At 70.5% G+C, this 56,817-nt stretch carries 56 protein-coding genes and 5 pseudogenes (1 of these 61 only partly in view); 44 read left to right on the plus strand and 17 right to left on the minus strand.

Annotated elements, in window-relative coordinates; all coding sequences use genetic code 11:
• The first annotated feature begins 195 nt into the window (after positions 1-195).
• Together AC5RWQ_RS27455 and AC5RWQ_RS27460 are read left to right on the plus strand one after the other, a co-directional pair.
• Entirely contained in the window at positions 196-753 is a 558-nt protein-coding gene (locus tag AC5RWQ_RS27455) for a DUF2716 domain-containing protein (RefSeq protein WP_494285531.1), read from the plus strand.
• A gap of 109 nt (positions 754-862) precedes the next feature.
• Complete coding sequence (locus AC5RWQ_RS27460) at positions 863-1,249, plus strand: tyrosine-type recombinase/integrase (RefSeq protein ID WP_494285532.1); 387 nt, start codon at positions 863-865, stop codon at positions 1,247-1,249.
• Positions 1,250-2,604: 1,355 nt separating this feature from the next.
• Here the strand turns inward: AC5RWQ_RS27460 and AC5RWQ_RS27465 are convergent.
• The 3 genes from AC5RWQ_RS27465 to AC5RWQ_RS27475 form a co-directional block, all read right to left on the minus strand.
• Positions 2,605-3,444 carry an amino acid ABC transporter ATP-binding protein gene (locus AC5RWQ_RS27465; RefSeq protein ID WP_494285533.1) on the minus strand — a complete coding sequence of 280 codons (840 nt, stop codon included), beginning with the start codon at positions 3,442-3,444 and terminating at the stop codon, positions 2,605-2,607.
• A gap of 5 nt (positions 3,445-3,449) precedes the next feature.
• Positions 3,450-4,244, minus strand: a complete 795-nt coding sequence (locus tag AC5RWQ_RS27470; RefSeq protein ID WP_494285534.1) for an amino acid ABC transporter permease — start codon at positions 4,242-4,244, stop codon at positions 3,450-3,452.
• An 82-nt stretch (positions 4,245-4,326) separates the two neighbouring features.
• Positions 4,327-5,145 (minus strand): basic amino acid ABC transporter substrate-binding protein, encoded by an 819-nt coding sequence (locus AC5RWQ_RS27475; RefSeq protein ID WP_494285535.1) that lies wholly within the window; start codon positions 5,143-5,145, stop codon positions 4,327-4,329.
• A 620-nt stretch (positions 5,146-5,765) separates the two neighbouring features.
• Between AC5RWQ_RS27475 and AC5RWQ_RS27480 the strand changes: the two are divergent.
• The 8 genes and pseudogenes from AC5RWQ_RS27480 to AC5RWQ_RS27515 all read left to right on the plus strand — a co-directional run.
• Positions 5,766-5,987 (plus strand): annotated as a pseudogene (locus tag AC5RWQ_RS27480) (ATP-dependent DNA ligase); the annotation flags it as partial.
• A gap of 13 nt (positions 5,988-6,000) precedes the next feature.
• The gene (locus AC5RWQ_RS27485) at positions 6,001-6,273 is read left to right on the plus strand and encodes a patatin-like phospholipase family protein (protein ID WP_494285536.1); all 273 of its coding nucleotides are present in this window, start codon (positions 6,001-6,003) and stop codon (positions 6,271-6,273) included.
• A 324-nt stretch (positions 6,274-6,597) separates the two neighbouring features.
• A complete protein-coding gene (locus tag AC5RWQ_RS27490; RefSeq protein ID WP_494285537.1) occupies positions 6,598-7,470 on the plus strand; it encodes a class I SAM-dependent methyltransferase in 873 nt (290 codons plus the stop codon).
• Between the two features lie 223 nt (positions 7,471-7,693).
• A complete protein-coding gene (locus AC5RWQ_RS27495) occupies positions 7,694-8,014 on the plus strand; it encodes a hypothetical protein (protein WP_494285538.1) in 321 nt (106 codons plus the stop codon).
• Positions 8,015-8,333: 319 nt separating this feature from the next.
• A complete protein-coding gene (locus AC5RWQ_RS27500; RefSeq protein WP_494285539.1) occupies positions 8,334-10,052 on the plus strand; it encodes a hypothetical protein in 1,719 nt (572 codons plus the stop codon).
• A gap of 238 nt (positions 10,053-10,290) precedes the next feature.
• Positions 10,291-11,190 carry a hypothetical protein gene (locus AC5RWQ_RS27505; protein ID WP_494285540.1) on the plus strand — a complete coding sequence of 300 codons (900 nt, stop codon included), beginning with the start codon at positions 10,291-10,293 and terminating at the stop codon, positions 11,188-11,190.
• 226 nt (positions 11,191-11,416) lie between these two features.
• A complete protein-coding gene (locus AC5RWQ_RS27510; protein ID WP_494285541.1) occupies positions 11,417-11,635 on the plus strand; it encodes a hypothetical protein in 219 nt (72 codons plus the stop codon).
• Entirely contained in the window at positions 11,629-12,366 is a 738-nt protein-coding gene (locus tag AC5RWQ_RS27515) for a hypothetical protein (RefSeq protein ID WP_494285542.1), read from the plus strand. Before AC5RWQ_RS27510 ends, AC5RWQ_RS27515 begins: the two co-directional genes overlap by 7 nt.
• A 217-nt stretch (positions 12,367-12,583) precedes the next feature.
• On the opposite strand, the gene AC5RWQ_RS27520 is transcribed toward AC5RWQ_RS27515, so the two are convergent.
• From AC5RWQ_RS27520 to AC5RWQ_RS27530, 3 genes are all read right to left on the minus strand, one after another.
• On the minus strand, positions 12,584-13,069 hold the full coding sequence (locus tag AC5RWQ_RS27520; RefSeq protein WP_494285543.1) for a hypothetical protein: 486 nt from the start codon (positions 13,067-13,069) through the stop codon (positions 12,584-12,586).
• 310 nt (positions 13,070-13,379) lie between these two features.
• Positions 13,380-13,628, minus strand: coding sequence for a hypothetical protein (locus AC5RWQ_RS27525; RefSeq protein WP_494285544.1), 249 nt, complete (start codon positions 13,626-13,628; stop codon positions 13,380-13,382).
• A 160-nt stretch (positions 13,629-13,788) separates the two neighbouring features.
• Positions 13,789-14,847, minus strand: a complete 1,059-nt coding sequence (locus tag AC5RWQ_RS27530; RefSeq protein WP_494285545.1) for a DEAD/DEAH box helicase — start codon at positions 14,845-14,847, stop codon at positions 13,789-13,791.
• A 13-nt stretch (positions 14,848-14,860) separates the two neighbouring features.
• Here AC5RWQ_RS27530 and AC5RWQ_RS27535 point away from each other — a divergent pair, with 13 nt between their 5' ends.
• A complete protein-coding gene (locus AC5RWQ_RS27535) occupies positions 14,861-15,643 on the plus strand; it encodes a transposase family protein (protein WP_494285546.1) in 783 nt (260 codons plus the stop codon).
• 12 nt (positions 15,644-15,655) lie between these two features.
• On the opposite strand, the gene AC5RWQ_RS27540 is transcribed toward AC5RWQ_RS27535, so the two are convergent.
• Together AC5RWQ_RS27540 and AC5RWQ_RS27545 are read right to left on the minus strand one after the other, a co-directional pair.
• Positions 15,656-16,459, minus strand: a complete 804-nt coding sequence (locus AC5RWQ_RS27540; RefSeq protein ID WP_494285547.1) for a maleylpyruvate isomerase N-terminal domain-containing protein — start codon at positions 16,457-16,459, stop codon at positions 15,656-15,658.
• Complete coding sequence (locus AC5RWQ_RS27545) at positions 16,434-17,990, minus strand: TOTE conflict system archaeo-eukaryotic primase domain-containing protein (RefSeq protein ID WP_494285548.1); 1,557 nt, start codon at positions 17,988-17,990, stop codon at positions 16,434-16,436. The genes AC5RWQ_RS27540 and AC5RWQ_RS27545 overlap by 26 nt, the downstream gene beginning before the upstream one ends.
• A 60-nt stretch (positions 17,991-18,050) precedes the next feature.
• On the opposite strand from AC5RWQ_RS27545, the gene AC5RWQ_RS27550 reads away from it, so the two are divergent.
• Genes AC5RWQ_RS27550 through AC5RWQ_RS27560 form a run of 3 tightly spaced genes read left to right on the plus strand, consistent with a single transcriptional unit; the run spans position 18,051 to position 19,856 of the window.
• Positions 18,051-18,371, plus strand: coding sequence for a hypothetical protein (locus AC5RWQ_RS27550; RefSeq protein ID WP_494285549.1), 321 nt, complete (start codon positions 18,051-18,053; stop codon positions 18,369-18,371).
• A complete protein-coding gene (locus AC5RWQ_RS27555) occupies positions 18,368-19,519 on the plus strand; it encodes a hypothetical protein (RefSeq protein WP_494285550.1) in 1,152 nt (383 codons plus the stop codon). The genes AC5RWQ_RS27550 and AC5RWQ_RS27555 overlap by 4 nt, the downstream gene beginning before the upstream one ends.
• A 46-nt stretch (positions 19,520-19,565) precedes the next feature.
• Positions 19,566-19,856 (plus strand): hypothetical protein, encoded by a 291-nt coding sequence (locus AC5RWQ_RS27560; RefSeq protein WP_494285551.1) that lies wholly within the window; start codon positions 19,566-19,568, stop codon positions 19,854-19,856.
• Here AC5RWQ_RS27560 and AC5RWQ_RS27565 read toward each other — a convergent pair.
• Both AC5RWQ_RS27565 and AC5RWQ_RS27570 read right to left on the minus strand, forming a co-directional pair.
• Positions 19,834-20,139, minus strand: coding sequence for a hypothetical protein (locus AC5RWQ_RS27565; protein WP_494285552.1), 306 nt, complete (start codon positions 20,137-20,139; stop codon positions 19,834-19,836). The genes AC5RWQ_RS27560 and AC5RWQ_RS27565 overlap by 23 nt on opposite strands.
• A gap of 624 nt (positions 20,140-20,763) precedes the next feature.
• On the minus strand, positions 20,764-20,895 hold the full coding sequence (locus tag AC5RWQ_RS27570; RefSeq protein ID WP_260428364.1) for a hypothetical protein: 132 nt from the start codon (positions 20,893-20,895) through the stop codon (positions 20,764-20,766).
• A 478-nt stretch (positions 20,896-21,373) separates the two neighbouring features.
• Here AC5RWQ_RS27570 and AC5RWQ_RS27575 point away from each other — a divergent pair, with 478 nt between their 5' ends.
• Positions 21,374-21,535 carry a hypothetical protein gene (locus AC5RWQ_RS27575; RefSeq protein WP_494285553.1) on the plus strand — a complete coding sequence of 54 codons (162 nt, stop codon included), beginning with the start codon at positions 21,374-21,376 and terminating at the stop codon, positions 21,533-21,535.
• Positions 21,536-21,929: 394 nt separating this feature from the next.
• Positions 21,930-22,226: a GYD domain-containing protein gene (locus AC5RWQ_RS27580; protein ID WP_494285554.1), complete on the plus strand. Its 297-nt coding sequence runs from the start codon at positions 21,930-21,932 to the stop codon at positions 22,224-22,226.
• A gap of 139 nt (positions 22,227-22,365) precedes the next feature.
• Here AC5RWQ_RS27580 and AC5RWQ_RS27585 read toward each other — a convergent pair whose 3' ends face one another.
• Complete coding sequence (locus AC5RWQ_RS27585; RefSeq protein WP_494285555.1) at positions 22,366-22,488, minus strand: hypothetical protein; 123 nt, start codon at positions 22,486-22,488, stop codon at positions 22,366-22,368.
• A 517-nt stretch (positions 22,489-23,005) separates the two neighbouring features.
• Here AC5RWQ_RS27585 and AC5RWQ_RS27590 point away from each other — a divergent pair.
• From AC5RWQ_RS27590 to AC5RWQ_RS27605, 4 genes and pseudogenes are all read left to right on the plus strand, one after another.
• Positions 23,006-24,433: a cytochrome ubiquinol oxidase subunit I gene (locus AC5RWQ_RS27590; protein ID WP_494285556.1), complete on the plus strand. Its 1,428-nt coding sequence runs from the start codon at positions 23,006-23,008 to the stop codon at positions 24,431-24,433.
• Complete coding sequence (locus tag AC5RWQ_RS27595) at positions 24,430-25,425, plus strand: cytochrome d ubiquinol oxidase subunit II (RefSeq protein ID WP_494285557.1); 996 nt, start codon at positions 24,430-24,432, stop codon at positions 25,423-25,425. Before AC5RWQ_RS27590 ends, AC5RWQ_RS27595 begins: the two co-directional genes overlap by 4 nt.
• Before the next feature lie 798 nt (positions 25,426-26,223).
• Positions 26,224-26,559: pseudogene (locus AC5RWQ_RS27600) on the plus strand (beta-galactosidase); the annotation flags it as partial.
• 712 nt (positions 26,560-27,271) lie between these two features.
• Positions 27,272-27,387 (plus strand): annotated as a pseudogene (locus tag AC5RWQ_RS27605) (integrase core domain-containing protein); the annotation flags it as partial.
• On the opposite strand, the gene AC5RWQ_RS27610 reads toward AC5RWQ_RS27605, so the two are convergent.
• Entirely contained in the window at positions 27,384-28,277 is an 894-nt protein-coding gene (locus tag AC5RWQ_RS27610; RefSeq protein ID WP_494285558.1) for a mandelate racemase/muconate lactonizing enzyme family protein, read from the minus strand. The pseudogene AC5RWQ_RS27605 and the gene AC5RWQ_RS27610 overlap by 4 nt on opposite strands.
• 44 nt (positions 28,278-28,321) lie before the next feature.
• On the opposite strand from AC5RWQ_RS27610, the pseudogene AC5RWQ_RS27615 reads away from it, so the two are divergent.
• Together AC5RWQ_RS27615 and AC5RWQ_RS27620 are read left to right on the plus strand one after the other, a co-directional pair.
• A pseudogene (locus AC5RWQ_RS27615) lies at positions 28,322-28,513 on the plus strand (recombinase family protein); the annotation flags it as partial.
• Positions 28,513-28,828: pseudogene (locus tag AC5RWQ_RS27620) on the plus strand (replication initiator); the annotation flags it as partial. The pseudogenes AC5RWQ_RS27615 and AC5RWQ_RS27620, both read left to right, overlap by 1 nt.
• A gap of 346 nt (positions 28,829-29,174) precedes the next feature.
• Here AC5RWQ_RS27620 and AC5RWQ_RS27625 read toward each other — a convergent pair.
• The 3 genes from AC5RWQ_RS27625 to AC5RWQ_RS27635 form a co-directional block, all read right to left on the minus strand.
• Positions 29,175-30,122: a tyrosine-type recombinase/integrase gene (locus AC5RWQ_RS27625; protein WP_494285559.1), complete on the minus strand. Its 948-nt coding sequence runs from the start codon at positions 30,120-30,122 to the stop codon at positions 29,175-29,177.
• Positions 30,123-30,669: 547 nt separating this feature from the next.
• Positions 30,670-30,819: a hypothetical protein gene (locus tag AC5RWQ_RS27630; RefSeq protein ID WP_494285560.1), complete on the minus strand. Its 150-nt coding sequence runs from the start codon at positions 30,817-30,819 to the stop codon at positions 30,670-30,672.
• 484 nt (positions 30,820-31,303) lie between these two features.
• A complete protein-coding gene (locus AC5RWQ_RS27635; protein ID WP_494285561.1) occupies positions 31,304-31,846 on the minus strand; it encodes a DNA cytosine methyltransferase in 543 nt (180 codons plus the stop codon).
• Positions 31,847-32,240: 394 nt separating this feature from the next.
• Between AC5RWQ_RS27635 and AC5RWQ_RS27640 the strand changes: the two genes are divergently transcribed.
• Positions 32,241-32,975 carry a hypothetical protein gene (locus AC5RWQ_RS27640; RefSeq protein ID WP_494285562.1) on the plus strand — a complete coding sequence of 245 codons (735 nt, stop codon included), beginning with the start codon at positions 32,241-32,243 and terminating at the stop codon, positions 32,973-32,975.
• 23 nt (positions 32,976-32,998) lie between these two features.
• Here AC5RWQ_RS27640 and AC5RWQ_RS27645 read toward each other — a convergent pair whose 3' ends face one another.
• Entirely contained in the window at positions 32,999-33,925 is a 927-nt protein-coding gene (locus AC5RWQ_RS27645) for a TRM11 family SAM-dependent methyltransferase (protein WP_494285591.1), read from the minus strand.
• 91 nt (positions 33,926-34,016) lie between these two features.
• Positions 34,017-34,886, minus strand: coding sequence for a hypothetical protein (locus tag AC5RWQ_RS27650; protein ID WP_494285563.1), 870 nt, complete (start codon positions 34,884-34,886; stop codon positions 34,017-34,019).
• Between the two features lie 821 nt (positions 34,887-35,707).
• Here AC5RWQ_RS27650 and AC5RWQ_RS27655 point away from each other — a divergent pair.
• The 21 genes from AC5RWQ_RS27655 to AC5RWQ_RS27755 form a co-directional block, all read left to right on the plus strand.
• Positions 35,708-36,580: a hypothetical protein gene (locus AC5RWQ_RS27655; protein ID WP_494285564.1), complete on the plus strand. Its 873-nt coding sequence runs from the start codon at positions 35,708-35,710 to the stop codon at positions 36,578-36,580.
• 652 nt (positions 36,581-37,232) lie between these two features.
• Positions 37,233-37,616 (plus strand): pilin, encoded by a 384-nt coding sequence (locus AC5RWQ_RS27660; RefSeq protein WP_494285565.1) that lies wholly within the window; start codon positions 37,233-37,235, stop codon positions 37,614-37,616.
• A 2-nt stretch (positions 37,617-37,618) separates the two neighbouring features.
• Positions 37,619-38,536, plus strand: coding sequence for a TrbL/VirB6 family protein (locus tag AC5RWQ_RS27665; RefSeq protein ID WP_494285566.1), 918 nt, complete (start codon positions 37,619-37,621; stop codon positions 38,534-38,536).
• Positions 38,533-39,492 carry a PrgI family protein gene (locus tag AC5RWQ_RS27670; RefSeq protein ID WP_494285567.1) on the plus strand — a complete coding sequence of 320 codons (960 nt, stop codon included), beginning with the start codon at positions 38,533-38,535 and terminating at the stop codon, positions 39,490-39,492. The genes AC5RWQ_RS27665 and AC5RWQ_RS27670 overlap by 4 nt, the downstream gene beginning before the upstream one ends.
• Positions 39,489-41,285, plus strand: coding sequence for a VirB4 family type IV secretion system protein (locus AC5RWQ_RS27675; protein WP_494285568.1), 1,797 nt, complete (start codon positions 39,489-39,491; stop codon positions 41,283-41,285). The genes AC5RWQ_RS27670 and AC5RWQ_RS27675 overlap by 4 nt, the downstream gene beginning before the upstream one ends.
• Before the next feature lie 20 nt (positions 41,286-41,305).
• The gene (locus tag AC5RWQ_RS27680) at positions 41,306-43,771 is read left to right on the plus strand and encodes a helicase HerA domain-containing protein (RefSeq protein ID WP_494285569.1); all 2,466 of its coding nucleotides are present in this window, start codon (positions 41,306-41,308) and stop codon (positions 43,769-43,771) included.
• 340 nt (positions 43,772-44,111) lie between these two features.
• Positions 44,112-44,972 (plus strand): replication-relaxation family protein, encoded by an 861-nt coding sequence (locus AC5RWQ_RS27685; protein WP_494285592.1) that lies wholly within the window; start codon positions 44,112-44,114, stop codon positions 44,970-44,972.
• A 471-nt stretch (positions 44,973-45,443) separates the two neighbouring features.
• A complete protein-coding gene (locus AC5RWQ_RS27690) occupies positions 45,444-46,238 on the plus strand; it encodes a hypothetical protein (RefSeq protein ID WP_494285570.1) in 795 nt (264 codons plus the stop codon).
• Between the two features lie 263 nt (positions 46,239-46,501).
• Entirely contained in the window at positions 46,502-47,335 is an 834-nt protein-coding gene (locus tag AC5RWQ_RS27695; RefSeq protein WP_494285593.1) for a hypothetical protein, read from the plus strand.
• Positions 47,336-47,585: 250 nt separating this feature from the next.
• On the plus strand, positions 47,586-48,374 hold the full coding sequence (locus AC5RWQ_RS27700) for a MarR family transcriptional regulator (protein ID WP_494285571.1): 789 nt from the start codon (positions 47,586-47,588) through the stop codon (positions 48,372-48,374).
• A gap of 91 nt (positions 48,375-48,465) precedes the next feature.
• Positions 48,466-49,098 (plus strand): diguanylate cyclase domain-containing protein, encoded by a 633-nt coding sequence (locus tag AC5RWQ_RS27705; protein ID WP_494285572.1) that lies wholly within the window; start codon positions 48,466-48,468, stop codon positions 49,096-49,098.
• Between the two features lie 79 nt (positions 49,099-49,177).
• Positions 49,178-49,759 carry a hypothetical protein gene (locus tag AC5RWQ_RS27710; protein WP_494285573.1) on the plus strand — a complete coding sequence of 194 codons (582 nt, stop codon included), beginning with the start codon at positions 49,178-49,180 and terminating at the stop codon, positions 49,757-49,759.
• On the plus strand, positions 49,756-50,085 hold the full coding sequence (locus AC5RWQ_RS27715; protein ID WP_494285574.1) for a hypothetical protein: 330 nt from the start codon (positions 49,756-49,758) through the stop codon (positions 50,083-50,085). Before AC5RWQ_RS27710 ends, AC5RWQ_RS27715 begins: the two co-directional genes overlap by 4 nt.
• Positions 50,082-50,867 carry a DUF6283 family protein gene (locus tag AC5RWQ_RS27720; protein WP_494285575.1) on the plus strand — a complete coding sequence of 262 codons (786 nt, stop codon included), beginning with the start codon at positions 50,082-50,084 and terminating at the stop codon, positions 50,865-50,867. The genes AC5RWQ_RS27715 and AC5RWQ_RS27720 overlap by 4 nt, the downstream gene beginning before the upstream one ends.
• A gap of 212 nt (positions 50,868-51,079) precedes the next feature.
• The gene (locus AC5RWQ_RS27725; protein WP_494285576.1) at positions 51,080-51,625 is read left to right on the plus strand and encodes a hypothetical protein; all 546 of its coding nucleotides are present in this window, start codon (positions 51,080-51,082) and stop codon (positions 51,623-51,625) included.
• A complete protein-coding gene (locus tag AC5RWQ_RS27730) occupies positions 51,622-52,731 on the plus strand; it encodes a C40 family peptidase (protein WP_494285577.1) in 1,110 nt (369 codons plus the stop codon). The genes AC5RWQ_RS27725 and AC5RWQ_RS27730 overlap by 4 nt, the downstream gene beginning before the upstream one ends.
• Positions 52,732-52,868: 137 nt before the next feature.
• Positions 52,869-53,279 carry a hypothetical protein gene (locus AC5RWQ_RS27735; protein WP_494285578.1) on the plus strand — a complete coding sequence of 137 codons (411 nt, stop codon included), beginning with the start codon at positions 52,869-52,871 and terminating at the stop codon, positions 53,277-53,279.
• Positions 53,276-54,364 carry a DUF4314 domain-containing protein gene (locus tag AC5RWQ_RS27740; protein ID WP_494285579.1) on the plus strand — a complete coding sequence of 363 codons (1,089 nt, stop codon included), beginning with the start codon at positions 53,276-53,278 and terminating at the stop codon, positions 54,362-54,364. The genes AC5RWQ_RS27735 and AC5RWQ_RS27740 overlap by 4 nt, the downstream gene beginning before the upstream one ends.
• A 44-nt stretch (positions 54,365-54,408) precedes the next feature.
• Complete coding sequence (locus AC5RWQ_RS27745; RefSeq protein WP_494285580.1) at positions 54,409-54,711, plus strand: hypothetical protein; 303 nt, start codon at positions 54,409-54,411, stop codon at positions 54,709-54,711.
• 267 nt (positions 54,712-54,978) lie between these two features.
• Positions 54,979-56,097 carry an AAA family ATPase gene (locus tag AC5RWQ_RS27750; RefSeq protein WP_494285581.1) on the plus strand — a complete coding sequence of 373 codons (1,119 nt, stop codon included), beginning with the start codon at positions 54,979-54,981 and terminating at the stop codon, positions 56,095-56,097.
• A gap of 20 nt (positions 56,098-56,117) precedes the next feature.
• On the plus strand, positions 56,118-56,817 hold the beginning of the coding sequence (locus AC5RWQ_RS27755) for a VWA domain-containing protein (RefSeq protein ID WP_494285582.1). Its footprint extends 899 nt past the window's final position; the window shows 700 of its 1,599 coding nt (coding positions 1-700); its start codon is at positions 56,118-56,120; the stop codon falls past the right edge of the window.

The raw sequence follows: 56,817 nt of genomic DNA on the forward strand, positions 1-56,817 counted from the left end.
CTACCACCGCCGCCGACGACAACACTCTCTGTCCCGGTTGACCCCTATCGAGTACGAGACCATCATGACCCCACCGGCCAGTCAGGCCGCGTGACTGAAACTGTCACCTATCGGTGCAGCAGACCCAAGGCTCTCGGCCTGCCGGCAGCAGGTATGTGACTCGACCGTCGCGGCCGACATGGAGATGATCTAGCGGTGACGACACCGGTGACCGGCTGGCAACATCTCAACAAGGCTGAGTACGACCAGGTCTGGGACGGCTTCGACGAGCCCTTCCAGTTCCGGGCCAGCATGGACGCCTCGGAATGGCCCGCAATTATCGAGCCTGTCCCGTCGCTGACCTGGGACCTCGCCCTCAGCCGACACGACTTCCATGAGCGTTGGCGGTCAGGGCTGTGGCGCTTCGCGGTCGATGAAGACGGGCTCAACCGGCTGGTCATGGGCGCTCTGCGGGATTGCGTGGCCGACGACGATTGGGTGTACGTCCTGGACTGGCAGCATCCGGCGTACCGCTGCTGGCCGCATCGCGTTGATCCTGATTTGCGCACGGACATGTGGCCCGCCGAGGTCTTCCCGAACGGCGACTACTACATCTTCGCCAGCCGAGACCTGCGCTTCGGCACGTTCGGGCACCCGTGGGAGGCCACTCTGTGCATCTGGGGAGCCGAGCTGATCAACGCCGTCGCAGCTCGCAACGCCGGTGTGCTGACCCGTCTCTACCGCCGCGACGGCAAGCCTGTCGACCACCCGTAGCAGTACCCGCCGATCCCGCCGTCAAGCTGCCAGCGTCTGCTCGACCAGTTGAACCAGCACTAGTGCTGTCCCCTCCTCGGGCTCGACGTAGGCAGTGCGGAGCAGGTAAGTGCCAGGAGCTACGTCCACGGCGACGCGGTGTTCGTCTTCAATCTCGTCGCCGGCGGCGGCCTCGGTCGGGTTAGCCGGGCTGACTCCGCACGACCTCCGGCACACGGCAGCCAGTCTGGCCGTGGCGTCGGGTGTCAACGTCAAGGCGGTGCGGCGGATGCTGGGGCACGCCTCGGCGTCGATGACGCTGGACATGTACGCGGGTCTGTTCGGTGACGACCTGGACGCGGTCGCCAACCGGCTGGACGCCGCGGTCGCCGCGGTCGCCGCGGTCGGCGTGGCGGCGGCCGAGGCGTTCGCGGCGCGAGATGCGGACAATTTGCGGACCGGCACCACAGACGGCGGCGTGGTGGACCTCGGGAAACGGCGAAGCCCAGGTCGTTGACCTGGGCTTCTGTACCGAGCCGCCTGACGGAATCGAACCGTCGACCTACGCAGTACGAGATCAAATTGCGTGCGCCGACGAGGCGTCTAGCAGGGGAAACACCTCTCGACATCTCACACCACTCCCCCGCCATCCGTGGACCTCTTGCGGACTAGTGCCACCACCTGGTGGCCCGTGGACGGCCCCGCCTCCCGGCGCGAGCGAGAGCCACGGCCGACTACTGAGTGAGCTTGGTCCGTTCGTAGTGGGTCCTGAAGTCGAAGAAGTGCAGGCCGTCCACCGCGACGTCGTTCGCGATCTCGTCTGCGGTCCACGGATGGTCGGAGTAGTCGTCGATTGCGATGCCGCCTTAGCGAGCAGCGCCAAGGTCACACGGCGGACCTCCGCTGACCCGTCAACTCGCCCCGAGACATCGATCTGAAGCGCCCAACTGGGTCGCTGGCCGCAGGCCCGGCTCAGACCCTGTACGGCCTCCGGCGCCCAGTCCCGGTACAGGTAGTAATCCTCGGTCGTCAGCTCCAGGTCCAGGCACCCGCCCACCAACCACGGGTGTCTCTGACCGGGGGACAGCTGGTCAAGCAGAGCAACGACCGCGGCCTGCTCGATGGACGGGAAGACGAAGACACCACGCACGTCAAGAGCGTCGCATACCTCGCCGATCTGACGGGATCTCCTCGGTTGGGCAAGCTCGTCCCTGCCCAGGCTCCCCACACAGTCAAGGCTCGACGAAGGCGACCGCGCCAGCGGCGTGGTTTTGACTCACGGGAAGCCATCCCGGTGTTCATGCTGGTCGAGCCAGAGGGCTCGACCACCTAACCTCTGCCCTACAAAGATCAAGACCGCTGTCGGCCGGCGTCGACTACCGCCGCTGACCTGCTCGGCTTGTCGGCCGCTGTCGCTTGTCCAGCCGTGCCCGTCGGCCGGCTTGGCTGTACGGATGGCTGTACAGCCGCCGAAGACGACGCCTGGCAGTGTCTCGCCCGTGAACGGACGGACGGCCTGGCCGAGTCGGAAGACCGTTGGCTGCTGCCCTATCGCGACATGCAGGTGGTCCAGATTCGGGTCAGCTATCAGCTGACGCTGGTCCTAGATGGCGCTCAGGTGGACATGGAGCTGCTCCGGCTGGTCACCGCCGGCGTACTGCGTTCCGCCGAGCTGATCACCCGCACCATCGGCCTCGCCGAGGTGCCCCACGCGTTGGCCACGATGGACCGAGACGCGTCCGGCGGATGTGCCTCATCCACCCCCGGTAAGTCGGCGTACCTACGACGGGTTGAGCGGACTGCGACACCTCATCGACGACGACCTGGCCACGCACTTGCACCGGTGTGCACAAAAGTAACGATGAGCGGCTGTCACAGGTTGTGGCGGTCGTCCGCCGGCAGGCGGGGTGGCTCTGGTGCCTCGGGGGACTGGTCGGGCTGACCAAGCTGCGCGACCTGCGTCGGGTCGAGGATCCGAGAGAGGAACGAGCGGGTCCGTTCGTGCCGCGGCGCGCCGAGCACCTCCTGCGGCGGCCCCTGCTCGACCACCACGCCGCCGTCCATGAACACGACCCGGTCGGCGACGTCCCGGGCGAACGCCATCTCGTGGGTGACCACCATCATCGTCATGCCGTCCTCAGCCAACTGGCGCATGACGGTGAGCACGTCGCCGACCAGTTCCGGATCGAGCGCGGAGGTCGGCTCGTCGAAGAGCATCAGCTTGGGCTCCATCGACAGCGATCGGGCGATCGCCGCCCGCTGCTGCTGCCCGCCGGAGAGCTGCGCCGGGAAGGCGTCGGCCTTGTCGGTCAGGCCCACCCGCTCCAGGTTCTCCCGCGCGATCCGCTCGGCCTCGGCGCGGCCGCGCCGGAGCACCCGGCGCTGGGCGATGGTGAGGTTGTTCAGCACGGTCAGGTGCGGGAAGAGGTTGAACGACTGGAACACCATGCCGATGCCTCGGCGTACCGAATCGATCTCGACATCCGGGTCGGTCATCTCGATCCCGTTCACCCAGATTTTGCCGGCGGTCGGCTCCTCCAGCAGGTTGACGCACCGCAGCAGCGTCGATTTGCCGGACCCGGACGGCCCGATGACGCAGACCACCTCGCCGTGGCCGACCTCAAAGTCGATGCCCTTGAGCACTTCGAGCGGCCCGAAGGACTTGTGCAGGTCGCGGATCTCGACGGCGGGCCGGAGTGGGGTGGTCGTCATATGGGTCACCGAGCCTTGGCGTAGCGGAGTTCGAGGCGTCGTACCACCTGGGAGAGGGGCAGGGTGATCGCCAGGTAGGTGAGGCCGGCCACCAGCAGCGGTGTGGCGTTCACCCGGTCGTTCAGCGTGTCCCGACCGAACTTGGTGACCTCGATGGTCTGCGCCGTCACGCCGAGAACGTAGGCGAGCGACGAGTCCTTGGTGAGCAGGATGAGTTCGTTCGTCAGCGGCGGGATCACGATCCGGAACGCCTGCGGGATGACGATGGTGCGCATCGCGGTGAAGTGCGACATGCCGAGGGTGCGCGCCGCCTCCATCTGACCCTTCGGCACGGCCTGGATGCCGGCCCGGATGGTCTCGGCCATGTACGCCGCAGCGGTCAACCCGAGACCGATCGCGATCGAACCGAACACGCCGCCCGGAATCTCCCGCTCGGGGAAGGCGATGGGAATGCCGTACCCGACGAGGAAGAGCACCAGCAGCGCAGGCAGACCCCGGAACAGCTCGATGTACGCCGTCGCCACCCAGCGGTACGGAGCCACCCGGGAAAGCCGCATCAGCGCGAGGACGGTGCCGAACACGAGGCCGAAGGCGAACGCACCCAGCGTGTAGAGGATCGTGTTGCGCAGCGCGACGGTGATGATCGTCGGGAACATCGACTCGATGATGTCGACCCGGAAGAAGGCCTCTCTCAGCCGGCCCCAGTCCGCGGCAAAGATCACCACGGCGATGATGGCGATGAAGGCCAGGTACTGGAGCCAGAGGGACAGCCGCTCTCGTTGGCGGCGTCGCAGCTTCACGGTTCGAGACGCTCCTTGGCTACGGGGAGGTTGCGTACGCGGAGGGCGCGCTCAGCGCGCGCCCTCTCGCCACGAGCTTCGATCAGGCGTTCGGCAGCTTGCCGATCCACTTCTCATAGATCTTGTCGTAGGTGCCGTCCTGCTTGGCCTTGGTCAGCGCCTCGTTGATCTTCTTGAGCAGTTCCGGGTTGCCGTCCTTCTTCACCGAGAACCCGTACTGCTCGCCGGTGTCGAACTCGGCCGCGACCTCGAACCCGCCCGAGTGCTCCTTGATGTACTCGGTCCAGACCGGCAGGTCGTTGACGGCGGCCTCCACCTGGCCGTTGGCGAGGGCCTGCTGCAGGGCGGCGAGATCCTCGAACTCGACGAGTTGCAGACCCTTCTCCTTCTCGAACTTCCGGGCATAGTCACGGCCCGTGGTCGCCGCCTGGACGCCGAGCTTCTTGCCCTTGAGGTCGTCGAGCGACTTGTACGGTTTGCCGGTCTTGACCAACATCGCCTGGGTCGCGTCGAAGTACGGATCGGAGAAGTTCATCACCTTCTGCCGCTCCTCGGTAATCGTCATGCCGGCCGCGGCCGCGTCGCACTTGCCCGTGTTCAGATCCTGGCCGGACTTGATCCCCTCGAACGGGGTGTCGACGATCGTCTGCTCGACGCCCAGTTCCTTGGCGACCAGGTCCATTACGTCGACGTCGAACCCGACCACCTTGCCGCTGGCATCCTTGGACTGGAACGGCGCGTACGGCAGGTGGGTGCAGACGGTCAGCTTGCCCTTCTCGATGAGCTTGACCCCGTTCGCCTGGACCTCGCTCTCGTCCTTCTTGGCGCATCCCGCGCTCACCGCGAGGGCGGCGATCGCCACGACGAGGCCAGCCTTGCGGACTGCGCTATGGAACCTCACGGCTGTGTCCCTCCGGTTCGGCCCCCGTATGACGGGCAGCCAAGGTTGGTACAAAAACGGTGTAACAGGGGACGGTACCTGATCTGACGAGCCGTACCTAGATCACGCCCAGTCGTTGAGTCGATGCTGTAACCGTCACGGTCAGTAAATCCGGCACTCGGCAAGCAACCAGGCGGCGAGACGCGACACCAGCAGACCTAGCAGTCGCGGCCAGGAACGATGACGGGTTCTGGATGCCATCGATCGGTCTCACCGCGATGGCCCCTTCGACCACCGCCATGGTCACCTGGCCCTGATCCAGAGGCTGCCTGCGCCTGACCCGCTTTGATGGACATCCGAGATCAGGGGCAGTCCACCGGCGGGCACCCTCAAATCAGATGGCGCGGCGTCGGTTGCTGACCTCGCCGCCAGCTCACCTGACACCGGGATTCGAACGCTTGTACGATCTTCGGGTGGAGGGCGTGGTGGGGCGCTGGTGGAATGGGATCTGGGGGCGTATGGGCCGCTCGGGGGGTGAGGGCGGTTCGGGTTCGTCGAAGGCGTGCCTCGCGGTGAGCCCTGGCCACCGGCGTGCCGGCGCCGCCGCCACGGGTGGGATGGTGCGGCCACCGGTCGCACCGATGCTGGCAAAAGCCGTCGAGACGGTGCCGGAAGGGCAGGGCCTGTCCTACGAGCCCAAGTGGGACGGGTGGCGGGCCCTCGCATTTCGGCAGCATGACGGGGTCTATTTGCAGTCCCGGGCCGGCCGTAGCCTGGGTGCCTACTTCCCGAACGTCCTCGAGGCCGTCGGTCGGGCGGTGGCGCCGGGCGTGATGCTCGACGGGGAGCTCGTGGTCTGGGAAGGCGGAAGCCCGGTTGCCAGACCACACCTGGAAGGACGCGGACCTCCGCATCGTTGTCGTCGACGCGGAGTCGGGCATCATCCGCATCATCACAAGGCACGACGGCGTATCCCTCGTGGATGCCGTCGCCGCAAGTTGTGCCATGCCGCTCTCCGCCGCTCCGGTGACCATTGATGGTCATCGCTACATGAATGGGGGCATGCGGTCGACCCTCAACCTCGATCTCGCTCCCGGGAACGGTCCGGTGGTCGCCCTCGCGCCGAGCACCGCCGCCATCGGACCCTAGGCGCGCATCGGGAAGCAGCGGGCCGCACTGGGCGGCCGGCGCCGGGTGGAGCTCCTGCTGCGGAATCCGGCCTCCAAACGAGCGCAGGGGACAAACGTGATGGACAGATCCGTCGTGCCCGCGCTCGTGGTCGCCGCCCGAGACCAGGGTCGGCACGAGGCGTCACGCGTGGCCACCGCACTCTCGACGACCACCCATTCATAGATCGCAGGCTCACAAACCCGACATTGACCGGACCGGCCGAGCAACATGACGCGATCGCCGGATCTTGGCCCGCTGTGTGACGGGCCAGTGCGGTGCTCCGGCCGGCACTATCGTGACCCGATGACGACCGACAGGTGGGCACAGTGGCTGTTGACGCGCCGAGACGGCGGAAGCGCCACCCTGCGCGCCCGGCACGCCCCAGACCTGGCGTGGTTCCGCGACGGCGTCCTCGACCGAGCCGATCTGAAACCCGATGACGTCCTCCTCGATGTCGGATGCGGAACCGGCTTAATTGGGTTTGGTGCGCTCGACCGTCTCGGCCCGGACGGCCGTGTCATCTTCAGCGACGTGTCGCAGGACCTGCTCGACCAGTGCCGGCGGATCGCCGACGGCGATGAGCGGTGCAGCTTCGTACAGTCGCCGGCCGAGGACCTTGCCCGCGTTGCGGATGCCTCCGTCGACGTCGTCACCACCCGGTCAGTGCTCATCTACTCCGACCGAAAAGCCACCGCGTTCGCAGAGTTCTTCCGAGTGCTGCGGCCAGGCGGAAGGCTCTCCCTCTTCGAGCCCATCAACCGCTTCCTGCTGCAGCACCGCCCCGACGAACTGTTCGGCTTGGGCGGCTCCCCGGTCGACGACCTGATCGCCAAGGTCCGCAACGTGTACCGGGAACGCACAGAAGCGGCCGAGCAGCCGATGGTCGACTTCGACGAGCGCGACCTCATCGCCTGGGCAGAGACGTCGGGCTTCGAGGCGTTGGAGCTGGACTACCGCGCCCAGCTCGACGTACCCGCCGAGCCGATCAGCGACTGGGACGCGCTCAAGCGGGTCGCCCCCAACCCCCTGGTCCCGACGTATGGCGAAGCCATCGCCGCCGCGCTGACCAACGACGAGCGCGAGCGCCTCGACGCGCACATGACTGCCCTGACAGCGGCCAGGACGCCTACCCGCCGCACTGCAGCCATAGCGTTCCTACGCGCGCTGCGGCCCTGAGGTCCAGGTCCGGGACTGTCCGCTCTTGCTCGCCGGTTTGGGTGCCTGCTTGGCTGCTCGGGGAGCCCGAACGCCTCGTTTACAAGCTCTGAGCGCCTCGTCCGGCAGGGTCCGTACGCATCCGCGACCTCGGCCGACTGTCCCCGCGAGTCCGCCGGCCGCTGCCCTCATCCCGGCTCGTTGCTGTCACCGTTGCTGTCGTCAGCCACCGAATAATGGCGATGTGCTCAATTACGTCCGCTGGTACTCCCTGGAAGAAGATCGCTGGAGCTACGACGAGCTGGACGCCGACAGGTGGGCGGTACGGCACGTCGAGGTACGCGGCGCGGACGGGACCATCCTGGCGGCGGCGTCACTCGCGGAGGTCCTCGCAGCGCGAGATTCCGGCGGTATGGAGGCGCTGGGCCGTTACGAGAGGCAGTACGGGATCGTGCCGGAGGCACCGCTCCCCCAGCCCAGTACTGGCATCGAGCCGCCGCTGGAGGAGATCACGGTTGAGGAGTTCGAGAAGCCATGGCGGGTCGCGCGCAAGCATCTCGACTAACTGCGAGCCAAGTGACCTCTTCGGTGTGAAGCAGGACGCTGCACCGACTGTGACCTGCGGAAACGAGAAGACGCAGGCAGGGGTGGGTGCAGTTGCGCGCCATTGAGTGCCGTTCGGTGCGGTTGAGGGCCGTTCAGTGCACCCTGTTGCTCCCAGCTTGCTCCCCCGATCCCGGGCTCGGCGCGAATTGCTTCGATGCGGCCATCGCGGCTCTTCGGCGTGGCGGTTGCCCTGCCCGACAGCGCGGCCCAGCCGGGACAGCGTCGCTTGCCGGATTCCCATAGGCTGCGACGCCTGTCGCTCAGGGAGTTGGTGAGCCGTGCTGTCCTACCGCTCGGCGCGCCCGTGGCTGGCTCGCCTCGGGCTGCTCGGCCAGTTGGTGCTGCTGACCAGCCTCGGGGCGGCCCCGGCACATGCCGCGCCGGCCGATCGCGCCGTCGCGACCGAGGGTGTCATCTCGCACCGGGCCGGTGCTGCCGCGATGGCGGTGGATGCCGGGCCGGTGGTCGGCACGGCGGTCCGGGTGAGCAACGGCACCGCGACTCCCATTAAGCATGCGGCAGCGTTCGGCCGGACGGAGGCCGACGCGGAGAGTTCGTCGCCGCGGACGAACGGCGCCCTGCTGGGTGGCCTGCTGGGGGCCCTCGGTGGGCTCCTGATCGGCATCACCGTGAAGCTCGTCCGGCGAGCCGTCGAGCGACGGGAGCAGCTAGCGGCCATGCCGTTCCCGCAGGGTGCGCCCGCCCCCGTCCCACACCTGCCCACACTTGCCGCGCCCCCGCCCTCACCGGCCGCACCCGCGTCCGTCGTCGGGATCGCGCCGCCTGCTGTGCCGGCCGACAGCGGCCCTGAAACGGTGCGGATGCCGAGCGTGGGCGCCCCCGTCGCCCCACCCGGTTGGACGACTGCGCCGGTCGCCCCGCCCGTCCCGGTCTGCCCGCCGCAACCAGCACGGCCGCCGGGACGTCCGCCCCAGTACGGCCCCCGGTGCGCGCGCTGCCGCGAACTCGTCCCGGCGGACGCGGCCTACTGCGGCGAGTGCGGCCTGTCTCAGCAGGAGCCCCCGTTCGGCGAGGAAACCGCCGGAGCGGGCCGGCTCTTCCGCGATGGGCCCGGCCGGCGGCGCCGGTGGCGCATCATCGCGGCCCTCGCGGCCGGCGTCGCCCTGGTCGCGGCGGTCACATTCCATTGGCAGACGTCCCCCATGTCGCCCCGCGACACCGTCGTCGCCTACTTCGACGCGCTCGCCGACCGTGATGCCGACCGGGCCCGATCCCTGCTCTCCACGGACGTCGCGAATAGGGCACCGGCGATGCTGACCAGCGGAGCAGCCCTCCGCGACCGTGGATACCACCCGCCCCGGGACCTCCGGATCACGCTGGTGGACGTACGCGGTGACGTCGCCGAGATGGCCGGGGAGTACGAACTCGACGGCAAGCGGCAGAAGACGGGGCTCATGCTGATCCGTGACGGGCGCGGCGGCGAGCGGCGCCCGTGGAGCATCAACTATCTGCCCGGGCTGGAGCCGCCCTCCGGTGAATACGGGTTCGAGGCGCTCGTCATCGCGGGCACCCGAGCGCCGGCCCGTTTCCAGGCAGCGGTGTTCGAGGGTTCCTACCTCGTCTCACTGCCCGACCATCCGATCCGGGAGGTGACGGCCACGGTCAGGGTGCGCGCGGGCGCCCGGGAGGCGGGCTATATCCGCACACGGATGCGGGACAGCGCGCGCGAGTCGATCGAGACCCAGGTCCGGGCGTACCTGGACAGGTGTGCCGCGAGCACGGAACTGTGGCCGAAGGGGTGCCCCTTCTCGGCCTACAGCTCTAATCTCGAGACACGCGTCACCTGGCGGATCACCCAGTATCCGTCGGTTGAGATCACGCTCGGCTCTACCGGGGACGCGCAGGTCGTCAGCGGGGTCGGCGAGGCGACAGCGACGACCGCAGGTGGCGAAGTCCTTTATCAGGCGGGCCCGTCGTTCAGCCTCCACGGGGTTGGGCGTGCCGTGGGCGACAGGGTCCTGTTCGTTCCGGCATGAAGCGCAAGCATCCGCCAGCCGCACGAGCGGTAACCGTCTTGTCCACCCCGATCAGCGAGGGGTCCCGATGACAGATGCACCGCCCGCTCGGTATTGCCCGTACTGCGGTGCGCCGGTGCCGGGCAGCCCGAGATACTGCTACCGGTGTGGGGCCGGACAGCCAGGACACCAGCCCGCCGACGGTCCGGCCGGCCGACTGTCACGGCTCCGCCGGCTCCGGCCGCTGGTCCTGATCGGCGTGGCCGTCGTCGTCCTCGTCGCGGCCGCGGTCCCGTTGCTGAGCCCACGGTGGTTTCCGGACGGCCCCGACGACGTCGCCCGCGCCTACTTCGAGGCGCTCGCCGAGCGGGACGCCGACAAGGCCCTGGCGTTCCTCGCTCCGGACGCGCACAAATCGGCCGACCCGCCGATGCTGACCGACCACGTGCTTAACGACCCCGGATACACCCCACCCGACGAGGTGGAGGTCCAGGTGTTGTTCCCGGCCACCGACACCAGCACGGTGAAGGTCGACTACCGCATCAACCAGGGGAAGAGTCAGCTCGAGCTCACCCTGACCCGCGACGACGACTTCACCGGCTGGAAGATCCAGGACGGGCTCCTGCCGATGGCGTTGCCGCGGAACGAGGCCGGGTGGGACACGTTCCTGGTCTCCGGCACTGCGGTACCGGCGACCCGGCAGCGGCTCGAGGTGTTTCCGGGCGCATACCGGATCATGCCGATGGGAAACCCGTTGCGGGACGCCCCGCCCATCACCGTGCGGGCGGGGTCCGCCGAAACCGAGCGCCTCCTGGTGCGCCTACGACCCACCGCTCGTGAGGCCATCGAGCCGCAGGTGCGGGCGTACCTCGACACCTGCGCCAAGAGCCGCGAACTCGTGCCGCCCGGCTGCCCGTTCGGCGGCCGCAGCGACTGGCCCGTAACGAGTGTCAGCTGGACGATCACCCACTACCCGACTGTGCGACTGCATATGACGAGCGGTACGGAGGCGCTGGCCGTCGGTGACGCCGGGGTGGCCGACGTGACGGGACGGAACAGCTTGCCGGTTTCGCCGGAGTTCGCCTACAGCACGACGTTCTCAGTGTCCGGGTCCGTCCGCGTCACCGACGGAAAGCTCGTGTTCGTGCCCACCGACTGACCGCGACCCATCCCGGCAGGGCAGCAGGTCCAGACAAGGAGTTCGGGTGAAGCAGCCACAGCCACACCGGTACTGCACCTTCTGCGGATCCGCGCTCGTCTTGGCGTCCTGCCCGCGTTGCGGCCCAGCCCGGCCCAGTTCGGTCCCGCAACGCCCGGCACCAGCCCCGGTCCGCGACGGACGCGGACTCAGGACACCGACGGGCACCCGGCGGATCTGGCCCACCGTGCTGATCACCACGATCGTCGGGTTCGTGCTCCTCTGTGCGGCGACGGTGCGGCTGGTGCCCCGGTTCATCGGACCGGAAGCGGCGGTACGCACGTACTTCGACGCGCTGGCCGACCGGGACGCGAACAAGGCGCGCGGGCTGCTCGCCGACGGCTCCGGGGTCGGCAGCCGGGGCCCATCGCCGGGGTCGATGATCGGGCGGACCTTTCGTTGCTGACGATCAGCACGCTGCGCAGCCCCGGCTACACCTCACCGCGCAACGTGAGCATCGAGCGCAGGAACTGGACCGGCGCCAGCGCGACCGTGGAAGTCAGCTACGACTTCGGCGGCCCGCGCATCAACATCACCTTGCCGCTTATGAGCGAACGGGGCATACGAGGGTTGCGTTCGTGGCGGATCACGGACGGCCTGCTCGAACTCCGGTTGGACTCTGCGGTGACCGGCCGGCTGGTCGTCGCCGGCACTACTCTGCCGGTGGCGACCGCACGGAGCCTCGTCGCCTTCCCGGGCGCCTACCGAGTCACCCTCTCGGAGCATCCGCTCTACCGGGCGCAGCCGGTGATCGCGTTCGCCGGGGGCGCGAGTCTCTCCCCTTCGCCGGTCGAGGTTCGCGAGAGCGTGCGCGAGGACATCGAGCAGCAGGTGCAGTCCCACGTGGACGAATGCGCGCGCCGTAACGAGCTCGCACCCTCGGGATGCCCCTTCGTCGCGAGCAGCAGCGTACCGGTGAAGATCGTGTCCTGGACCATCACGCGGTATCCAGAGCTGAGTTTTACGGTGGTCGCGGACGGTACGGTGTCGGTGGCGAGTCCCGCCCAGGGCGTTGCCGCCGCGACCGTCGTCCGCTCCTCGGGCGCCGGCACCTCCTGGCAGGAAACCGTCACCTTCGACATCCGTGGAACCGTACACGTCGTCGACGGCAAGGCGGTCCTCTCCATCGCGCGCTGACACGTCGTGACCGCCGCAAACGACGAGCAACCGAACGCCCCGTCAAGGTGCTATGGCGCCCCTCTGGCGATGACAGCCATAGACACTGGTCGACTACGGCGGCCACGCACCCCCGGCGGAATCCGTGGCCGATGGCGCCGACGATCCGAGTAGCCACGCAAAGGGCCAGGTGGTGCCCGGGCCGGACGTCCAGGAATCTTGCCGGACCGTGGGGGGCCTACAGCCGGTCGCCTGTCGACAGGTGGGGCGCCATGTAGCGGATCAGGGGTCCGTCCGGATCGTCGTAGGCGAGAACGATGTCCGGTACAGCGACCGCCGCAGGGTGCGGCTCCCCTGCCTTCTGGTGGCTGAGGTCGCCATTGCGTGGCGTGGAGACGGCGGCAGCTACGGTGATATTCACGCGCTGCACCCCACGGTCGGTCTCCTTGGTCGATCCGGACGTAATCACGACAACGGTCGAGTTGTTCTCTTGCCGATCCGGGGGCGGGTCGCTTGCGCCTACCGGGTTCGGCTTCGGGGGCAGGCATCGGCAGGGGCGGCCGCGGGCGTGCAGCGCTTGCGCCAGGTGATCGATCACGGCGAGGTGGGAGTTAGGGCAGGCCACGGCCACTCTCAGGCCTTTGCCGACCGACGCTGCGATGATCGTGTCGGCAATAGTCGCTAGTGCTGCGCGCTCGCGCGCGATGGCGGAAAGGTCAGGCACTTTGGTGCCCTTGACCCGGGCTGGACTTCACATCGGTAGAGGCGCGACCGTCCCGGTCGCTCGTTACATCGGTAGGCCTCAGCCAGCAGGGTTACGCCATGACGAACGGGCTCTGCGTCCCCGTAGCAGCCGCGCGGACTGTCCTGAGCAGCTGGCCGTCCGCGCGGAGGCGGTACGAGCACGGCCAGTAGGCCTGGCAGTCTCGACACCGGCGGGGGTCGTCATCATACTGCCGGTGGCGGTCTGCCAACGCCTGCCACTGCTCCATGTCCATGTCCACGTTCCTCTGATACCCGCCAGCGCCACCCTGTCACACTGTTTCCTGCTGCTGAAGATCGGCCCCGCGCGCTCCGCCGAACAGCGGAACCATCAGCCCCACAACGGCACACGCGTCCGTCGACGCCGACTGCGGCGGCGCGGGTGGGACGACTTTGGCCAAGTCGCTGACGAGGCCGTACAGGCGGGAAACATCTTGTGCGAGATCGCCGAGAGTGATCGCGGGTGGCAGCTGAACGCGGGCTCCGAACATGCACGCGTCACCGATCTTTGGGGTCCGCATCGATGCGCACTCTGAGTACGCATGCGCTGATACTACAGGCCTTGGCTGCGGTAACGGCCTGCGTGGCGGTTGCAGACCGGCCTGTCGGCGCCCGGGCCTACGTCGCGCAGTAGGGGCGCGCGGTGGAGGGTGATGGTGAGGTCGAGGGGGTCCGGTGCGCTCACGCCTTGGAGAAGCCGAGTGCTCGGTATCCGGGCATGCGGCGTTGGAGTGAGGCGGCGAGGATGGGGGTGGCCGGTTCGTGGTAGTCGTGGACCTCGGCGACGTCCTTGCCGGGTGCCGTCCGGATCACGCGCCCGGCGCACTGGATGAGCAGCCCGTCGTACGAGATCGGGCCGGCGAGGAAGAGGGTGTCGAGCGCTGGGGCGTCGAAGCCTTCGCCGATGAACGGTGTGGTGCCGATGACAAGGAGGCCATCACCGGCCTTGGCTTCGCCAAGTCGGTCGACGGCGGTTCGCCGGTCGGTGGTGCTCATCGCTCCTTGGAGTACGAGCGCCTGACGTCCGCGCGCCGCGAGCATCGCGGTAAGGGCGTCGACGTGGGCGACCCGCCGGGTGAGGACGAGACAGTTGCGCCCGCGCGTGAGGGCTGCGGCGACATCGTCGGCGATCTGGGTGTTGCGCGTCTGGTCGAGGGCCAGGCATCGGTGGATCTCGGCGAGTGCGCCCGGTTCGTTCAGGTCCACGTCGCCGGCACGAAACGTGGTGTCGTGGACGTGCAGCAGTCGTCGTGGTCCGGCATCAACCGCCATCGCGGCCGCGATGGTGCCCTGCTCCTCGTCGGTCATGGTGTGCCGGATCGGGCCGAGCTGCCAGGTGACGAGCTGGCCGAGCCCGTCACGCCGGACGGGCGTGGCGGTGAGTCCGAGCCAGAACTGCGCGGCGATTCGTTTGACCGAGTGCTCGTACGCCGCGGCCGCGAGGTGGTGGCACTCGTCGATGATGACGTGCCCGTATCCCTGGGTAAGTGTGGTGATGTCGTCGCGTCTGGCCAGGGAGGGCAGCAGTGCGATGTCCACTGTGCCGGTGAGCTTGCGCCGGCCGCCGCCGAGTTGGCCGGGCCGGATGCCGAGGAATTGTTCGAGGCGTGCCCGCCACTGGTCAGCCAATGAGCCTTTTTCATCGTGACGGTGCAGGTCACGGCCAAGTGGAGACCCCAGGTGTCGGGATAGGACGAGGCTCCCGGTAAGACAGCAATCGACCAAGATCAGATGCCCCAACCGGGAGCCTTGTGTGCTGTCTTACCCTGCCGCAATTCCGTTGTCCGCCCGCAGCCTGAACCACCTCGCGGGTCTCATCCGCCGCCACCGTGAACAGCGCAGATCCCGATGGCGGCGCCTTGATCCCGGCCGGCAGGCACTGCTCGCGCTCGCCCACCTGCGCAACGGTGACACCGTGACCCGCCTGGCCTGCGGATTCGAGATCGGTTTCACGACGGCTTGGCGGTACGTCCGGGAAGCTGTCGACCTGCTTGCTGCCACCGCAGACGACCTGAACGCCGCGATGGACCGGATCCGCCGGCTGGCCTACGCGATCCTCGACGGAACTCTGATCCCGATCGACCGAGTTGCCAACCAGAAGCCCTACTACTCGGGAAAACACCGCCGTCACGGCCTGAACGTACAGGTCGTCGCCGACCCGGCAGGCCGGCTGGTCTGGGCCTCAGCTGCCCTGCCCGGCTCGGTCCATGACCTGACCGCGGCCCGCGCTCACGGCATCATCGACGCCCTGAACAGCGCCAACGTGATGACCTTTGCCGATAAGGCATACCAAGGCGCCCACGGCAGCATCCGCACACCGTTCAAACGCCACCGCTACCGGCCGAACCTGCCGCGCTGGCAGAAGAAGGTCAACCGCGCTCACGCCCGGATCCGGGCCATCGGTGAACGCGCCAACGCCACCCTCAAGACCTGGAAAGTTCTGACGAAACTGCGCTGTTGCCCACACCGCGCCACCGCGATCCTGCAGGCGATCCTGGTTCTGCACCACGTCGAGAGCCCGGCCTACGCAGGATAAAAGGGATCGTTGTTACACGGACGGGTCCCAGGCTGCGAGCTGATCGAAGATGCGACGGTCGCCTTCGAGCTTCAGGGAATCCAACGGTATGCGGCCGTAGAAGAACAGGACTAGGTCACTGGCCGTGCCCCGGGCGGAGGCGTCGGCCGTGTCCGGGGCCTCGCCGGCAGCGGGCTCGCCGAGGCGGGCGACCCGTGCCCCGTCGCGGGACAGCCGGAGGCGCCAGGAGCGGCCCTCGGTGGCGTGGTAATCGACGACGGCGGGTTGGTGTGGCCAGGCGACCGTCGTTGCGCAGAGGGTGAACTGGCAGTCGTCGAAACCGTCGAGGGCGACCTCGTCTGGTAGCGGCTGCGGGGCACCCACGGTGAGCTGGACGTCGTAGTTGTACACCGCGATCTCGGGAACTTGGCGTCGCGCCCATGCGCCGGAGGTTTGTGGTGACGGCGAGTCATCCCACCATGTCCAACAACCGCGATCCGGGCCGGCCTCGCGCAGCGTGCTCGTCAGTTGCTCGATGGACTCGGTCCACCAGGTCAGGAGAGCCTCGCGCTCCCGGGGAGCACCGGCACCGTCCTCCCAGGCGGACTTCTCTGGGGGAGCGTCTGCGGGCCCTGCGGCGACGATGGCGGCTGATTTGCGGCGGGCCATGCCGACGTGTTGCACGAGATCGAAGAGCGTCCGCTCGGGAGAGGCATGCGGATCGCTGGTCAGAACCGGCACGTCGAGGCTGGGCGCCGCCGCGACCGCAGCGCGGAAGGCGGTCGACCGTTCGTCAATGAGCCGTAGATGATCAGAGAACGTGAGAATCTTGTGCACTCCGGCTTTCTACCAGTGTGCTCCCACAACCGGACAGCGATTTTCGCAGCCGACGCGGCGGGCGCCGCGGCACTGGCGCGGCAGGTTTCCACCTGCCGTGACCTGCACCGTCACGATGAAAAGGGCTCAATGCTTTGCGGTCGACGAGCACCAGAGTTGAGGTGCCGCGCTCGGCGATCACAGCGCAGGCCATGACGGTCTTGCCGGAACCGGGCGGGGCGACGAGCACCCCGTCGTCGTGGGCGAGGAGTGCATTGACTGCGGTGCTCTGCTTGATGGTGAGTTCGGCGGTGAACGAAGCGCCGATTTCGCGGCCCGGGTTTCGCCCGTCGGTGACGGCCAGCCTCGATCCGGCCTGTTCGACGATCGCAGCGATCGTGTGGCGCAGACCGCGCGGCAGTACCAGACGATCGTCGAGGGTGAGGTCGTAGCCGCGGATGAATCGTGGGGTGTCCCAGGTGGACTTGCGCAGTCGCTGCAGTTCGTAGAACTTCGGGTTGGCCATGGCGGCGGCGTGCTTGAGCGTCGCCAGCGCGGCCGGGGTGAGCTGCGCGGCGTCGAGGCTCAGCCCGGCACCGGCTTCCGCGTGCACCACCGGTGGCAGCGCAGGGTTTACTGAGGTCGCGTCGGACCGGCTCATCGAGGCGACGTCCGTGCCGGTGGTGGCACGTTTCCCCTGCCGGGCGATGCGTTCCGCGTCGCTGGGGCTGAGCCGGTCCAGCGTCGACAGGAACGCCCACTGGTCCTCGTACGGCTCAAGCGTGCCGAGATCGAGGAACGTCGTCAGCCCGTCCCTGCGGCGTCGGCCCTGCAGCGGCGCGGCGATGAGGTTGCCGAAGCCGCCCTCGGGAAGGACGTCCTGGTTGGGGAACAGCCGGTCGTACGACCGCAGGTCCATCGACCCGCGCAGCACCATCGCCTCGTGCAGCAGTGCGGTGCCGACGGCCCGCGCCACCGCCGCCGGGACCACGCCGGCGAAGAAGATCCACACGTGGGCGCCGCGATCGGACTGGGAGATCTCCAATGCCGCCGGCACAGCGCTGGCCCGCGCCGCCTTGACGTAGGCCAGGGCATCGAGCATCGCCGTCGGGCCGTCGAAGTCGGCGACCACGAAGTGGCATGTGTTGCCGGGCAGCAGCGGGTACAGCCCCATGAACACGTCGCCGACGAGATGAGCGGCGACGACCTCAAGCGTACGCGGCAGGTAAGTAGCGCCGCGCCGGTCCATGCCCTTACGCCACCCGCCGGCAACGGCCGGCATCCACCCGGCAGCGCTGGTGCGGGTGTTCTCCCAGCGCACCGCGTACACGTCGACGCGGGCCCGGAACCGGTCGGCGAACAGCGCCAGCTTGTCCGCCACCGGCGAGGCCATCGTGACCAAACCCGGCGCAGCGACCGGCGCGGACAGCTGCTCCGGCGCCGGAGCCGTGTCCTGACCGCGCAGTTCCAGCAGCCGTGACAGCCGGGCGTTCTCCGCCCGTAACCGCTTCACCTCCCGGCGAAGACCCTCGAACTCGTCTACCGAACCCACCGAACCATCCTCGGGTATCGGGCTCCGAACACCCCGGGACGGGTCCGCTATCCTGCGCCGATGGCATCGAAGCGGAATGCGGCGCTCGAGGCGATGATCGAAGAGGCCACCGTCGACGCGTACGGCGACGACGAACAGCTCACCGGCCTGTTCACCATGCTCGAAGAGCATCTGGCGGTGCCGTTCACCACCACCGTCCTCGGCATGGAGGTAACCATGCAAAAGGTCGACCTCACCGCCGATAGCATCGTCGCGGTCTGCGCCCGGGGCCGCCACCGGCAGAAGATCGACCTGCTCGACCTGCCGCTGCCCACACCTGCACCGGACGGCGCCGACTGGATCGACGCCTACCGGCACTGGGCGGGGCGGAAGCCACGGTGAGCGAGTACCAGTACTACGAGTTCACCGCCGTCGACCGGCCCCTCACCACCCGAGAGCAGGCCGAACTGCGTTCGCTGTCCACCCGGGCCGACATCACCGCCACCAGCTTCGTCAACACCTACCAATGGGGCGACTTCAAGGGTGACCCGCGCAAGCTGATGGAGCGGTACTTCGACGCGCACCTGTACCTCGCGAACTGGGGCACCCGCCAGCTCATGCTGCGGTTGCCGAAGCGCGTGCTCGACCCCGCCACCGTCGCGGACTACTGTGCGGGTGACAGTGCGTTCGCCTGGATCGCTGGCAGGCACGTCATCGTCCGCCTCAACCGGGAGGACGAGGACGGTACCGATGAGTGGGACCTCGACGGTCACGGCCTGCTCGCCTCGATCATCCCGGTCCGGGCCGGCCTCGCCGCCGGCGACCTGCGCCTGCTGTACCTGGGCTGGCTGCGCTGCGTGCAGTCCCTAGAGCTCGACGACGACGAGCCCGAGCCGCCCGTCCCGGCCGGGCTGGGCACGCTCGACGCGCCCCTCACCGCGGTCGCCGAGTTCCTGTGCATGGACCGTGATCTGCTCACGGCCGCGGCGGCCGGATCGACACAGACCGCAGCCGACGAACCGACCGCCGCGCAACTGCGCACCTGGGTCCTCCAACTGCCCACCCGAGACAAAGACGCCATCCTGACTGACCTGATCACGGACAGCGACGGTCACCTTCGCAGCCAACTGCTGCGCCGGTACCGCGACGCGCATCCGACGGACGCGTCCACCACGAAGGTCCCACGCACCGCCGGGGAACTGCTCGCCACCGCCGCACACCTCCGCGCCGAGCGGGAGCGCCGCGACGCCGAGCAGCGCGAACACGACCGGGCCCGCCGGGAACGGTCCGCGGCGGCCGCCCGGCAGCGGCACCTCGACGCCCTCGCCGTTGACCAGCCGAACGCCTGGCAGCAGGTGAGCGAGCTCATCGCCACGAAGAAGCCGCGCGAGTACGACACCGCCGTACAGCTCCTCGTCGACCTGCGCGACCTCGGCGAACGCGACGGCAACACCACACTCTTCCAGCAACGGCTGGCCGAGCTTCGGGCGGTGCACGCGCGTAAGCCCAGCCTGCTCGAACGCCTCGAACGGGCAGGTCTCGACGTCTGAGACCGTCCGGCCGACCGCTGCGCAGGCCCAAGCCAACCTCCACGCCGTGCTGCACCTCGTGGCGGCCGGTCGATTGCGGTGCAGCGAAACGACCCGCCGCCCGGCCGCTGCGACCGTCGCCGCAATCGCCGAGGTGCTCGATGGCGGCGACTTCTACCCCGGCGAGCCGATCGCGGCGTTCGCGTGGCCGCTACTTCTGCAGGCCGGCGGACTGGCCGAACTCGCCGGCGGCCAACTCCAGCTCACCGACCGCGGACGCGCCGCCCTGGCCAGGCCGGCCGCCGCGACGATCCGGCTGGCATGGTTGCCTCCCCTCAACTCTGGTGGAGTTCGGTGAGCAGTCGTGCCACGATGCTGGCCGGATGGATCATGAGGAGGTCATGGGCGACCATGGCGGCGAGCAGTAACGGCTGGCCAGGGTCGATCCCGCACATCCGGCGGGCGCCGCCGGGTAGGTGCAGCTCGCCCCGTGGACCGACACGATGCGGGCCGGCGGCCGCTGAGGTGAGGAGCAGTCCACCCGCCTGCACGTCGAGGTCGAGGCGGTGACCAGGTCCCCAGCGCAGCGCCCGCAGAAGGTGGCGTTCCGTCAGCCGGCCGGAGGGGTCGGGACGGGCCATGCCGAGCAGCAGGTCGACCGGTGAGACGCCAGCCGGGAGGTGAGGGGCGGGCAGGGCAGGCATCGGCGCGGGGCGGGGGCCGTGGTCGGCCGGGCAGCGCGGTGAGGACGAGCGCGCCGATGAGCCGCTCGCCACCGGATCGGTGAGTTGGTGTCATGGCGGTGACAACCGCCATCGAGCCGCCGGCCGTGCGGGCATGGCCACAGGTTGACGACACTCGCGGTAGTCAGCGGCGCACGATATGCAACGGAGGGAGATCAGCCCGGCGAACGCCAAAGGGATTCGTCTTCGGTGAAACTCCACCATATTGGTGTCCGAGGGGCGACACGAACCATTGCCTCACCGCCGATGACCATCGCCAAGACCTTGAAGCTCACACAAGTCTAGGTGCTCCGGTGACCTCTTCGAGCCCGCCGAAGAGGTCACCGGGCAGGAAGCCCTGGTCAGAGGGTTGCCCGCGGACCCGAGTCTCAGCTGCCGGAATCCCTACCGACTCCGCCACGGCGGATCCCCGAGCCGTACGGCCATACAGCATGGCACTTCAAGCCGCGTTAGCCGTCACCGAAGGTGACGGCTAATAAACCGGGTGCGGTACCGGCGCCGGAGCGTCGACGATCTGGCAGGTCAGGTGACCCCGATGTTCAGGTAAAAGTGGCCCAGCTTGAGCGAAAGAGAGGCGCCTCCGAAGTGGTGAATGAGCAGGGCCAACAGGATGACGATCAAGATGCAGACGACAAGCCAGATCAGGAACCACACGAACCCTGGGATCCCGTAGCGACCGACGCGAGCCATTAGGCTCGCCCCCTCGCGGTTGGCGCTGCAGCAGGCACCGCCACGCATGGACGTGTCGGCTGTCGATAACTGCGCCCGACGCTAGCGGACGTCTCCATACAGCCTCCTTCATTGAGGTGTCCGCGAAATTTCCCTACCGAGGCGCGCGTCAAACTGGGACGGAGGAGCCCTGATCTTGTCCAGCGGGCCAGGCGTGTCAGACCCGGCAGGCATGATCTGTCGGCTCCGCCTGAAAACTGACCCCGGCAGTCCAAACGATCATCGCAATATGCGACGCCAAGCTGGAGCGCTATCGCGCCGCCCTCGACGCCGGGGCAGACCCCCCGGTGGTCACCGCCTGGACCGCCCAGACCCAAGCCGAACGGGCCTGCGCCGAAGCCGACCTACATGCACAAGCAGGCCGCCCCCGCGCAGGCTGACCGGAGCAGAAATCACGACCCTTGTGACGGCACTCGGCGACATCGCCACCGTGCTCCGCGACGCCGACCCCGCCGACAAGGCCGAGGTCTACCGGCAACTCCGACTCCGGCTCGCCTACCATCCTGAAACGCAAACGCAAACGCCGATGACGATCGCCAAGACCTTGGAGCTCACACAAGTCTAGGCGCTCCTGTGACCTCTTCGAGTCCGCCGAAGAGGTCACAGGAAGCCCTGGCCAGAGGGTTGCCGGTGGGATTCGAGTCTCAGCTAGCGGAATCTCTACCAACCCCGCCATGGCGGATCCCAGAGCCGTACGTCGATGCAGTATGGCACCGAGTCTTCCTCACCGCCCAGCACGCCCCCTTACGAAACACGGGTTAGCCGCGTTCGACGAGATCGCTACGCCCTGGCTGTGCCTGCCACCGGCCCGACTCCTACCCAGGGGCGAGCGGCGTCCCGAGCAAAGACCGCCGCCGCACCGCTCGCCTCACTCGTTCTGGTGCGCACTTGATGCAGATTCCGGCCATTGTGCCCAGAATTAACCTTACGATGAGGTCTCTTCGTAGAGGTGGAGGACCATGCCGACCTATATCGCGTTGCTGAACTGGACCGATCAGGGGATCCGAGGCTACAAGGACACCGCGAAGCGCGCCGAGGCGTTCGCCGTAGCGACCCGGAATCTCGGGGCGAATCTCCTGAACATTTACTGGACCGCCGGTCCCTACGACCTCGTGGCCGTTGTCGAGGCGCCCGACGACGAAACCGCCAGTGCGGCGCTCCTGCAGCTCGGCGGGGCGGGCAACGTCCGTACCACGACCCTGCGGGGCTTCGGTCGAGAGGAGATGGAACGCATCATCGCCAAAACCGCTGGCTAATGCCTTGCGCACACTGGCAGGACGGCGGCGCCCGGCGAGCCCGGCCCCGCCATCGCTTCTAGAGCGGAGCTGGCATAACGAGTCAGCAGTCACGGTCGTTGGTGCGGTCGTGCGCTGACGGTCGGTTGAGTCGGCGGCCTCACCTCGGTGGTTGCGTGGCCGCCTCACCGCTCTGCTCGCGCCACTGGCCGCCGTCGGCCCGGACGAGGCGCCGCACCATCTGCCGGGCCTCGTCCTCGGTGTCGAACTTCCACCGGAGCACCTTGCCGAGTCGCCGGCCTTGGCGGCAACGTGCCAGCGGACCTCGCGAGCGAGCCACACGTCACGCCGGGTCAGCAGTCCGCAGTGGAGTCGGGCCGAAGCGTCATGCCCGGCTTTCGTCCGGTCCGTTTCTTCGGCCCGCCCTCCTGAACCGGACGTGCAACTCTCGCTGCATCCCGTCGTGCGCGTGGGTGTCCCCCCGGCGGGTGATTCTGAGCAGCTGCTGACCTTCCTTATCTCGCAGCCGCCGCCCGCATACAGGATCTGCGACCGCCGCAACCTGACCGCCGCGACACTGCCCCGCCGACAGGCCGCACGGCGTGTCATTCAACACCACCAACGTTCATGGTCACCGCACAGAGCCGACCGGACGATGCGCTGGAGCAAGGCCGCCCAGCGCAAGCCACCGGACAAGCAACGCGAACGGGTCCTCGCACCCCAGGCGCCCGTTCCCGACACGCCGACCGATCTCACCCCACCCGTACGTTTCGGACCGCCCTCAACGGGTAGCAGGCACCATGCCTGGCCTGTCACTGGTGACCGTCGGCGTCAGCCTCATGCCCGCCGATCCGGCGCAGCTGCTGCCGGCGCGCGAGCAGATGGCCTTCACGCTCGGCTTCCACATCATCCTGGTGCCATTCGGGGTGGCCTTCACATTCTTGATGCTGATCGCGAACGCCCGCGGCATTCGCCGAAACGACGAGACTGCGCTGCTGCTGGCCCGGCGCTGGTCGCAGGTGGCGGCGGTGCTGTTCGCCGTCGGCGCGGTGTCCGGCACGATGCTGTCGTTCGAGCTCGGGCTGCTCTGGCCGCGACTGATGGGCACCTACGGCGCGGCGTTCGGCATCCCGTTCGCGATCGAGGGTCTGTTCTTCTTTCTGGAGGCGATCTTCGTCGCCATCTACGTCTACGGGTGGCAGCGGATGCGCCCATGGCCGCACTTCTGGACCGGGGTGCCGGTGGTGCTGTCCGGAGTCGGCGGCACGTTGTCGGTGGTCGCGGCGAACGCATGGATGAACCAGCCGGGAGGGTTCACCATGCGGGACGGCAAGATCGCGCAGGTCCGCCCGCTGGAGGTGATCCTCAACGATGCATTCTGGTACGAGGCCATCCACATGCTGCTGGCCGCGTACATAGTCGCCGGGTTCGTCGTCGCCAGCGTTTACGCCGCCGGGATGCTGCGCGGCCGCCGCGACCGGTACCACCGGCTCGGCCTGGCAATACCGCTGACCGTCGCGGCGCTGGCCACCCCGCTGCAGATCTTCGTCGGCGACATCGCCGCGCGCGAGGTCTACCGGAACGAGCCGGCGAAGTTCGCCACGATCGAGGCCTTCCCGACCACGGGCACCCACGTGCCGGAGGTGCTGGGCGGCTACTACGCGAACGGGGAGGTGCACGGCGGCATCAAGATTCCCTCGGGGGCCTCGCTGCTGTCTGGTTACTCACCGTCCACCCGCATCCAGGGCCTGGACGCCATCCCCGCCGAGGTGCGGCCGCCGGACCGCCTGGTCACGATCGTCCACCTGAGCTTCGACGTCATGGTCGGTATCGGCTCCGCGCTGCTGGCCCTCTCCGCCTGGTACGCGCTGGCCTGGTGGCGCCGCCGCGACCTACCGCGCAGTAAATGGTTCCTGCGGGCGACCACGATCAGTGGGGTGCTCGCGGTGGTGGCGCTGGAGGCGGGCTGGGTGGTCACGGAGGTCGGCCGGCAGCCGTGGACGGTCGTCGGTCACCTCCTCACCCGGGACGCCGTCGCCACGTCCGGCAACCTGTGGCTGTTCTTCGCCGCCACCGTCGCGCTGTATGCCGGGGTCGGCGCCACCACCGTGTACGTCCTGCGGCTGCTGCGCCGCCGCTGGCGCGACCAGGGCGGGGCTACCGATACGGAGGTGCCCTACGGGCCGCCCCGGGCCTCGGAGTCCGCCCCTGCGGGAGATCAGGCGTGAGTACCTTCGCCGCCGTCGTGTTGTTCATCGGAGTCACCGCCTACGCCGTGCTCGGCGGCGCGGACTACGGCGCGGGCTTCTGGGACCTCACCGCCGGTGGTGCCCGGGGCGGGCGGGCCCCGCGACACCTGATCGACCACACGCTGGCACCGGTGTGGGAGGCCAACCACGTGTGGCTGATCTTCTGCCTGGTGATGCTTTGGACCGGCTTCCCTTCTGCGTTCGCTGCGATCATGACCACGCTCTACATCCCACTGGGCCTCGCCGCGCTGGGCATCGTGGTCCGCGGCAGCGGGTTCGCCTTCCGGAAGGTCGTGGTGAAGACCGACCATCAGCGGGCGACCGGGGCGGCGTTCGCCACCTCGTCGGTGATCACACCGTTTTTCCTCGGTACGGTCGCCGGCGGAATCGCTTCCGGGCGGGTGCCCGCCGACGGAAACGGCAACCCCGTGACCAGTTGGGTCAACCCGACGTCGCTGCTCGGCGGGGTACTCGCGGTCGGGGTGTGCGCGTTCGTCGCCGCGGTGTTCCTCACCGCCGAGGCCCGTACCTACGCCGACGCCGCCCTGGAACGCTGGTTCCGCCGCCGGGCCCAGGCCAGCACCGTGGCGACCGGCGCCGTGGCACTGGCGGGCATCGCCATCCTGCACGCCGACGCCGGCCGCCTGTTCTCCGGGCTGACCGGCCGCGGCCTGCCGCTGGTGCTGGTCTCCGCGGCATGCGGACTGGCCAGCATCGCACTGCTGCACCGGGCGGCACCCCGGTTGCTGCAGGCGCTCGCCGTCACCGCGGCCGGCACGGTGGTGGCCGGCTGGGGCGTCGCGCAGTACCCGTACCTACTCGGCAACCACCTACGCATCGACGAGGCCGCCGCTCCCGACGCCACCCTGGCGTCGCTCACCCTGGTTGCCGCTGCGGCGCTCCTGCTCGTCGTGCCGGCCATGGTGCTGCTGTTCGTCCTGCACCAGCGCGGTCGTCTGGACACCGCCTGACTCAGTTCAGGCCGACACCGTGCCGGACCGCGGCCGGCCGTGCAGTCCATGCGGCAGCGTCGGTCAACCGCGCGCCCTACGCCCCACCCCCTATGGCGGCATGCCCGTACCGTGCGGAGTGTCGGCGCTCCGGTCCGTGCGCCGCGACCGGCGGGACGGCCGCCGACAGGCGCTATCCGAGCAGGTCTCGGAGTCGACGGGAGTCAGTTGCGCGGACGCGAAGTCACGCCGTCGAGGACGCAGCGTCTCAGCCGACCCGATCCCCAGCTTCGTCGCGATCGATCCGAGCGCCTCCCACTCCATGGCGTAGTCGCCCCGGTACTCCCGCACGATGCCCCGGCGCTGCAACCGTGGTGGGGACAGCAGCGGCGCGAGCTCCTCCTGCTCCCCTCGGACGAGGACTTCGCCGACCCGGTGGCGTTCCCGACGCGCGCCGTTACGAACACGACCACGCCGACGCGGGTGAGCGCTCGCCGCGGTAATCACATGTGATGTGCCGACAGCGAGCAGGCATCGACATCGTCCACGGTGCGGTCAGTACCGCTGCGGCAGCCACCCGGAACCCGCGTCCAGCAAACAGCGGAAATGGTTGCCGGTGTTGTGGGGTGCAGCTGGCGCATCGGCTGATTCAGATCATTGACGAGGTTTGATGGTCTATCGCAGCGCTGATCGAAGGACGTCGGTCCACCCTCTGTACCGACGCCCTGGCCGATTGACGTGGCCGAAACCGACCCCATCTAACCGCTACCAAACCTGGGGCGTGACCCACGGATTCAGCCGCGACCGTTCGCCCAACGCATGGCCGTCCGCCCTGCCTGCCGTGGTGGTCGGCTAGCCGGCTTCCTTGACCTCCCGCACCAGCGCGGACTACGGGTCGTGGTCCGCCCCGGCCCGTTCGTCATGGCCGAGCTGAAGAACGAGGGCATCCCGCACTGGTTGTACGACGAGCACCCGCACCTGCTGCCCACCACCTGGGACGGGGCGCCGATCAGCACCCGCACCATCGACTACCTGGCACCCGAGTTCCTCGCCGAGGCCGACCGCTGGTACGCCCGGGTGATGCCGCTCGTGGCCGACTGGCTCGCGCCGCGCGGCGGACCGGTGGTGGCGGTCCAGCTCGACAACGAGATCGGGATGCTGTCCTGGGTGAACAACTCCCCCGACCTCACCGATGGGCTCTGCGCCGACCTGGCCCGCTGGGCCGTCGAGCGGTACGGCAAGGACACCGCCGCGGCACGGATCGGCGGCGACCCGGCCGATCCCGCGGCATGGTCCACCGCCCTGCGCACCCCGGCCGAGGAGCGGTCGCTGGCGCTGCACGATGACCTGGGCCGCTACATGCGGGACCGCTACCGCCGGTACGTGGCGGCGCTGCGGCGAAGCGCCGAGCGGCACGGGGTGACCGGGGTGCCGTTCCTGGTCAACGTCCACGGCACCGCCGACCGGCGGGGCCGCACCTTCCCGATCGGGACCGGCCAGCTGGTTGAGGCGTACCGGGGGCAGCCGCAGCTTACCTCGGGCTCGGATTACTACCTCGGCGACCTGACCGTCGGCATTCAACTCGGCCCTGGCCTGTGGACCCTATTGAACGCGCCGAACGCGATATGGCGCGACCACTATCGGCGCACGGCCCTGTGGTTGCTCACCCAGCTCACCCCTGTGGGTGGTCGGCGCCGCGGTGGACCCCGTACACCGCTTGTACTGGTGGGCCGCGGCCGCGGCCCTCGACCTGGTCGGCACCTGGCTCGGACACCCGGTGCCCGGGCGCAGACTCCACTCGCAGAGCGTCGGGCTCGCCGAGAGCGGGCACATGCTGGAACGATGCCGACTGTTCCTGATCATTGCCCGAAGGAAGGCCCTGCCCGCCTGGCTGCATCACTACAATCACACCGGCCCCACACCGCCACCGGCGGCAAACCGCCCATCACCAGGTTGACCAACGTCCCTCGGCAGTACACCTAGCTGGCGAGCACGTCGAGGGCGAGTTCCCGCACCACCGACTCGTTCACCTCCACGCCGAGCCCCGGCCCCGTCGGCACCTGCGCGACCCCGTCCTTCACCTCCACGGTCGCGCCGGTGGCGTAGGAGGAGGTGAGGAACTGCCGGCCGTTGAGGTCGACCGACGTGTCGATCCCGTACGCCGCGAACAGGTGCAGCGAGGCGGCCAGCCCCAGGTCGGAGTCGGTGAGCCCGGACCCCATCAGCCGCACCCCGGCGTCCTCGGCCAAGGCGCAGAGCCGCCGGGACAGGGTCAGGCCACCGCTGCGCTGCACCTTGGCGATCGCCACGTCCACCGCGTTCAGCTTCACGAACGTCGCCAGGTCGCTGGGGTGGCGCAGGCTCTCGTCGAGCGCGACCGGGATCGGTGAGGTCTCCCGCAGCCGGCGCTGCCCGGCGACGTCGTTGGCCGGCAGCGGCTGCTCGAACGCGGTGACGTCGAGGTCGGCGAGCCGGCGGGCCATCCGCAGCGCGCCGTCGACGGTGTACGCCTGGTTGGCGTCCACCCACAGCGCGGCGTCGGGTGCGGCCTCGCGGACGGCCCGGACGACGGCGGCGTCCTCGGCCTCGCTGTGCAGGCCGACCTTCACCTTGAACGCCTCGTACCCGAAGCCCCTGCCCTCGGCTACCGCGTCGGCCACCTCCGCGGCCGTCTGCCCGGAGACGATCCAGCCGAGCTGGATGCTCTCCCGGCGGCGCTGCCCCCACAGCACACCGACGGACACGCCCAACGCGCGGCCGAGCAGGTCGTGCAGGGCGACGTCGACGGCGCACTTGGCGAGGGGTGCGCCGATGGTGAAGCCCCGGTTGATCGCGCGGTCGAACGCGGTGGTCACCCCGTCGAGGTTGCTCATCATGGGTCGGTGAGTCGATGGCCGCTGCTCGGCTCGAGGCCAAGCAGGTCGTCGTATATGCCCGCGTCTCGTCCGCCGACCAGAAGCCGGACCTGGACCGGCAGGTCGCCCGGGTAGTCACATGGGCCACCGGGCAGAGCCTCTCCGTCGACCGGGTGGTGACGGAGGTGGGGTCCGCGTTCGGCGGGCACCGCAAGAAGTTCCTCGCGCTGCTGCAGGACCGGGCAGCATCCCGCTCGTTCGGGTCGTCACGGCCTCCGGCAAGGTCCGCTGGGTGCCGCCCGTGCGGGTGTCCCATGGCAAGGTCGCCGAGATGCAACGGCGCGCAGCGGTGCACTTCCACGTCCTGCTGCGCCTCGACGGCGTCGACCCCGACGACCCAAACACCCTCGTGCCGCCACCGGCCGGGCATCACCGTCGACGACCTGGAGGAAGCGGTCGACGTCGCCGCCTCCCGGATCACCGTCACCACACCCACGCATCCTGACCGGCCGCAGGGCTGGCTGGTCGCCTGGGGCAAGCAATTCGACGTCCGCCGGATCAACACGGGACTGCCCCCGGTTCGATTGACTCCTGACCCGATAGCGTTCCCGCCGGAGTTCCGCCGTCACGTGGTCGCGGTCGTCCATAGGAGTGAGGCGCCGATCGCGAACGACTTCGGGATGTCAGGGTCGGCGCCTGCACCGCTGTTTGGAGATCGTCGAGGTCGAGGACGATGTCGTCCCGGCGCGACCAGCAGTGCATTCTCCGAGCTGACGGAGTTGTGGCGGCGGAGCAAGCTCTCGACCAGGAGGACGAAACCCTACGCCGGGCAGTGGCGTTCCTCGCCAAGGAGATCACCCAGAACGATGTGACAGGGAGTCAGGCCCTATCCGTGCACCTCTCCGGGGTTCGCCGTCAGGCGACGGGACGTAGCCGGCGTACGGCCGTGTCGCGGCGGTGGGGTCGGGTGGTTTCCCAGCGGCGTTGTAGCGCATCGGTGAGATCGCTGATCATCGGTTCGGTGACGTGGCTGTAGATGCTCCTCACGCCGGCGAGGCGGTGTCCGAGGCGGCGAGCTTGGGCGATCTCGGGGATGCCGTCTTCGATGAGCCAGGTCTTGTGAGTGTGGCGCAGGTCGTGGAAGTGCATGCCGGGCAGGATCGGTGGGATGCCGCGCTGTGGGTTACCGGCGACGGCGGGGGTCCAGGCGCGGCGGTTGAAGTTGGAGCGGCGTTGCTGGTAGCCGCGGGCGCCGGGAAAGACGGTGTGGTGGGGTGTTCGGCGAGGTGGGTGGCGAGGAAATTTGGTCAGGATAGCGGGGTAGACGGATGTGGCGGACGGAGTCGCTGGTTTTGGGGGGCCGAGGTACAGGTTGCGCTCGACTTCGTGCAGGGCGCCGATGTCGGGGTGGACGTAGATGCTGCCGGTGGTGAGGTCGAGGTTGTCGCGGTGCAGGCCGGCGAGTTCTCCCCATCGCATGCCGGTGTAGGCGGCGGTGAGGATCATCAGCCCGTCGGACGGTCGGGCTTGGCGGGCGACGATGGCGGCGACCTGTTCGCCGGTGGCGTGGGGTCGCTCGGCGCGGATGCCTTTGGGGATGCGGATCCCTCGGCAGGGGTTGAAGGGGATCCGGCGGTCTTCGACGGCTTCTTGCAGGATCATCGACAGCACCATGATCACGTCGGCGACGGATCGGGGTGAGAGGCGTTTGCCGAGGGTGACGGCGAGGGTCTTGACGTGTTGGCGGCGGATGTCGACCAGCGGCAGCGGGCCGAGGGTGGGCAGGATGTGCAGGCGAAGGTGGCTGCGGTAGGCGGCCCAGCTGGCGGGAGATGCCTGATGGGTCGACTCCCAGATCGGCACCCAGTCGGTGAGGGGTATGCGTCCGCCGCGGGGGTCGATGAAGGTGTCTCGGGCGACTTCGACGTCGATTTCTTTGGCGCGGATGACGGCGTCGGCGTAGTTCGTGGGTGGAGTCGGTGGTGACGGTGCCGTCGGGCATGCGGAGGCGGACGCGGAAATTCAGGCCGCGTTTTTCGACCCAGGCCATGGGCTACTCCGATCGGTGGTCGTTCGATGCGTTGCTGATGGACGCGTGACTTTCGGCGTGGGGGCAAGTCGGTGCTGGTGGGTGGCCGTCGGCGGCGCCGGGTGGGGCGGCGTCCGGTGGCGGGTTCTGCGGCGGCGGCGATGATGGCGGCGAGGTCGGTGGCGTGTTTCCTGCTCGTCGCTGTGACCGGCACGCTGGGTCGGCGGGGGCGAGGGTGGCGAAAGTCGCCGTCGGGGTCGGGGCGGATCGGCGTGCATGGACAGCTCCTGTGGGCATGGGTGACCGGGCCGCGGCGCGGGCGGCCCTTCGCGGGCGGCCGTCTGGGTCCGCCCGCGAAGAGACCGCTCCGGGTGGTGGGAGTCAGCGGTGGCGGCGCAGCAGGAGGCGCAGGGCGGTCGCTGCTTGCGTGGGGACGACGCCGTTGCCGAGGACGCGCAGGGCGCCGGTGCGGGGTAGGTCGAGCGTGGGGTCGGTTACCCAGCGGGCGGGCAGGCCCATGAGCCATTCCACGAACGGTGGCGCGAGGACGGGCTTGCCGTGCTGACCGGATTGGGTGGGTGTGGGGACGGGTCGGCCGATCAGGAGTTCCCAGTGGGCGATGGCCGCGGCGTAGATGCCCCAGGTGGCGTCGTCGGGTGTGCCGGGGGTGAGGTGGGCGACGGTGGTGCGTAGGTCGGCGCCGCCGGCGCCGTGGTGGCCGGGGCCTGATGCGTCGGAGGCCCGGTGCGAGGGCAGGCGTGGTGGGATGCGGACGGCTGCGGAGGGCAGGGTGAGGTCTCCGTAGGAGCCGCGTTGTCCGGGGCAGCCTTTCTGTCCGTCGGTGGCGCGGGGCGTGGGCAGGAGTACCTGTGACAGGGGCGGCCGGAAGCCGGCGCCGGCGCGGCGGCCCGGGGTGCCGGTGTCGCTGGCGCGTGGGGTCGGCAGCAGGTCGTGGCGGGTGCCGTGCGGCTCGATGACGTCCGGCAGCCCGTGCTGATGGCCGGGTCCCTTCCCGTCACGAGCACAGGGGGTGGGAAGCGTCCGGAGCCTCTCCCCCGCGTGTGGTGGCGAGGAGGAACAGCCGGTCGCGTCGGTGGGGTGCGCCGATGTCGGATGCGCGTAGGCATAGCCAGCTCGTGTCGTACCCGAGCGTGGCCAGGTTGGCGTGGACGACGTCGAGTCCGCGTCGGCGCAGCGCGGCCACGTTTTCCACGAACACGAGCGGTGGTCGAAGAAGGCGAAGGGTTGTGGTGATGTGGTGCCAGAGGCTGGAGTGGGGGCCGGTGATGCCGGCGCGTTTGCCGGCGTTGGAGATGTCCTGGCAGGGGAACCCTGCGGTGAGGACGTCGACGGCGGGGACGCGGGTCCAGTCGATGGTGCGGATGTCGCCGAGGTTGGGCACGTGCGGCCAGTGGTGGGCGAGCACGGTGCGGGCGTGTCGGTCGGTTTCGGCGTACCAGGTGAGCCGGCCGCCGAGCACCAGCTCGACGGCCAGGTCGAGGCCGCCGTATCCGGTGCACAGTGATCCGATGCGCGGTGCGGGTCGGTGGTCAATCACGCACCTCCCGCCCCGGCGCGGCCCCGCCGTCCTGCACTGCCTCTGGCGAGGGGAAGGGGTGGTGGCAGGTCCACGGCCCGCAGGCCGGCACGTCCACGTGCGCGTCGGCCCGGGGTCGGCGGTTGACCTGGTCGAGGGGATCCGAGCGGCGGTGCAGGAAGGACTGCCCGTCGCAGCGGCTGTCCGGCGGCGTTGGCGTGCGCCGGCCCGTGGCGGATCGCCGCGTCGAACGCCACCGCGTCCGCTCACGCGGCGGGATCGGTCGGGGGAAGCCGTGCCCACCCGGTGGCGGTGCGATACGCCGTGCTATTGCGAATATCCGGTCACGATCCCGTGCAAGAGCCTGGTGTCGACCACCGGAGATCGCGGTCCGGCCGCCGCTATGGTGTCCCTCGTGAACGGCGGATTCGATCTCCACGACGAATGCGCCATAGGCGTTCGCGACGCCGCTGGCGCCTGGGAATTCATCCGGCTCTTCGCCGCTCGCTGTGCCAGTCCGATCCTGGCGGGCGACGGCCACGACGACAACGAGTTGCGGGCGGCGGAAACCCGGCTGGGTTTCCCACTGCCGGCATCCCTGCGTGAGGCGTATGCGCTGATCGGCAAGCGCAATGACCTGACCCGTAGTCAAGATCGCCTGCTTGCTCCGCATCAGGTCCGCGTCGACGATACGGGGCAGGTGCTGGTCTTCCGTGTGGAGAACCAGAACGTTGCGCAGTGGGGCATTGCGCTGTCGGCGGTGACCGAGCCCGACCCGCCGGTGGTCTTCCGGCTTGATTCGGTCAGGCAGGCCGAGCGCGCCTGGCAGCCCTTCCTCGATCGAGTCTCGTTGGCATGGGTGGAGATGGTGCTGTCGGAATGGATGTTCTCGGATGAGATGTTCGCCGACAACCGTGAACTGGACGATGAGGCCATCGCGTTGCTGGAGAAGCGGTTCCGGCGACTGCCGATGGCTGATTACCCGTTCTGGGCGGGGCCCGGCGGCAGGCCGGTGAGGTGGTTCGATGGGCTGGGAGCGGTCCTGCGTGAGGACGCCGGGACGTGGTTGTGGGTGCGCGCGGCGACAGCGGACGGGATCGCCGCGGTGCGGCGGGCGTTGCCGGGTGAGTGGTTGATGGACGAGGGGTAGCGGCCGGGGGCGGCGGGCGGTGGTCATCGAGGCGGACCACCTTCGCCGGGGCCGTCGGTGGTGTCCGCGAGGTTTCGTGGAGTCGGGTGGGCTTGCGGCCGGCGGAAGATCAGCACGTCCTCGTGCGCGATCAGGTGCAGCGGGCTGCCAGCGACGCGGGCCTTCCGAACGGATTGGAGTTGGAAGAACGACGGGCGGGCGACGAGGTGGCCGCCGCGGACCGCCGCGAGGAGGGCGACGCACCGCTCGGTCGGGGCGAGGCCGGCGCGGACACCGGCGGCGATGACCGCCGAGGGCAGGTCTACCAGCTGGCCGTTCTTGCGCCACGGTCGGGCGGTGACCACGACGACGCCGCCGGGACGCAGCAAAGTGTGGCAGCCAGCCAGGATCTGGGCGAACCCGTCGGCGAGACCGGTGAGATCGCGGTAGGCGAGGTTGCCCCGGTCGGTGCCGTCGTTGTAGGCGTTGTCGAACTTCGCCACCCCGTCCGCGCCGGGGCGGACGAGGCCGTGAACGGTGGGCCCGTACGGCGGGGAGGTCACCACGAGAGCGACCTGACCGGCCAGAGCGGCGGGGACGAGGGACAGGATGCGGGTGGCGTCACCGCGCATGACCGCTGCCCTGCCGGCGGCTCCCTGCTGGTGGGCGTGTGCGATGTTGGCATCCGCGATGTCCGACCAGCGCGACTCGTATTCCACGCCGATGGCGTCCCGCCCGGCGTGCACGGCTTCGACGAGGGTGGTGCCGATGCCGCACATCGGGTCGAGGACCAGGTCCCCGGGCTGGGTGTAGGCGGCGATTGCGTGGGCGGCGATCGCGGGCAGCATTCGGGCGGGGTGCTTGACCGAGTCGGGCACGTAGCGGCCTCGGCGTTGCACCGGCCCGGTGCGTTGGGCGGTCGCCCACACCGACAGTCCTTCCGGCTCAGGCACCTGGTGGTGCTGTCCCACGTCCCGGGCGCTCGGGCCCTGCGTGGGGCGTCGCGCTTCGTCGGTGACCTGCGGCGGGGCCGGCTGGTCCGGTTCGTGGGCGGAGGCGTGCTCAGTCACGGCGGTCACCTGCCTCGCGGCGCCGCCGCTGCGGCGTGGCGGCCGGTGAGGGGCTGAAGACGAGCAGGTCGGCGTGGACGCGGTGGTGGGTGAGCGTCCACTGATGCCCGGCGAGGGCGAGGAGTTCTTCGTCGGTGACGTGGTAGACGAAGGCGTCGGCGTCGGTGTCGGCGGTGACCGCCACGATGTGCTGCAGGTAGCCCAGGCCGACGGTCGCCGCCGCGGTGGCGAGAGGGCTGAAGTCCTCGGGGGCGGTGATGGTGCCGGCGGGGACCGAGACGATGAGCACGAGGCAGCCGCGCGGGCGCAGCAGCCGGGCGCAGGCGGTCAACAGGCATGCCAGGCGTACCCGGTTGGTGGCCTCGTCGGCGTCGAGGGGCCAGGAGGCGACGACGAGGCCGGTCGCCTGGTGATGGTCGGTGGGGGTGTCGTCGGTGGGCGGGTCGGTGAGGTCGTCACCGAACCAGGCGCTCATGTCCGGCACGTCGGCGTCGCCGTCGTTGTGCGCGTTGTCGGACGGGTTCGCATCGGCCAGTCCGGTGGCGGGGCCGATAAGGAGGCTGGGGGCGTCGGTGAACCAGGCGGGGTGGTGCCGCCGCCGGCCGGCCGCGCAGGCCGAGGCGAGGGAGTGGTCGTCGGTGCAGTCGACCACCGTGTCGCCGGGGCGGCTGTAGGCAGCCACGAGGCGGTAGGCCAGGCGGACGCCGATGGTGCGGCCGGCGTCGGCGGCCGTGCGGGCGGTGCGCCACACGGTGATCGGGACCGGCGGGTCACCGGCCACGAGATCGGTCCCAGTCGGGTCGATACCGGACGGGTCGGCGGGGCGGACGGGGTGGTGGTGCTGCGGCGTGTGCTCGCTCATGTGGTGTCGGCTCCGCGCCGCGCCGTGATGCGCTGACACCCTCAAACCGGGCCCTGTCAGCTCTGGCGAACGCCCTCGGATCTGACAGGCCTCTGACAAGGCCTCCCACCGCCCACAGCCGGGAATTGAGCGCCGGCTGGCCGGGGGACGGCGTCCGGCGACAGCGGTCTGCCGGACCTCCTCGAGGCGGTTCCAGCCGGCGCTGTCAGACACCGAGCGTCATGGACATGACCCAGATGGCAGTGATCTCGTCGATGGCGTTGCGTGGTGGCCTGCGCCGTCAGAGGCCGGCAGACAACCGGCGGTGACAGGACAGCGGGCCTGCCCTGTCGCCGTCGTCCGACACCGGGCGGCTGTCTGACAGGCGTCGTGTCAGGTCAGTGGTCGCGCTGTCAGATGTCACCGGCGTACGGCGGTGTCGTTGTCAGGCAGCCGTCGCTCTGACAATCGCGCCGCTGTCAGAGCGGCGGGGTCTGACAGCGGCGCGTTGTCAGGCCCGGTCGGCCTCGTCGGCGGGCTGTCGGTTCGTGGAGTCCGATCGGGTCACCGTGGCGCTGACACGCGCGGCCGCGCCGTACTGGCATGTCAATGCGCAGGTCAGGATCGTTTCGTCAGAGCTGTGCATGCTGTGCGGCGGCGCCGAAAGCGGCGTGTCAGGCCTGCGGGGTGCCAGGGACCGGAGGCCGAGAACGTCGGTGCAGCGGGCCGGGAGCTGCGCTGTTAGAGGTCTGTGAGGTTCCAGTGGCGCAATCGGTGTCACCGCATCCCTGTGACCTGACCGACGTGTCATGGACGGTCTTCTCTGACTTGGAGTGGTTGACATGGCTGTGTCCGACCAGGATTGGCCCGACTCGCCGTTGGACGCGGTCGACGCCGCGTTCGCGGCGCTGACCTGCGAACCCGACCCGATGACACTCGATCTTGACCCGTTGCGTGACGGCACCGACCTTCCCGCCGGTGTCATGCCGCTACCGGCGCTGCGCGACTGGCTCCTCGCGCATCCGCGCGCCTACACCGAGCGTGACGTGGTGTGGCGAGACCTCATTCTCCGCGCGCGGCTTGAGGGGCCGTCGTGGGTGGTCGCGGCGGTCGCTATGGCGATGCCGGCGTTGCGCCGCCACGCCGGTCGCCTGCATGTCGGGTGGGCCGGTGACGCGAGCGACATCGACGCGGAGATCCTGGCGGGCTTCCTGGCCGCGCTGCGTGATCGGGTGGACCTGTCCAAGCCGGCCCCGTACGCGTCGCTGTGTATGGCCGCCTGGCGCGCCGGGTACGAGCTGCGCCAGCGCGTCGGCGAGGCGGTGCCCGTCGATGATGTCGAGCACCTCGCCGGGCCCCGCACCCCCACCGTGCCCTACGGCCATCCGGATCTGCTGGTGCGGCGAGCCGTCGGGTTGGGCATCCTCGACGCCAGCGATGAGCAGCCCTACATCGACCTGCGGCTGGGTCAGCGGGCGATCGAGCCGATCGCCGCGGCCATGGGCATCACCGTTGACGCGTTGCGCATGCGCGTCAACCGGATCGATGTGCGCATCGCTCGTGCTCTGGCCGGCGGGCTGCTGACCGGCGTCGCGTCCCCGCAGGCCGCCGCTCATCTCGCGGCTGGCGCCAGGCACCGGGCGAGCACCCGCGCCGGACGCGCCGCCGTAGACGCCCGGCGGGGTGGCACCACGGCGTCGGGGGTCGCTGCCTGAGACTGACGGTGCGCGCGGTGGGCCCGACCGCCACGGTCGGGCCCACAGCAGTTCCCGGCCTCGGTAGGGCGGTAGGTGCCGGGCACCGACGAGGCGGGCTTCCGGTGATTCGTCGTCGTCTGCGTGCAGCAGGAGGCGGTGTGGTGTGCGACGGATGCTGTCGATATGCGGGTCTTGGGCGTCTGACAGGTGCTCCGTCACGTGGTGAGTTGTCCGCTGTGAGTTCGCACGGGTTGGGGCCGCCAGGGATGGCGGGGCGGTGACAGGGCGAGATAGCCGCTGAGCTGCGCTGTCAGAGGTGCCCTGGCCCTGTCAGAGGGGTGTTGGACGGCAGGGGTGTTCGCCAGAGCTGACGGGGGCCGGTTTGAGGGTGCGGAAGATTTCCCCTGGCGGTCATGACGCCGGGGCGGGGTCTTCCGCCCGCCGCCGGGCCTGACGAGGTTGGGCCGACGCGAGCCGGGCGCCTCGGGTGCCGCGCTGAGTTGATGCGCTGACACCTCATCGATACCGCCGAACCCGAACGGGAGGACGCGCTCCTCCCGAGGACCTGCCGCGGCTCGACGACGCCCTGCCTCCCGCGCCCGGCGGCGGCCCCCTGACCGCCGTTTCGACGCCCCGCCCGCGTGCTGGCTGGGGCCGGAGGTGAACATTCATGTCCCGCAATCCCACGACACGTCCTCGTGCCCTCCCCCTGTCCCGGGCCGCCCGTCGGGTCGGCCGCGTCGTCTGCCTGACGGCGCCGGCCGCCGTGCTCTGGTCGGTACCGGCCGCCGCCTACGCAGGTGGGCCGGTGTTCGTGGCGGTGAACTCGCTGCCGGTCGTGATCGGCAACCTGCAGGCGTGGCTGATGGGCATCCTCGCCTCGCTGGCCACGTTGTTCCTCGTCTTGGCCGGGGTCTACTGGGCCACCGCGGGTGGTGACCCGGCGCAGGTCGACAAGGCCAAGGGGGCGCTGAAGAACGCCCTGGTCGGCTACGGCCTGGCCGTCCTCGCGCCGATCCTGCTGCAGGTCGTCCAGGGAATCGTCGGAGGCTGACCATGGGTTGGCTGCTCGACCAGATCCTGGACTGGCTGGCGACGGCGATCCTCGCGACCCTGGACGCGCTGTTCGGGGTGATCAGCAGCGCACTGTTGATCACCCCGAAGGTCACCGACCTGCCGCAGGTGCAGGCCCTGACCGGCCGTTCGGTGCTCGTCGTGGACACCGTCTTCGTCCTGGCGTTCGTCGCCGCCGGCGCACTCACCATGACCGCCGGCGGCAGCGAGGGCTCCCGCTACACGGTCAAGGACCTCATTCCGAGGCTGATCGTGGGGTTCGTCGCCGCGCACTTCTCGCAGGTGTGGTGCGGCATGCTCATCGACCTCGCCAACGCGCTGACCGCCGCGCTGAGCACCCCGACAGGTGACAGCGACGGCGCGCTGCGGGCTGTCAGGACACACATCACCGCCGGGCAGGACCACACCGCGGCGCTGCTGTTCGTGGTGTGCGTCGCGATCATCGCGTTTCTGCTCGCGGCGACCGCGTTCAGCGTGATCGTCAGGTTCGCCGTCGCCATCGTCCTGACCGCCGCCGCGCCCCTCGCTCTGGCGTGTCACGCGCTGCCGCAGACCGACCCGGTGGCCCGGCTGTGGTGGAGGTCCTATGCCGGTGTGCTCGGGGTGCCGCTGGCGCAGGGGTTCACCCTCGCCGGCGGAGAGTGGATGCTCACCGACCCTGACCACCTGCTGCCCGTGCTTGGCCTGCCGGTGGAACCGGGCGGGGTGATCAACCTGTTCGTGGTGATGGTCATGCTGTGGACCACGCTGCGGGTGCCCGCGCTGATGCGCCGTATCGTCTCCGCCCCCGGTAGCGGCGGGGGGAACATGCTCGGCGCGGCGGTGCGGGTGATGGTCGTGCAGCAGGTCACCCGGTCTGTTCCCGGCCTGGGCCGGGGCTTGCGGGCGGTGGGCCGATGAGCCGCCACGACACGCAGGGGCGCACGCGGATGCCCGCCGACGTCGACGCCCCCGACAAGGTCCTGTACGGGCTGACGTTTCGTCAGCTGGCCATCCTCGCCGTCGCCGCCCTCACCTTCTACGGTGCCTGGCGGGCACTGCACCACGTCGTGCCGGTATCTGTGCTGGTCGGCGCGGCCGTGGTCGCCGGTGGTCTTGTCTTCGGCGTCGCGGTCGGCCGCCGCGACGGCCTGCCCCTGGACCTGTGGCTACTCGCCGCCGTCCGACACACGCGGGCACCGCGGGCACTGTCGACCACCGACACGACGTCGCGCACCCCGGACTGGGTGCAGGCGCCGAAGAGCAGGGTGCTGCTGCCCGCGCCGTTGACCTTGCCCGCCGACGCGATCGACGACAGCGGCGAGATACGGCTCGGCGGGGTGAGGGCGGCGATGGTGGCCGCGACCACCGTCAACCTGGCTCTGCGGACCCCGGACGAGCAGGCCGCGCTGGTCGACACCTTCGGCCGGTGGCTCAACAGCCTGTCGACCCCGACGCAGATCGTCGTGTCCGCGCAGCCGGTCGACCTGCACTCGGCCGCCCGCACGCTGGCGCAGGCGGCGGGTAGCCTCGCGCACCCGGCCCTCGCGGACGCGGCAGCCGACCACGCGCGGTTCCTCGACGACCTCGCCGAGCGCAGGGATCCGCTGCGCCGGCAGGTCCTCATCGTCACGCAGTCCAGCCCCGGCGAGCGGGGCGCGTACGCCGCGCGGCGCCGCGCCGACGACACCGTGCGCGCCCTGTCCGGCCTCGGCGTGGCCACCCGCGCCCTGGACGGCCCGGCGGTCACCGCCGCGATCGCCGCCGCGGCCGACCCTTACCGGCCTCCACGCCCGGGTGGCCTCGCCGCCCCCGACACCGTCATCAGCTCACCGCGCCCCACTGTGGGCAGACCGCTCAGGAGGCGACGGACATGAAGATTGCCAACCGCTCCCCCGCCGACCGCGGCCGCGAGTCTCATAGGTTGGCGGCGACGGTCGCTCCCGCCGCGGTGGAGGTCACCCCGCGGATGCTGCGCGTCGGTGACGGCTACGCCGCCACCTTGGTGGTGACCGGCTACCCGGCCGAGGTCGGTCCGGCCTGGCTCGAACCGCTGCTGTCCTGGCCGGGCCGCCTCGACCTGGCCCTGCACATCGACCCCCTCCCGGCCCCGGTCGCGGCGTCGCGGCTGCGCACCCAGCAAGCCCGGTTCGAATCGTCGCGGCGCGCCGACGCCGGGCGGGGCAAGCTGTCCGACCCGTACGTGGAGGCGGCGGCCGACGACGCCGCCGACCTCGCCCAGCGTCTCGCCCGCGGCGCGGCGAAGCTGTTCCGCGTCGGGCTGTATCTCACGGTGCACGCCCGCACCGAAGAGGAGCTGCTCGAGGCGTGCGCGCAGGTCAAGACCGCCGCGGCGTCCACGCTGATCGAGGTGCAGCCGGCCACCTGGCGGCACCTGGCCGGATGGACCACCACCCTGCCCCTGGCCACGGACTCCCTCCAGGTGCGCCGCACCATGGACACCCAAGCCCTGGCCGCGGCGTTTCCCCTCGCTTCTGCCGACCTGCCCGCGCCGCTGCCCGGTGACCCGCCCGCCGAGGGCGGGGTGCTCTACGGCGTCAACCCGGACTCCGGGGGGATCGTGTGGTGGGACCGGTGGGCCCAGGAGAACCACAACGCGGTGGTCCTGGCCCGCTCCGGGGCAGGCAAGAGCTACTTCGTCAAGCTGGAGATCCTGCGCAACCTCTACCAGCGGGTGCAGGTCGCGGTGATCGACCCCGAGGACGAGTACCTGCGCCTGGCCGACGCGGTCGGTGGGAGCATCGTGCGCCTCGGCCTGGCCGGGGTGAAGATCAACCCGTTCGACCTGCCGGCAGGCGACACCCGCCCGGACGTCCTGACCCGCCGCGGCCTGTTCCTGCACACGCTGATCAGCGTGCTGCTCGGCGAGCAGCCCCCACCGGGGGAACGCGCCGCACTGGACCGGGCGATCCTGGCCGTCTATCGGCGGGCCGGCATCACCGCCGACCCCGCCACCCACCACCGCCCTGCCCCACTGCTGCGCGACCTCGTCGCCGTCCTGCACGCCGACGACGACCCTGCGGCGCGGCAGCTCGCCGCCCGGCTCACCCCGTGGGTGCAGGGCTCGTTCTCCGATCTGTTCGACGGGCCCACCACCACCCGCCCGCAAGGGCACCTGGTGGTGTGGAGCTTGCGGCACCTCGCCGACGAGCTGCGCGCCGTCGGCACGCTCCTCGCCCTCGATGCGATCTGGCGGGCGGTGGATGTGCCGGGCGCGGCCGGGCTGGCTACCCGCCGGCTCGTCGTGGTCGACGAGGCGTGGCTGCTGATGCGCGACGGTGAAGGCAGCAGGTTCCTGTTCCGCATGTCCAAGGCCGCCCGCAAACGCAACGCCGGGCTGACCGTCGTCACCCAGGACGTCGCCGACGTCCTGGGCACCGACCTCGGTCAGGCCGTGGTCGCCAACGCCGCCACCCAGGTGCTGCTCAAGCAGGCACCGCAGGCCATCGACGCCATCGGTGAGGCGTTCGGCCTGACCGCCGGAGAACGGCGACTGCTGCTCACCGCCCGCGTCGGGCACGGCTTGCTGATCTCCGGAACGAATCGCACCCACTTCGAGGCCATCTCCTCCCGCCGGGAGCACCAGCTGTGCACGACCCGGCCGGCGGACCTGGCTCACCTCGACAACGGGGAGAACGACGACCTGTGAGACCTAACAACGCCATCATCATGAGCGCACCAACGCCGGCGCCCGGCCCTGCGGGGCCGGGCGCCGGCTTCCTACCGCCTCTGACCGGGCCCGGCCGCGGGGTGCTCGACGCCACCCAGTGGGCCACGCATCGACCCTGGCTGCTCGCGGTGGCCGCCGCCCTACTGGTCGGCTACATCGCCGGCCGCAACCTCCTCGAATCGTGGCGGCACCGCCGGCACGCCAACGGCGCCCGCCTGGTCACCATCGCCCCACCACCGCAGGTCGACCCGCACAGCGCCGCCGCCCTGTGGGCCAACCTCGCCGGCACCCTGACGCCCTCGCGGCGCAGACGCCGCCTCTACGGCAGCCCGCACGTGGCCTGGCAGTACACGTGGACCGGCCGGCAACTGCTCATCTCGGTGTGGGTGCCCGGCACCGTGCCGCCCGGGGCGCTCGAGGCCGCGATCCGCGCCGCGTGGCCGGGCGCGGCCTGCACCACAGGTGACGCCCCGGCGCCCATTCCCCGTGAGGGTGCGGTCGCGGTCGGCGGGCAGTTGCTGCCCGCCGCCGCGGAGTGGTTGCCGCTGCGCACCGACCACGACACCGACCCACTGCGGGCCCTGATGTCCGCCGGATCGCAGCTCAAGGCCGACGAGTACGCCTGCGTGCAGGTCCTCGCAAGACCCGCCACCTCCCGCCGCGCCGCCCGGGCCCGGCGCGCGGCCGGACGGCTCCGCGAGGGCAAAACCGCCGTGCCCGCGCTCCACCCCGCCGCGCCACTGCTGTGGTTGGTCGAGCTGTTCCTGCCCGCACGCACCACCGCAACCAGCCGATCCGGCTCTCAGGTGGGGCGGCGGGATCCCGGCGTGGAGCGAGACGTGCGGGCGATCCTCGACAAGACCGCCCACCCGCTCTGGGAGACGGGCATCCGCTACGCCGTCGCCAAGGACAGCCGCCGCGGCGGCGCCGACCCGCGGGGCCGGCTGCGGGGTATCGCCGACGCGGTCGCGTCCTCCTTCGCCGTCTACACCGGCCGCAACCGGCTCATCCCCCGCACCCGGATGCCCTCCCCGGCGGCGGTGCTGGCGCAGCGGCGTCTGGGCGCGGGCTTTCTCACCTCTACCCCGGAGCTGGCCGCGCTCGCCGCACTCCCCCAGGACCTGGCGGTGCCGGGCCTGGACCGGGCACGCGCCCGGTCGATGCCCGCACCGGTCGCTCTGCCCACCGGAGGACGCGGCACGAAGGTCCTCGGCGACGCCGAGATCGGCGGGCATCCGGTCGCCCTGGCCGTGCCCGACGCGCGCTATCACATGCACGTGGTCGGATCGACCGGCTCAGGCAAGACGACGCTGCTGGTGAACATGGCCGTCGCGGACATCACCGCCGGCCGGGGCACCGTCGTGATCGACCCGCACGGCGACATGGTCCTCGACATATTGGACCGGCTTCCCGCGTCCGCCGCCGGCCGGGTGGTGCTGTTCGACCCCGACCAGCCCAACCCGCCCACCCTGAACCCGCTGTCCGGCGACGACCCGGACCTGGTCGTGGACAACCTCGTGTCGATCTTCGGGAACATCTTCGCCAAGGCGTGGGGGCCGCGGATGGACGACGTGATGCGGGTGGCGTGCCTGACGCTGCTGCGCCACGCCAACGTCACCCTCCAACACATCCCGCCGCTGCTCAACAGCGCGCAGTTCCGCTCAGCGATGACCGTCGGCCTCGACGACCCGGCCGGGCTGTCCGGGTTCTGGCAGTGGTACGACGAACTCAACCCCGCCCTACGCTCCCAGGTCATCGGACCCGTCCTCGCCCGGCTGCGGGCGTTCCTGCTGCGCGACTTCGTCAAACGCACCATGCGCTACCCGAAATCAAGCTTCGACATGGGCAAGGTCCTCGACGGCGGGGCGCTGCTCGTGCGCATCCCCAAGGGCCAGCTCGGCGAGGACACCAGCAAGCTCCTCGGCTCCCTCGTCCTGGCGCAGGTGTGGCAGGCCGCCACCGCCCGCGCGAAGGTCGCACCCGACAAGCGCCGCGACGCCACCCTGATCATCGACGAGTGCCAGAACTTCCTCACCCTGGCCAACTCCCTGGACACGATGCTCGCCGAGGCCCGCAAGTACCGGCTGTCCCTCGTGCTCAGCCATCAGGACCTCGCCCAGTTCCCCAAAGACCTCCTCGCCGCCGCGTCGGCGAACGCCCGCAACAAGATCTACTTCTCCTGCGCCCCCGAGGACGCCCGCGTCCTGGCCCGGCACACGCTGCCCGAGCTGGACGAGCACGACCTGACCCACCTCGACGCGTACACCGCTGCCACACGGTTGGTGGTGGCCGGGCGACAGACTCCTGCGTTCACCATGAAGACCCGCCCGCCGAGGCCGGTGGTGGGTGAGGCAACGGCGATCCGGCAGGAGGCGGCGAAGGCGGTCCCGCCGCAGGACGGCAGCACCGTCGATGCGCTCGTTGACCGGTTCTCCCAACCACCCGCCCACACTCGTACCCGGTGAAGAAGAGTCAGCCCCTGATGGCCTGATCGCAGGCCGGCGGTCTGTCAGCGGCGATCGACGCCGCTTCCGTGTGGTCTTCCGCAAGCCCTTCCACAGTCCTTCACCACGGAGGCGTTCCAGCACCGGCAGCTGCGACCGGAGTCGACCTGTTCGTGCTGCATAGGGCCGAGGCAAGCCGCACCAGCGCCGGTCGGCTTTCCAGACACCCCTCCACAGGAGGGGTCCTCCTCCTTCCCCTGAAGGGAATCCGCTCGTGTCCAGCGAACGACCTGTCTTTCACCCTCCCTCCTTGAATCCCCGAGACCTCGCCTCCCGCAGCGCCAGCAGCCGCCGCTCTCGGCTGGAAAATCTGCGCCGGTTGACGCTGCGCGACCGTCAGCTCCTCGCGTGGCTCGCCGAGCACTACGTCTTGTCGACGGAGCAGATCACCGAAGCGCTGTTCCCGTCTCGGCGCTCTGCCCGACTGCGGCTGGCCACACTTCACGCCATCGACGCGGTCACCCGGTTCGTCGACATCACCACCGGCGACGGCCAGTACCTGTACGCCCTCGGGCCACTGGGCATGCTCGTGCATCCCACCGCCTACAACGACCCGGACCGGCCGGACGCCAGGCCGCCACGCAGCAGCATTGAGCGCACCGAGCGGATCGTCGGCAGCCGCAGGCTCGCGCACCTGCTGGGGACCAATCAAATGTTCACCGATCTCCTCGCCCACACCCGTAGCCACGACGGGGTGCGGCTGGCGAGATGGTGGTCCGAGCAGCACGCCACGGCCGCCTACGCCATCGCCGGTATCCGCCCGGACGCCCATGGGGTGTGGTGCGCCGATGGCCGGCAGGTCGGGTTCTTCCTCGAACATGACAACGGCACCGAGCCTTTGACCACTGTGCTGCGCAAGCTACGCGGCTACGAGCGCCTGGCAGAGTTCGGGCCCCGCTATCCGGTCCTGCTGCGGGTGCCGAGCCGACGCCGGGAAGCTAACCTTCTCCGCGCGTTGGCCGGGGCGCGCACGGTCATGCCGGTCGCCACCGGAGTACAGGGTGATCATCCCGCCGCGCCGGCGTGGACCCTCGCCGCTGACCCGACCAGCCGCTGCTGTTTGCACGAGCTGCCCTCTGACCACGGCCCGGACAACGCTGCCACGAACCCCCACAGGTTCATCGACGACTCCGAACTTCTCGCCAGTGAGGGGGACGGCTGACAGCGCAGCCGGCAACAAGCACCGGAGATCACCTCCGCGCCTGTATTCGCCGGCCTCTTCAGCAGGGCTGTGTGGTCTGTCAAAAGAACCGATTCTGACGGCGCTCTGACAATCGAGGCAGCGGGTCGTGGGTTGGTCTGACAGAGCAGGTCAACGGCACTTTCCCGCTGATGCAGGAGTCGGGGCGCTGACAGAGCCGACCGCTACCGTCGTCGGCAACACCACCCCCCCATATATCGCTCCACCCGGTTCGGTCCCACCTTCAGGGATCCCTCGCCGCACCTCCCGGTGCGCCGCGCCCACCCGCTTCGGCCGGTCGGCACGCGCCCCGCGCGGCGACCCCGAGGTCGCACCCACCACCCGCACCATCCGCGACGCTTCTGCCCCTGTCTGCCCTGAACCGACCCACGCACCTGGTGGGCCGGTCATCCCTGCGCGTTCTGACGCGCCCGCCCGAAGGAGGAAGCTCTTATGTCCCAGATCGTCAACGGCACCCCGCTGACCCGCCACGGCAGCCGCGTGCCCGCCAGAACGGCCTCCGTCCGGGCCATGCCCGGCCCTGCCCGGCGGCCCGCTCCGCAGCCGATCGCCACGGCGGCCCCGACCATCCACACGATGATCGTGTGCCTGCCCGACGACGTCCCCCAGGAGGCCCTCACCACCGGTCAACTCGCCACGCACTTCGGCGTTCCCGGCACCCTCACCGCCCACTTCTGGGCCGTGCCCGGGCTGCGCCTGTGGCAGCGCCATCTGATGGTCAGCTTGCGCAAGGGCCAGCCCGCGCCCTGCGCCGGGGGTCCGGTCCGCCTGCTCGACCTCGCCGGTATGCGTCACGCCGCCGCGGTCGGCGCCGGTATCCGCCACCAGATCTGGCAACACGCCGTCCACGGCACCCGACCTGCCACCCCGTGGCCCGCCGTGGAGGCACGCCACCTCGCCAACCCCGACCGCTACCCCCACGGCAGCGCCGTCGCCGACTTCCACGCCCAACCCCGCATTCAGGCCATGCGTTTGCACGCCGCCGCCAACCCCGGCCCTGGTCAGCCCGGCATCGGAGAGCTGGAGATGTACCAGGCCGGTCCCCTCGCGTATCAGCACTACAGCGCCGCCGCCGCCGTCGTCGGCGACACCATGCTCACCGTCGAAGGCCGCAAGATCGCTCCCGCCAGCGACGCCTTGGCCGACCGCACCACCTACCTCGAGCAGGCCCTGCGCCACCTCGAGACGCTCGCACCCCACCAGCGGCTCATCGCCGTCGCCCTCTAACGCCGCACACCGGTGAGACGGCGCACTCGGCTTCCCTGCCTGGATGGGGACACCCGGCGCCGCCTGCCCGTCGGGCGGGCGCCCGCACCACCCGGACTGAGCGCCGCGAGCACGCTGACCCCGCGCCGGCCGCTCTCACGGCTGGCGCGTCCACGCCACCGGCACGCCGGGCGCCCCGGACGTGGGGTGCCCGGCCAGTCCGGCCTGCAGCAGGCCGCCCTATTCCTCTTGCGCCACTGTCCCGACAGGAGGCATCCCTGATGGTGCACCGATTGTGGTTCCGGCTCGAGGAGGTCCTGCCATTGGCAGAACACGCCCTCGCCTGCCCCACCCACCGCCTCACCCGCGCCCAAGCCGCCGCAGGCGCACCTGGCGGGCCGGCCCTGACGCTGACCCACCACGGCGCCAGCGGGGTGCTGCGATCAAACGGCGTCCCCGTCTGGCACGACGCCCACGGCGACGAGCAGGACGCCTGCAGCACCTCGTGGCACCCCAGCGCCCTCAGTGGCCCCGCGCCGGCCTTGAGGGCCTTCCTGCCGCTGCGGGGCGGAAGCGGCGATGACCGCCAGCTGATCGATGTCCTGCGCGCCGGACGGGACCTGCACCACCACTGGCTCGTCATCCACCCCCGCAGCCGGCCCGGAGAGGTAATCGACTGTGACAGCGTGCAGGTGCAGGACCACCGCGAGGACCTCGCCCCACCCGACGCCCAGTGGCGTCCCCGCATGGTCACCCCGCCCCAGGTGGGCGACTGGTCCTACCCCGCTTTGGCCGTCATCGGCTACACCACCTCCGCGCAAAGCCTGATCTGCCGCTTCGACACGCCTACCGCCCGACTGATGGCCGCCGACCTCGACGGCCCGTGGCGGTTCGCCACCATGCCCGGGGAGTACCCGCGGCTGCGCTTCGACGGCACCGTCCTCGACGTGCTGGAGGAGCACGACAGCGGCGACGACATCCGCCTGCACGTGCTCGACCGGTGTCTGCCCGACCGCGACGGCTACTACAGCATCGGCGCGCACCTGTGGCTCTGGTACGCCAGCGCCACCAATTCCTGTGCCCGCCCGGGTGTGGCGGGGCCTGACCAGCCTGGCTGACGACGCCCGCAGGATTCTCGCCCCGCCCATCCGCTGCCACGGCAGGCAGCACCTGCCCACGCCGAGATGGGCGGTGGCACTGGCGCGTGGCCGCGTCGAGCCGGCACGCACCGCCAGGCGCCAGAGGTAAACGGGGACGCGCGAGGACGCGCGTCCCGAGATCCGGTCCGTGCACTTGATCGCTGCCGCCCGTCAAGCGTGGATCAGTGCGCAGACCTCACCGCGCACCACAGGACGAAAGGACAGCCGAATGGCTGACATCCCTACTGAGAACGTGTCCGCGCACAGCGCGTTCAAGGTGTTGGCGGCGCTCGCCGAACTCGGCGAGGCCACCGCCGCTGCGGTTGCCGAGCACGCTGGACTGGGCTACTCCACCACCACGCCGAAGCTGCGCGCCTGGGAAGGATCGGGACAGGTCGAGCGGTCCCGCACCGGCGACGGCCGCACGCTGTGGCGGCTCACCGACGCCGGTCGCGCCGCCACCGCCACCATTGGCCCGCAGCCTCCGGCGGCACCGGACACCCCCGACCCGATCATGAAGCCAGAACCCGCCGACGAGCAGAGCCCGGCATCTGACATGCCCCCCGCCACCACGGGGGCAGACGAGCCGAGGCCAGGCAGCGGCGAGCACGAACAGCGGTTAGCTCCCGCCGGCGCAGCCGCCACCGTCGCTGAGGCCAGCGCAGCCGTCCCGGCCGACGGTAGGGGCGAGGGTGAGCCGATGCCGGAGGCCCGGTCGGACGGCCCGGACGCGAGCGAGCCCGCCCGGGACCGGTCCGGGCCGGCGACGTCCCGCCGGTCTGGTGGGTCGCTGCGCGGGGCGGTCCTGGACATTCTCGAGGCCCACCCGGACCGGCAGTACAAGACCGGCGAGCTCGCAAAGCTCGTCGACGCCGCCAACGACGGCATGGGCGCGGCCAAGGCCAGCCCCGGCGCGGTCGTCAACGCGGCCACCAAGCTCGTCGCCGACGGCAAGGCGGTGCAGACCGTCGAACGCCCGGCCACGTTCCAGCTCGCCCCCGCCGCCGGCGGCCGGTAGGCCCACCTGTCAGGTAGCCCGAGGGCGGGCGTCGAAGTTCGCGGCCTCACGCCCGCCCCCGGTGCTCCTTCATGTCCAAGGAGCGTCCCGAGTGTCTCCCATCCTGCGCACGGTCGTCATCACTGTCGGCGGGATCCTCGCCGGCCTCGCCCTCGCCGGTGCCCTGCTCTGGCGGCAGCAGCAAGCCCTGGAAGCGGCCCGCTACGACGCCACCCATGACGACGTCACCGGGCTGCCCAACCGGCGGCTGTTCCTCAGCCGCGTGCGCGCCGCCCTCACCAGCGGTGAGCAGTGCGGGCTGGTGCTGCTCGACCTCGACGAGTTCAAGACGGTCAACGACAGCCTCGGCCACGACAGCGGCAACGTTCTCCTCGCCCACGTAGGGCGGCTCCTCACCGGCCTCGACGCCCCCGTCGAGGTCGCCGCCCGCCTGTCCGGCGACGAGTTCGCGCTGCTCGTGACCGGCGACCACGACGACGTGGCCGCTGCCGCGCGGGCTGCCTGGCGCACCATCAGCGCCGCCCCCATCGCCGTGAACAACGGCGAGGTCCGCATCCGCGCGTCCGTCGGCTACACCCACACCCACCTGCACACCTCGCCCCGGCAACTCCTGGTGGAGGCCGACGAGGCCATGTACCACGCGAAACGCTCCGGCACCGGCGTGTGCGGCCACCAGTTGACGACACCGCCGGGCCGGCGCAGCCGCGACCGCCACCACCGCTGACCCCGCCCACATGTGGAGGACCCCGCAGCCGCCGGCTGCGGGGTCCTTTCCCATTCCTGCCCTGACAAGGGAGAACCTGATGCTGTCCTTCCCCGCTATCCATGCCCTGACCAGCTGCCTTCTGGCCGCCGACACCGACGCCGACACCCTCGGCTGGGGCCACCCGGCGACGCTGCTGCTCATCCACGACCGGCCCGCCGACACCGCCGCGGCGGGAACCGCGTGTGAGATGCGCAGCCTGGAGTTCCCGCTGCACCGCGACGACCTGCTCACCGACCCGGCTGGCCTGCCGGCGCTACTGCACCGCCTCGCCGCCAGCCTCGGCCACCCGGCCGCTCGGACGCCCTACCAGAGCACTCTCGGCGCCATCTTCGGGCGGATCCGCGCCACCACACCCGACGTGCAGTTGATCGCCTGGGCCGCCTGCTACGAGGACATCGTCACCCGCGACGGCCGGCGACGGCAGGGCCGCCGCATCGACGCCGTCGACACCGACGGGGGCCTCTACCACCTCACGCACCTGCGGGGCGAGGACCAGCAGCTGCTGCTCGTCGACGACGCCCCCGACCCGGCTGATACGCCCGCCACGTATCCCGGGCTGGTCGCCCTGCTCACCGCCACCGCCCGCTTCGCCGTCACCGCGCGCGGGAGCGCGTCATGACCGGCCCTGACTCCCGGCGGGCCGGCGATCCCGACGAGCCGATCTTCAGCACCTGCGGACCTGACGGGGCGTCGCTGCGCTGCCAGGTCTGCGGCAGCGTGGACGAGATTGTCCAGGACGAGATGCCGTCGATGGCCGGTTACGGCACCGACGCCTACGCCCGCTGCGCCCGCTGCGGATCCGTCGAGCTGAGCGACCCCGTCTTCGGCTGGCGCGCCACGCCGGGCGCGTGGCCCTCTGCCTCGCCGCAGGAGCACCGCCAGCCGGTCATCGGCGACGGGGCCAGCCCGGGCGGCGGCGGATCGGCGGACGGGAGGACGTCATGAGCGGCGATCACCCCGACGTGCGCGGGCCGGCGACGTCGCCGTGCGGCACCTGCCCTTACCGCCGCGACGTCCCGTCCGGGGTGTGGGACGCCTCCGAGTACGCCAAGCTGCCCGACTACGACGCGCCGACGGCCCTGCAGCCACCCGGGCTGTTCCTGTGCCACCAGGCCGACCGGCGGGTGTGCGCCGGCTGGGCTGGTTGCCACGACGGCGATGAACTGCTCGCGCTGCGGCTGGCCGCCCTGCAGGGGATGAGCCCGCAGGAGATCGCCGCCACCCGCTCCTACACCTCGCCGGTGCCGCTGTTCGGCTCCGGGCAGGCCGCCGCCGAGCACGGCATGGCCGGCATAGACAGACCCGGTCCGAGAGCCAGGCGGGCGATCGAACGCCTGGCCCCGAAGGTCGCCGCACGGGGACTCGACGTCACGGTGCAGACGCTGCCCGCACCGTGGAGGCCCGTTGACGGCGGCTGCCTCACCTGGGCCCTCTCCACCGCCTCCCGGCTGCGGGATCTCGGCTACCCCGCACGGGTCATCAATGTGGCCGGCTGGGTGGATTACCGCGCCGGAATCATCGCCTTCGTGCACCGCACGGTCCTCGTCACCGACAGCGAGCCCACCGCCGGGCAGGTCGTCGACGGGCAGGTCGTCGACGTGACCGCCCGGCAGTTCGACGCGCGGCTGCCCGCACGCTGGCTCACCGGCTGCTCCGACTACCTCGCCGCGCTCGCCCTGGCCAGCGGAGTCGAGCGCGTCACCGTGTGGCCCGAGCCGCGCACCTGAGCACACCCGCCGGCCGCCGCGCGCCGACCTGACCCCGTCCGGCCGCGCCGCGCTCGCACCGGATTCCCCGGCAACGGCACGGCCACGCGACCTCCTCGGTCGCGTGGCCTTCCGCCGTGCCCGAACCCCCTCGCCTCCAGCCCCCTGCTCCACGCCGGCGCACGTGCGCCGCTGCCCCCGTCGCAACCGATCCGTCAGAAGGAGTCACCACTGTGAACACCTGCTGCTACGTCGGCGTCGCCGACCCCGCCAGCCGTCACCTCGTGCATGCCCGGTTCGTGCTGGTCGACGGCCACCCCGCCGCCGTGGTGCCCACCCTCGCCCGGATCTGGGCCGGCCACGCCCACCGCGACAGCGGCGCCCTCGTCACCGCCACGCTGGCGCACGACTGGGAGTACCTCGACGACACGATCACCGCCGACGTCCTCTCCCCGTTCGCCAGCCGGTACCCGATCCCCGGCGTCGGCATGGCTCTGGCCAGCACCGCCGGGGCCGTCGTCGACGCGCCGGAGCCGGTCACCGTGTTCCCGCTGCGCCAGGCCGCGCACCTCGACGCGACCTGGGTCTATCTCATCGAACCCGTGACCGCGACCGTCACGGTGCACAGCGACGACGGCGACTCCCTCGGCCGATACCCGCTCGACACCTGCGCCGCCTCGCAGGCCCGCAGCCGGCCCCACGCCGGAGCCGACACCGCGCGCGAGCTGTCCCGCCGCCCGCGGTGCGTGTCGACGTCACCCAGCGGGGCACGGCGGTGAGCACGCGCGTCCTCGCCGCCATCGGCGCCGGGGTGATCGCGGTGCTCGTGCTGTGCGCCGGTGGGATCGGGGCGCTGTTCACCAGCGGCGGCACCGCCTCCGCCTCCTGCTACCGCGCCGTTGGCCCCGACGGGGCCCCCGTGCTGCCGACCGTCACCGTGTCCCCACCCGGCAGCGGCGACGCCGGCGCGTGGAGCAGCGAGCAGATGGGCAACGCCGCGGCGATCGTCGCCGTCGGCGTCGAGGGCGGCGTGCCGCCGCGGGGCTGGGTGATCGCCCTGGCCACCGCCATGCAGGAATCCACCCTGCGGAACCTGCCCCGCGGGGACCGCGACTCGGTCGGGCTGTTCCAGCAACGACCCTCCCAGGGCTGGGGCACCCCCGCCCAGCTGCGCGATCCCCGCTACGCCGCCGGAACGTTCTACACCGCGCTGCTGGCCGTCGACGGGTGGCAGGCCATGGCGTTGACCGACGCCGCGCAGGGCGTGCAGCGCTCCGCCTACCCGGGCGCCTACGCCACGTGGGAAGACGACGCGATCGCCGTGGTCCGCGTCCTGACCGGCGGCACCCTAGCCGGGCCGGTCGCCGACGATCTGGAGCAGGCGATGAGCAACCCGCTGTGCCTGTTCGACGCCGGTGACGGCCAACCGGGCGGCGAACAGGTCCCCCTGCCTGCCGGTTTCGCCCTGCCGTCGGGCACTGCCCTGCCGGTGGTCACCGCGATCGGCTGGGCCCTGGCGCAGCGCGGCTCCCCGTACACCTTCGGCGGGGACTGCACCGCACCCCATTCCGGCATCCCTGCCCGCCAGTGTGACTGCTCGTCGCTGGTGCAGCAGGCATACCGCGCCGCCGGCATCACCATTCCCCGCATCACCAGCGAGCAGGTCCACGCCGGCACCGACGTCGGTGACTACCGGGACCTGCGGCCGGGGGACCTGCTGTTCATCCCCGGCAGCCGCGGCAGCACCAGCAGGCCGGGCCATGTCGGCATGTACCTCGGCCAGGGGCTGCTGGTCCAGGCGCCCCACAGCGGCGACGTCGTCAAGATCAGCCGCCTGTCCGCCTGGGCCGGGCAGCTCGCCGCCGTGCGCCGCATCGTGGCCTGACCTGCCTGCGCGGCGATCGATCGGCGCTCCTTGACGAGCACCGATCGCTCCGGCGATGCCCTGCGAAGAACCCGCTTGCTGGCACCTCACCGCCGACCACGACCGGTCGGCGGTGTCGCACCCTTGGAGGTTGCACCGTGAGTTGTTCGACCCTGATCGGCGTCACCGCTACCGGCGGCGCCTACACCGCCCGCTGGCTGCACTGGGGCGGCGATCCCGAACAGATGCTGCCGCTGCTACGGCGCATCCGGCAGCACCCGTTCACCCCGCACACCCTCGCCACGGTTCAGGCGCTCACCCGCCACGACTGGCTCACCGTCGACTACGCGGCCCACCAACCCGCTCCCCGTTCCGGCGAGCGGCCGGTTCCCGGCGTCGGTTTCACCGCCGGCCCGCAGGACCGGCTCCGCCGCGACCGGGTCGATCACCCCGTCGCGGGCTACCTGGAGCGGATGTACCTGATCGACGTCGCCACCGACACGGTCGTCGTGTACGAGGCGACCTGCCACGGCCGGTGGCTGCTGCCCGCAGAGGGGGCGCGGCGGTGACCTACCAGCCAGGCGAGCGGGTGACGCTCGTGCACACCAGCGACCCCCACACCCTGCTACGTCCGGGCGAGGAGGGCACCGTGCGCCGCTACGACCCGCGCCAGCAGATCCTCCACGTCGAGTGGGACAGCGGCTCCCACCTGCAGATGGTCCTCGACGGTGGTGACCGCGTCCGCCGTCTCCCCGACGCCACCGGCAGCGAGCCCGGTTGGCAGCGGGTGCTCGCCAGGCTGCGCGCCGCCGGCGCCACCGCTGGTCAGGATGCCGGACGGTGGTGGGCGCAGAACGTCCTCGGTGGCCGGGCCACCGGCGACGTGTCGGCGACCGCGCGGCGGGTCCTCACCGGCCTCGACGACGGCGATCCGCTGGTCATCGACGGGCTTCCCGTCGCCAACCGGTACGTGATCGCCGAGGACTCGGACCGGTACGCCGAGGCCGCCCCGCAGGGGGCGCCGCTGTGGGAGGACCTGGCCCCCGGACAGCGCGACCAGACGCGGTGGGCGTGGTGCGACGGCTTCGACGACGCCGCCGAAGCCGAGGTGGCCCGGCAGTGCCGCATGATCCTGCACCCGAACGGCGACGACCGGGACCTGCGCCACCTGCACCCCGACCGGGTGCGCCTGGGCGGGCCGGGCGTGTTCGCCGGGGACTGGGCGTGGACGGCGAACACCGACGGCGACCTGCGTATCCCGGTCGGGTTCGTCGGCACCCTGGTCGACCTGTGGAACGGGTGGGCGGTGTTCACCTGCACCCGCGCCGTTGCGGAGGCGATCGTCGCCGAGCAGCAGGCCGCCCGCGACCGCTACCGGCGTGAGCTCGCCGCCCACGGTGTCACCGGCGTTCACGCGGACCGCATGGTCGATGAGTCCCTCGCCCAGTTGCGGTTTGACGGCGACGTCATCGTCGCCGACGAAACCCGCGTGCACGGCGACCCGGACGCGGTCGAGCGCATCGCCCCCGACCGGGACGGCCGGTACACGGTCATGGGCCGCGCCTGGACCTGGACTGCCGTGCACCCCTACGACTGCGACCGCATCGCCGGTGACATCCCCGCTCCGGCCGGCCAGCCGACGCCCGAGGCCTGACCCCGTCCTGAGACCACCTGCCTAATCCATGGAAGGACCACACCATGCGCGATGACTGCAACGACGAGTTCGGCGAGTACGCCCACGAGGAGATTCTTCAGAACCTGGTGCGGCAGCTGCTCACCAGCGCCGACCTGGATCAGCTGTGCGACGACGCTGATCTGCCGCAGCTCACCCACGACGACGGCACCCCGGTGACCATCACCTCGGCCCGCGTCTACCGCGACGCCGGGGTGCTGACCCTCGACCGCGGTGTGTGGATCGAGTTGTCCGACGGCAGTGTGTTCGGCCTGACCGTACACATCGGCCGCCGCCCCCGCAGCGAGGTCACCCTCCGCCGCAGCTGACCCACTGCCGGTGCCCCGTGCCCGGTCGACTTGATCGATCCGCGGCCGGGTGCGTTCCTTGTCGTCGCCCACCCGCCCGGTGGCGGCGACACCGCCAATCAGCAGCCCTTCGGGCTGTGCTTGAGCACCACACGGACGTTGCTGGCCGTCCCTGCACAGGGGCCCGGCCCGCCACTGCCCGTCTCCGCCGCGCGGACACCGCACCACTTCGCCCGCGCACCCGGAGACGGGTGCGCGGGCCCGACCCCTACGACAGGAGACCCCCGCATGGACCCTGCAACCCCGCCCACCATCAACGGCGCCCCTGCAGACTCCGGTGAGGGACGCCGGCCCGGCTACCTCTACCGGCAGGTCGCCGCCTACCTCGCCAGCCAGCCCGACCAGTGGTTGAAGGTCGGCCAGGTCACCACCGCGATCGCCGCCCGCTCCACCGGCGCCGTGTTCGAAGCCTTGAAGAAGATGGCCGCCGCCGGTTACGCCATCCACTTCAGCGGCCCGCACCGCTTCCAGATCACGCAGGCGGGCATCGACGCCGCCGGGACACTGCCCCCACCCGCCCCGCGCGCTTCCGTTGCCCGGGGGTCGGGGCGGCGGCAGCCGGTGGCACGCCCGAACGGCGACCTGTACTTCCCGCGCAAGCTCGCCGGGGCCACGGACGTGGACGTGCTGCGCCAGCTGCGGGACAAGCGGATCCCAGTGCTGCTCTACGGGCCGCCCGGCACCGGCAAGACCGCCCTCGTCGAGGCGGCGTTCCCGGACCTGCTCACCGTCGCCGGCACCGGCGACACCGTCGTGGAGGACTTCCTCGGCAACTTCATCCCCCTGCCCGACGGCGGCTTCGAGTTCGTCTACGGCCCCCTCGTGGTCGCGATGCGGGAAGGCAGGAGCCTGCTGGTCGACGACGCCACCCTCATTTCGCCGAAGGTTCTCGCCGTGCTGTATCCGGCGATGGACGGCCGGCGGGTCATCAGCATCCCCGGCTACCGCAACGAACGCGTCGAAGCCGTCGACGGGTTCTACGTCGTCGCCGGCCACAACCCCGGCGTGCACGGCGCGATCCTCACCGAGGCCCTGGCGTCGCGGTTCGACGTGCACATCGAGGTCACCACCGACTGGGACCTCGCCCGCCACCTCGGCGTCCCCACCCCCGCCGTGCAAGCGGCCATGGCGCTCAACGCCGACCTCGCCGCCGGGCGGCTGTCGTGGGCGCCGCAGCTGCGCGAGCTGCTCGGCTTCGCCCGCGTCCGCAAGACCCTCGGCCTGCCCGCGGCGGTGGCGAACCTCGCCGGCCGCGCCCCAGAGCAGGACCGCGAGGCGGTCACCGCCGCCCTGCAGCAGCAGTTCGGCACCGATGTCGCCGCCCTGACCCTCGGCAAGCAGCGCTAACCCCTGGAAGGAGAACGCTTATGCCTCACCCCCACAGTCACCTGCAGCCCGGCACGACCGTGCCCCCGGTCGGCGACCCGGACTGGCAGGAATGGAGCCACGCCTGGACCCGGCACATCCCGGTCCTGACCGGCCGCGACGATCTGACCGTCACCGTCGCCCCCGGCGCGGGCGGCGGCGCCCCGGCCTGCTTCTACCCCGATACCGGCCGTATCGAGGTCGATGCCACCCACATCGGCACCCCGGATGTCGCCAACCCCCGCCGCGCCGGCCACAAGCGCCTGGTGCCCACCGCCTACGGGCTGCTCGTGCACGAAGCCGCGCACGCCGCCCACAGCCGCTGGCGCACCCCACCCGGCACGCCACCAGTCGTGGCCCACGTCGCCGAGCTCCTCGAAGAGTCCCGCATCGAGTACCGGCAGCGCAGCCGCCGGCGCGGCGACCGGCGATGGCTGCGCCACACCGTCACCACCCTGGTCAACGCCGACGACGCCCCCGTCGACGACCCGTGGCACGCCGGGCACCTCGCCGCCCTGCTCCTCGCACGGGTCGACGCCCGGATCATCACCGCGAGAGACATTCGCGGTGTCCGCGCCGCCGTCAGCACCGTTCTCGGCCGCAGGCGGCTCCTCGGGTTGCGCGAGGTGTGGCGACAAGCCCACGCAGCCGACGACGCTGACGGCGACACCATGATCGACCTCGCCCGACGGTGGTGCCGGA

Source organism: Micromonospora sp. BS32, from assembly GCF_059089345.1.

What these genes read in the sequence shown, in the direction of transcription:
- AC5RWQ_RS27720 (WP_494285575.1), top strand. Translation starts at nt 50,082, where the DNA reads ATGAGCGGCGATCACCCCGACGTGCGCGGGCCGGCGACGTCGCCGTGC.
- AC5RWQ_RS27565 (WP_494285552.1), bottom strand. Translation starts at nt 20,139, where the DNA reads ATGGCCCGTCCCGACCCCTCCGGCCGGCTGACGGAACGCCACCTTCTG.
- AC5RWQ_RS27715 (WP_494285574.1), top strand. Translation starts at nt 49,756, where the DNA reads ATGACCGGCCCTGACTCCCGGCGGGCCGGCGATCCCGACGAGCCGATC.
- AC5RWQ_RS27745 (WP_494285580.1), top strand. Translation starts at nt 54,409, where the DNA reads ATGCGCGATGACTGCAACGACGAGTTCGGCGAGTACGCCCACGAGGAG.
- AC5RWQ_RS27670 (WP_494285567.1), top strand. Translation starts at nt 38,533, where the DNA reads ATGAGCCGCCACGACACGCAGGGGCGCACGCGGATGCCCGCCGACGTC.
- AC5RWQ_RS27665 (WP_494285566.1), top strand. Translation starts at nt 37,619, where the DNA reads ATGGGTTGGCTGCTCGACCAGATCCTGGACTGGCTGGCGACGGCGATC.
- AC5RWQ_RS27610 (WP_494285558.1), bottom strand. Translation starts at nt 28,277, where the DNA reads ATGAGCAACCTCGACGGGGTGACCACCGCGTTCGACCGCGCGATCAAC.
- AC5RWQ_RS27590 (WP_494285556.1), top strand. Translation starts at nt 23,006, where the DNA reads ATGCCTGGCCTGTCACTGGTGACCGTCGGCGTCAGCCTCATGCCCGCC.
- AC5RWQ_RS27700 (WP_494285571.1), top strand. Translation starts at nt 47,586, where the DNA reads ATGGCTGACATCCCTACTGAGAACGTGTCCGCGCACAGCGCGTTCAAG.
- AC5RWQ_RS27680 (WP_494285569.1), top strand. Translation starts at nt 41,306, where the DNA reads ATGAGCGCACCAACGCCGGCGCCCGGCCCTGCGGGGCCGGGCGCCGGC.
- AC5RWQ_RS27465 (WP_494285533.1), bottom strand. Translation starts at nt 3,444, where the DNA reads ATGACGACCACCCCACTCCGGCCCGCCGTCGAGATCCGCGACCTGCAC.
- AC5RWQ_RS27660 (WP_494285565.1), top strand. Translation starts at nt 37,233, where the DNA reads ATGTCCCGCAATCCCACGACACGTCCTCGTGCCCTCCCCCTGTCCCGG.
- AC5RWQ_RS27710 (WP_494285573.1), top strand. Translation starts at nt 49,178, where the DNA reads ATGCTGTCCTTCCCCGCTATCCATGCCCTGACCAGCTGCCTTCTGGCC.
- AC5RWQ_RS27550 (WP_494285549.1), top strand. Translation starts at nt 18,051, where the DNA reads ATGGCATCGAAGCGGAATGCGGCGCTCGAGGCGATGATCGAAGAGGCC.
- AC5RWQ_RS27655 (WP_494285564.1), top strand. Translation starts at nt 35,708, where the DNA reads ATGGCTGTGTCCGACCAGGATTGGCCCGACTCGCCGTTGGACGCGGTC.
- AC5RWQ_RS27490 (WP_494285537.1), top strand. Translation starts at nt 6,598, where the DNA reads ATGACGACCGACAGGTGGGCACAGTGGCTGTTGACGCGCCGAGACGGC.
- AC5RWQ_RS27750 (WP_494285581.1), top strand. Translation starts at nt 54,979, where the DNA reads ATGGACCCTGCAACCCCGCCCACCATCAACGGCGCCCCTGCAGACTCC.
- AC5RWQ_RS27650 (WP_494285563.1), bottom strand. Translation starts at nt 34,886, where the DNA reads ATGAGCGAGCACACGCCGCAGCACCACCACCCCGTCCGCCCCGCCGAC.
- AC5RWQ_RS27690 (WP_494285570.1), top strand. Translation starts at nt 45,444, where the DNA reads ATGTCCCAGATCGTCAACGGCACCCCGCTGACCCGCCACGGCAGCCGC.
- AC5RWQ_RS27675 (WP_494285568.1), top strand. Translation starts at nt 39,489, where the DNA reads ATGAAGATTGCCAACCGCTCCCCCGCCGACCGCGGCCGCGAGTCTCAT.
- AC5RWQ_RS27525 (WP_494285544.1), bottom strand. Translation starts at nt 13,628, where the DNA reads ATGCGGACCCCAAAGATCGGTGACGCGTGCATGTTCGGAGCCCGCGTT.
- AC5RWQ_RS27580 (WP_494285554.1), top strand. Translation starts at nt 21,930, where the DNA reads ATGCCGACCTATATCGCGTTGCTGAACTGGACCGATCAGGGGATCCGA.